This window comes from Variovorax sp. M-6 (assembly GCF_052114385.1).
Lineage (GTDB): Bacteria > Pseudomonadota > Gammaproteobacteria > Burkholderiales > Burkholderiaceae_C > Variovorax.
On record NZ_JBFREQ010000014.1, the window covers coordinates 55,251 to 111,332 of the forward strand.

A 56,082-nucleotide genomic window follows, 5' to 3' on the forward strand; every position below is an offset into this window, starting at 1 on the left:
CAAGTTCGCGGTCTTCATGGGCGGCTTCTACCTGAGCCTGTTCATGCTGTGGGGCTTGCTGGCGCTGGCCGGCTTCCTGTTCCTGGGGCCGCGCATCGTGACGCTGCTGAAGCTGATCCGCGAGCCCTTCCTGCTGTCCTTCGCGACCGCCAGCTCGGAGGCCGCCTATCCGAAGATCCTGATCGCGCTCGACCGCTTCGGCGTCAAGCGCAAGATCTCCAGCTTCGTGATGCCGATGGGCTACTCGTTCAACCTCGACGGCTCGATGATGTACTGCACTTTCGCCGTGCTCTTCATCGCCCAGGCCTACGACATCCCGCTGTCGATCGGCACCCAGATCACGATGCTGCTGATCCTGATGCTGACCTCCAAGGGCATGGCCGGCGTGCCGCGCGCCTCCCTGGTCGTGATCGCCGCGACCCTGAACCAGTTCAATATCCCCGAAGCCGGACTGTTGCTGATCCTCGGGGTCGACACCTTCCTGGACATGGGGCGCTCCGCCACCAATGCGGTGGGCAATTCGATCGCCACGGCGGTGGTGGCCAAGTGGGAGGGCGAGCTGCTCTCCGAAGGCGACGCTGCGGCCAATGCCCGGGCCATGGACGCCGAAAGCGCCGCCACCCTCGCCCATCCGGCACATGCCTGAGGAGCGGTCATGACGCCCGTCCGGATCCGCCTCGGCGCTGCCGCCGTGCTGCTGGGCGCACTGCTGGGCCCGGCACCTGCCGCGCTCGCGCAATCCGAGCCGGCGCCGGCGGGCCCGGCGGTCCTGGGCGGGACCCTGGCCAAGGCGCGGGACGCGGGCGTGGTGGTCATCGGTTACCGGGAGTCGTCGGTGCCGTTTTCCTTCCTGTCGCCGCGCAAGGAACCGATCGGCTATTCGATCGAGCTGTGCAAGGCGGTGGTCGAGGCCATGGGCGATGCGGTGCACAAGACGCTGTCCATCCGCTGGCAGCCCGTGACCGCCGAATCGCGCATCGATGCCGTGGTCAACGGCCAGGTCGACCTCGAATGCGGCTCCACCACCAGCAACCTGGAACGCCAGAAGCGCGTGGCCTTCTCGCCGACGATGTTCGTCTCGGGCACCCGGCTGCTGGTGAAGAAAGGCTCGCCGATCCAGTCGTTCCGCGACCTGGCCGGCAAGCCGGTGGCCGTGACCGCCGGCACCACCAACGAGAAGACCCTGCGCGACCTGTCGGCACGCTTCAAGCTGGAGCTGAACCTGCTGGTGTCGCGCGACCATGCCGAATCGTTCGCGCTGGTGAAGTCCGGCAAGGCCGAAGCCTTCGCGACCGACGAGGTGCTGCTGTACGGCCTGATCGCGCAGGACCGGGGCGAGGCCGGGGGCGCCAGCGACTACCAGGTGGTCGGCGACTTCCTCTCGTACGACCCCTACGGCGTCATGTACCGCAAGGGCGATCCGCAGCTGGCCAAGGTGGTCAACGACACCTTCCAGGCGCTGGCCGAGGACGGCGAGATCGAGCGCCAGTACAAGCGCTGGTTCCTGCGCAAGCTGCCGTCCGGCACCAGTCTGAACCTGCCCATGAGCCCCCAGCTCGAAACCATCATCCAGACCATGGCCGTCAAAACGGAATAGCCCCCGCACCGGCCGGCGCAGCCAGGCCCGTTCGTGAAACACCGCGGATCTGGCTTTGCCAGTCCGCCGGTGTTGCCCCCGGTAGGGGGTGGGCGGCTACACGAAGTGAGCCAACCTGGGGGCGAGCTTTTTACGCTGCGAGTTCGTCGGCGCGAGCCTGGGCGGCGGCGAAATCGAGGTCGCCCGAGTAGATGGCACGTCCGCAGATCACGCCTTCGATACCGTCGGACTCGACCGCGCACAGCTTGTCGATGTCGGCCATGTTCGACAGGCCGCCCGAGGCGATCACGGGAATCGTGAGCGCCTGCGCCAGCCGCACGGTGGCCTCGATGTTGATGCCCGACAGCATGCCGTCGCGGCCGATGTCGGTGTAGATGATCGACTCGACGCCGTAGTCCTCGAACTTCTTGCCCAGGTCGGCGACCTCGTGGCCGGTCAGCTTGCTCCAGCCATCGGTCGCCACCTTGCCGTCCTTGGCGTCGAGGCCGACGATGATGTGGCCGCCGAAGGCGCTGCAGGCATCCTTCAGGAAGCCGGGATTCTTGACCGCCGCGGTGCCGATGATCACGTAGCGCAAGCCGTCGTCGATGTAGCGTTCGATGGTGTCCAGGTCGCGGATGCCGCCGCCGAGCTGCACCGGGATGTCGTCGCCGACCTCCTTCAGGATCGCCTTGATCGCAGCGTGGTTCTGCGGCTTGCCGGCGAAGGCGCCGTTCAGGTCGACCAGGTGCAACCGGCGCGCACCGGCCTCGAGCCATTTGCGCGCCATCGCGGCCGGGTCTTCGCTGAAAGTGGTGGACTGGTCCATATCGCCTTGCTTGAGGCGAACACAGTGGCCATCCTTGAGGTCGATCGCGGGAATGAGAAGCATGGTGATGCGGGATTGCGTAGCGGACGGAGGGGGCGGTGGTCGGAATGCGCGATGGTACTCAGAACCCGGCAGGCACAGGCGCAGGCCGGATCCGAACGGGGGAGGCGTTCACTGCGTCAGGGATTCCAGTGGAGGAAATTTCGATAGAGCTGCAACCCGTGCTCCGCACTCTTCTCGGGGTGGAACTGGGTCGCAAAAATATTATCGCGTGCCAGCGCGGCGGTAAAGCGCTCGCCGTAGTCGGCCTCCCCCACGCTGTGGGCGACGTCGGCGGGCTTGGCATAGAAGCTGTGGACGAAATAGAAGTAGCTCCCGTCGGGCACCCCGGCCCAGACCGGGTGCGCCCGCGTCTGCAAGACCTGGTTCCAGCCCATCTGCGGCACCTTGTAGCGGCTGCCGTCCGGCTGCGTGCGGCCCTCGAGCTCGAACCTGCGCACTTCGCCGGGAATCAGGCCCAGGCCGTCGGTCGGCCCTTCGTCGCTGTGCGACAGCAGCATCTGCATGCCGACGCAGACACCGAACAGCGGCTTGCTGGCCGCGGCCTCGAGCACCGACTCGAGCAGGCCGGAGTCGGCCAGCTCGCGCATGCAGTCGGGCATGGCACCCTGCCCCGGCAGCACCACGCGGGTGGCCCGGCGGACCACCTCCGGGTCGGAGGTGACGAACACCTCCACCCCGACCTGGTCGGCCGCATGCTGCACCGCCTGCGACACCGAGCGCAGGTTGCCCATGCCGTAGTCGACGACGGCGACGGTATTGGCGGTCATTGGAAGTCGTGGCGGCTCAGAGCGAACCCTTGGTGGAGGGAATGACACCTGCTGAGCGCGGGTCGAGTTCCAGGGCGGAGCGCAGCGCCCGCGCGAAGGCCTTGAACACGGTCTCGCACTGGTGGTGCGCGTTGACGCCCTTGAGATTGTCGATATGCAGCGTCACGAAGGCATGGTTGGCAAAACCGTGGAAGAACTCGTAGGTCAGCTGGCTGTCGAAGGTGCCGATCATGCCACTGGTGAAGGGAACGTCCATCACCAGGCCCGGGCGACCGGAGAAATCGATCACGACGCGGCTCAGCGCCTCGTCCAGCGGCACGTAGGCGTGGCCATAGCGGCGGATGCCCTTCTTGTCGCCGACGGCCTTGGCCACCGCCTGGCCCAGCGTGATGCCCACGTCCTCCACCGTGTGGTGGCCGTCGATGTGCAGGTCGCCCTGACAGTCGATGTCGAGGTCGATCAGTCCGTGGCGGGCGATCTGGTCGAGCATGTGGTCGAAAAAGCCGATGCCGGTCGACAGTTTCGCGCGGCCAGTGCCGTCGAGGTCGACCTGGACCGTGATCTTGGTTTCCGCCGTGTTGCGGGTGACGCAGGCCGTGCGCGCGCCGGTGGCGACGACGGCTTCGGGTGCCATTGGGGTGTTCATAGTGAGGCTTCGAGGGCCGCGAGCATCTGCGCATTCTCGTCGGCGGTTCCGACCGTGAGGCGCAGGCAGTTCGCGAGCAATGGGTGCATTTTAGAAACGTTCTTGACCAGCACGCCGCGAGCCTTCATCCCATCGAAGGTCTTTGCGGCATCGGGCACCCGGATCAGGATCATGTTGGCCTCGCTGGGCCAGCTTCGGACCGCCGGCAGCCGCGCCAGGCGCTCGACCACCCCCGCGCGCTGGTCGCGGATCTCGGCCGCCTGCGCGGCGAACACCTCGGCGTGCTCGAGCGCGAAGAGCGCGCATTCGCAGTTGAGCACGCTGATGTTGTAGGGCGGGCGCACCTTGTCGACCTCGGAAATCAGCGCCGCCGGACCCATCAGGTAGCCCAGCCGGGCCCCGGCCAGGCCGAACTTGCTGAGCGTGCGCATCAGAAGCACGTGGCCGTGGCGCGCGACGCGGTCGATGTAGCTGCGGCCGGCGAACGGCTGGTAGGCCTCGTCGATGACCACCAGCCCGCCCTGCGCGCCCTGGGCCTGGACGATCTTCTCGATCACCGCGTCGTCCCACAGGTTGGCGGTCGGGTTGTTCGGATAGGCCAGGAAGACGATCGCCGGCTTTTCCCTGGCGATGGCTTCGAGCATGGCGGTCTCGTCGAGCTCGAAATCGGCGGTCAGCGGCACGCCGACGAAGCGCAGGCCCTGCAGCTGGGCGCTCACGGCGTACATCACGAAGCCGGGCACCGGCGCCAGGATGGCGGCGCCGGGCAGGTCGCAGGCCATCGCGAGCAAGGAGATCAGCTCGTCCGAGCCGTTGCCGAGCATCAGCGCGAAGCCCTCCGGCATCGCCGCGTGCGCGGCCAGCGCGCGCTGCAGGTCGGCGCCGCGCTCGCCCGGGTAGCGGTTCAGCGCCAGGGCGCCGAGGCGCTGCCCGAGCGCAGCCTGCAGCGCGGGCGGCAGGCCGTGGGGGTTTTCCATGGCGTCGAGCTTGAGCAGGCCACGGGCGTCCTGCACGGCATAGGCATGCATGGATTGGATGTCGGCGCGGATGCGCCCCAGTGCGCGGCGGGTGTCGTCAGTGGCAGTCATTCGGAGTTCAGGGGTTGCAGCGGTAGCTGTTGCGCAGCGCGGCCGAGAGCACCAGCTGGACCGGCATGTCGGCCTCGTAGCTGTCGGCGTTGCGCGTCAGTTCGGATTGGTAGAGCGAGCGTGCCATCCTGGGCTCGAGCCGGCGGCCGTTGATGCAGAAAATCGGCTTGCGGCCCGCGCGCTGCTCCTCGTCGCTGGCTTCGCGCAGGCCTTCCATGACACCCACGAGGTAGTAGTTGGCGTAGAGCTTGCCGTCCTTCTCGCTGGTCTCGAGCGTGCGCAGCTCGCGGATCGACATCGCCTGCGCGAGCGTCGCCAGCATCAGCAGCGCCAGGCAGGCGCCCGCGGCGCGGATCAGTCGCGCGGGCGTGGCTTGATCAGCACGCATGGGTTCCCCGCATAGACGCAGTGGCCGTCGAGATCACGCGTCACGACCGAGCGGGCGCCGACCACGGCGGCATCGCCGATCGTGACGCCCGGCGCCACGAAGGTCTCGGCTGCCAGCCAGACGCCGTCGCCGACGCGGATGTCGTCCCAGACCAGCGGAAAGCTGGGCCGCTTGTAGTCGTGGGTGCCGGTGCACAGCCACACCCGCTGCGAGACGCAGCAGTTCTTGCCGATCCGGACTTCGCCATAGTTGTAGATCTCGACGCCCTCGCCGATCGCGGTGTACTCGCCGATCACGAGGTTCCACGGCATCAGCACCTTCACGCCGGCGCTGATCAGCACCTTCTCGCCGAGCCGGGCGCCGTAGAGGCGCAGCAGGAAGAGCCGGAACGGCGACAGCGCGCGCGGTCCGGCGCGACCCAGCAGGCCCCAGACCAGCATCCAGGAAGCGCGACGCAGCTTCTGGCCCAGGGTCCAGGGATGGCCCCGACTGGTCTTCAGATCCATGCTGTCCGGTTTCACGGCGTTGCGCCGCGCAGGCGCATCTCGGCCGCCCGCGCGTGCGCCTGCAATCCCTCGCCGTGCGCCAGCACCGAGGCGACCTTGCCGAGCACCTGGGCGCCCTCCTCGCTGACCTCGATCAGGCTCGAGCGCTTCTGGAAATCGTAGACCCCCAGCGGCGAGCTGAAACGCGCCGTGCCGCTGGTGGGCAGCACGTGGTTGGGGCCGGCGCAGTAGTCGCCCAGGCTTTCGCTGGTGTAGGCGCCCAGGAAGATCGCGCCCGCATGCCGCAGCAGCGGCTCCCAGCGGTGCGGCTCCGTGCTGCTGACTTCCAGGTGCTCGGGTGCGATGCGGTTGCTGATCTCGCACGCCTCTTCCATGCTCCGGGTCTGGATCAGGGCGCCACGGCCGCTGAGCGAGGCGGCGATGATCGCGGCGCGCGGCATCGAGGGCAGCAGCCGGTCGATCTCCTGCTGCACGCGCTCGATGTAGCCGGCGTCCGGGCACAGCAGGATGCTTTGCGCCAACTCGTCGTGCTCGGCCTGGCTGAACAGGTCCATGGCCACCCACTCGGGCGAGGTGCTGCCGTCGGCCAGCACCAGGATCTCGCTCGGGCCCGCGATCATGTCGATGCCCACGGTGCCGAAGACCCGGCGCTTGGCGGCCGCCACGTAGGCGTTGCCCGGCCCGGTGACCTTGTCGACCGCCGGAATCGTCGCCGTACCGTAGGCCAGCGCCGCCACCGCCTGGGCGCCGCCGATGGTGAAGGCCCGCGTCACGCCCGCCACGTGCGCGGCGGCCAGCACCAGCGGGTTCTTCTCGCCGCCCGGCGTGGGCACGACCATGATGATCTCGCCGACGCCGGCGACGTGCGCGGGAATCGCGTTCATCAGCACGCTCGACGGATAGGCAGCCTTGCCGCCCGGCACGTAGATGCCCACGCGGTCCAGCGGCGTGACCTTCTGGCCGAGCAGCGTGCCGTCGGCGTCGCGGTAGCTCCAGCTCTCGCCGCTGGCCTTCTTCTGGGCCTCGTGATAGGTCCGCACGCGGCGCGCGGCGGCTTCGAGCGCCTCCCGCTGTTCGGCCGGCAGCGATTCGAAGGCGGCGCGAAGCTCTGCCGCCGTCAGTTCCAGCGCATCGACGCTGTCGAGATCGAGTCGATCGAAACGGCGCGTGTACTCGAGCACCGCCTCGTCGCCGCGGCGCCGCACGTCGGCGAGGATGTCCGCCACCACCTGCTCGATCGCGGCATCGGCCTCGGCGGACCAATGCAGGCGCGCCTTGAATTCGGCCTCGAAGGTGGCCGAGGCGGTCGAGAGGCGGGCGGGGGCGGCTTTCAGGTTCATTTCGGAATGGCCGATGCGAAGGCGTCGACGATGTGGCGGATGGCCTCTTGCTTGAGCTTGAGCGCGGCCTGGTTGACCACCAGGCGAGCGCTGATGTCCATGATGCGCTCGACCTCCACCAGGTGGTTGGCCTTGAGCGTGTTGCCGGTCGAGACCAGGTCGACGATCGCGTCGGCGAGGCCCGTGAGCGGCGCCAGTTCCATGCTGCCGTAAAGCTTGATCAGGTCGACGTGCACGCCCTTGCTGGCGAAGAACTCGCGCGCCAGCCCGACGTATTTGGTCGCCACCTTGAGGCGCGAGCCCTGCTTCACGGCCGAAGCGTAGTCGTAGTCGGCGCGCACCGCGACGCTCAGCCGGCAGGCCGCGATGCGCAGGTCCAGCGGCTGGTAGAGGCCCTGGTTGCCGTGCTCGAGCAGCACGTCGAGGCCGGTCACGCCGAGGTCGGCGCCGCCGTACTGGACGTAGGTCGGCACGTCCGACGCACGCACCAGCACCACGCGCACATCGGGCCGGGTGGTGGCGAGGATCAGCTTGCGAGAGGTCTCCGGGTCCTCGGTCACCTCGATGCCGGCAGCGGCCAGCAGCGGCAGCGTTTCCTCGAAGATGCGGCCCTTCGACAGCGCGAGCGTGATCACCGCAGCACCTCTGCCGGCCCGCTGACCCGCTCGATGTCGGCGCCCAGGCCGCGCAGCTTGCCTTCCATCCGGTCGTAGCCGCGGTCGAGGTGATAGATGCGATCCACCATCGTCTCGCCGTCGGCCACGAGGCCGGCGATCACCAGGCTGGCCGACGCCCGCAGGTCGGTCGCCATCACGGTGGCGCCGGACAACTGCGAGACGCCCTCGATCACCGCCACCTTGCCGTCGGTCTGGATCTTGGCGCCCAGGCGCAGCATCTCGTCGACGTGCATGAAGCGATTCTCGAAGATCGTCTCGGTCACGGTCGAGGTGCCTTCGGCGATCGCATTGAGCGCCATGAACTGGGCCTGCATGTCGGTCGGGAAGCCCGGATACTCGGTGGTGCGGAAGCTCTGCGCCTTGAGCCGGCCCTGGCTTTGAACGCGGATGCCGCCATCGGCCGCCGACACCTGCGCGCCGGCTTCGCGCAGCTTCTCGATCACGGCGTCGAGATGATCCGCGCGCCCATGCTTCAGGAAGACATCGCCGCCGGCCGCGGCCACGGCGCACAGGAAGGTGCCGGCCTCGATCCGGTCGGCCACCACCTGGTGCGTGCAGCCTTCGAGGCGATCGACGCCCTGGATGCGGATGCGGCTGGTGCCGTGGCCCTCGATCTTCGCGCCCATGGCGATCAGCATCTCGGCCAGGTCGGCGATCTCGGGCTCCTGGGCCGCGTTTTCCAGCACCGTCTCGCCCTCTGCCAGCGCCGCGGCCATCAGAAAGTTCTCGGTGCCGGTGACGGTCACCATGTCGGTCGTGATCCGGGCGCCGTGCAGGCGCTTTCGGCCACCGCCGATGCGCGCCACCATGTAGCCGTGCTCGACCACGATCTCGGCGCCCATCGCCTGCATGCCCTTGATGTGCTGGTCGACCGGCCGCGAACCGATCGCGCAGCCGCCCGGCAGCGAGACCCTGGCCCGGCCGAAGCGCGCCAGCAGCGGACCCAGTGCAAGCACCGAGGCACGCATGGTCTTGACCAGCTCATAGGGCGCCTCGGGCAGCTCGAGCGAACGCGCATCGATGCGAACCGTGCCGTTGTCGTCGCGTTCGGCCACGACGCCCATGTTGTGCACCAGCTTGAGCATGGTCGCGACATCCTTCAGGCGCGGCACGTTGTGCAGCGTGACCGGCTGGTCGGTCAGGAGCGCCGCGCAAAGCTCCGGCAAGGCGGCATTCTTGGCGCCGGAAATGAGTACCTCGCCGCGAAGCTTGCGCCCGCCGCGAATCAAGAGTTTGTCCATGAGGAATCCAGCGGAGGTCTAGCGAGACTGGCCTGCCCATTCGGCAGGCGTGAAGGTTTTCATCGAGAGCGCATGCACCTCGTCGGTATGCATTTTCGCACCCAGGGTGGCATAGACGCGCTGGTGCCGCTGGATCGCGCGCTTGCCCTCGAATTCGGGCGACACGATGGTGGCGTACCAGTGGCGGCCATCGCCCTCGAGCGTGATGTGGTCGCAGGCCAGGCCGGCCTGGATGATTGATTGAAGTTCTTCGGCCGTCATGTTTGTTGCTCCCCCCGGCGAGCCATATCTTTCATCCGCGGATTTTGTAGCCGATGCGCAGCAAGTGCACGGCGATGGCGCTCACGACGAGCCAGGCGCTGCCGACGATCGCCAGGCTCAGCCACGGCGAGACGTCGCTGACACCGAAGAAGCCGTAGCGGAAGCCGTCGATCATGTAGAAGAAGGGGTTCAGGTGGCTCACCGTCTGCCAGAAGGGCGGCAGCGAGCCGATCGAATAGAACACGCCGGACAGGAAGGTCATCGGCATGATCAGGAAGTTCTGGAACACCGCCATCTGGTCGAACTTCTCGGCCCAGAGGCCGGCGATCAGCCCCAGCGTGCCCAGGATGGCGGCGCCGAGGAAGGCGAACACCAGGATCCACAGCGGCGCCACGAAGCCCGGCACGGCGAAGAACACCGTGACCAGGAAAACGCCCAGGCCCACCGCCAGCCCGCGCACGATCGACGAGCCGACGTAGGCGAAGAACCAGCCCCAGTGCGACAGCGGCGTCAGCAGCACGAACACCAGGCTGCCCATGATCTTGCTCTGGATGATCGACGACGAACTGTTGGCGAAGGCGTTCTGCAGCACGCTCATCATCACCAGGCCTGGAATCAGGAAGGCCGTGTAGCTCACCGTGCCGTAGACCTTGACGTGGTTCTCGAGCACGTGTCCGAAGACCATCAGGTACAGCACCGCGGTCAGCACCGGGGCGCCGACGGTCTGGAAGCCGACCTTCCAGAAGCGCAGCGTTTCCTTGTACAGAAGCGCGCGCCATCCCAACGCGTTGATCATCATGCGAGCCCCCACGCTCGGCCCGGCGCGGCGCTCATCGCGCGACCTCCAGTGGCGTCTGCTCACCGGCCATCAGGTCGATGAAGACGTCCTCGAGGTCGGCCTTGCGCATCTCGACGTCCTCGACGTCGAGGCCGGCCTCGCGGATCGCGGCCAGCAGTTGCTCGACCTCATGGGCGTTCTGCGCCGGCAACTGCACGATGCGGCCCGTGATGCGCGCGTGCTGCGCGATCGACCAGGGCAGCATGCCGTCGGTCTTGAAGCGCAGCACGTTGCTGGCGGCCGAGCGCAGCAGCTCGCTGGTGCGATCGAGCGCGATCACGCGGCCCTGTTTGAGCATGGCGATCCGATGGCACAGCGCCTCGGCCTCTTCGAGGTAGTGGGTGGTCAGCAGCACCGTGCTGCCCTGCTTGTTGAGCTTGGCCACGAACTGCCACAGTGTCTGCCGCAGCTCGACGTCGACGCCGGCGGTGGGTTCGTCCAGCACGATCACCGGCGGCTTGTGGACCAATGCCTGCGCCACCAGCACGCGCCGCTTCATGCCGCCCGAGAGCTGCCGCATGTTGGCGTTCGCCTTGTCGGCCAGGCCGAGGCTGTGCAGCAGTTCGTCGATCCAGGCGTCGTTGTTCCTGATGCCGAAATAGCCCGACTGGATGCGCAGCGCCTCGCGGACGTTGAAGAAGGGGTCGAAGACCAGCTCCTGCGGCACCACGCCGAGCTGGCGGCGCGCCTGGGCGTAGTCCTTCTGCACGTCGAAGCCGTGGACGCCGATGGCGCCGCTGGTCGGGCGCGACAGTCCGGCGAGCATGCTGATGAGCGTGGTCTTGCCGGCGCCGTTGGGCCCGAGGAGACCGAAGAACTCGCCCTCCTCGATCTGGAACGTCACCTCGTCGACAGCACGCAGGCCCGGCTTTCCCTGGGCCCGTTGCTGGCGTGAGGCAGGATAGGTCTTGGAGACCGACTGGAAGGAGATCGCGGGCATGGGAACGGAGCATTTTAAGCTCGCCCCCAGATTGGCTCACTTCGTGTAGCCGCCCACCCCCTACCGGGGGCGAGCAAGACCTACGGTGCGGCCGGCAAAAGGCCTGCGATTCCGTACAGGGCGGCCAGTTCGCGCAGGCGTGCCGGCAGGCCTTTCACCGCGAAGCCGCGGCCGAGCGCGCTCGACTCGCGACGGCACTCGAGCAGCACCGCGAGCGCCGAGGAATCGAAGTGCACCAGCGCACTGGCGTCGACCACCGTGGCCGTGTCGGTCTGCCCGGCCAGCCCCTGCTGGAGCATGTAGGCGCAGGCGGGCGCTTCGTCGTGCGTCAACTTGGGCGGCAGCACCAGCATGGCGGACTCAGCCCTTGCCGTTGCTCTTGTTGCGCGCCGCCAGGGCGGCGATCAGCCCGTCGATACCCTTGCTGTTGATCTGCTGCGCAAACTGGGTGCGGTAGGTATCCACCAGCCACACGCCCAGCACGTTGATGTTGTAGATCTTCCAGCCGCCGGCCTCGCCCGGCGTCTTCTCGAGCCGGTAGTCGAGCTGCACCGGGTCGCCGCCGCCGCCCCTGACTTCGGTGCGCACCAGCACCTCCTTGTCGTCGGGCGAGCCGCGGAACGGACGCACGCTCACGGTCTGGTCGCTGACCTGGTCGAGTGCGCCCGCGTAGGTGCGCACCAGCAGCGTCTTGAATTCCTCTTCCAGCCGCTTCTGCTGCTCCGGCGTGGCCTGGCGCCAGGCCGGGCCGACGGCGGAAGAGGTCATGCGCAGGAAGTTCACGTTCGGCATGATCTTGGTGTCGACCAGCACCATGATCTTGCCGATGTCGCCGGCCTTGATCGACTTGTCGGCCTTGATCGTGTCGAGCACATCCGAGGACAGGCGCTTCACCAGCGCATCGGGCGCCTCGTCGGCAGCCTGGGCCGGCCGCACGAATCCGGCGGCGGCACTCATCAGCAGCAGGCCGGCCAGCGCAAGGCGTCCCACGGTGCGGCGTTGAAGAATCTGGTTCATCGAATCAATTCCTTGTAGTCAAATGGTCGAGCAGACGCCCTGCGAGTTTGGAGCCCTGCCCGGCCGACAGGGTTCCACGGCGGGCGCCGGGCGCTGCAACTGAATGCAATCAGCGCCGACCCTAGTTGCCGTCCTCGGGCACGTCGCCGTCGTGGACTTCGTAGCGGCGGCGCTGCAGGAAGGCGTCACGCGTGAAGGTGTACTTGTCGAGCGCGGCATCGTCGAGCAACTGGCCCACCCGCAGCAGGTTGGCACGGATGTCGGTGTAACGAAGCGCGTACATCGAGTTGCGCACCGGGATATCCGCCACGTGATTCACAAGGTCGCCCTGGATGTCCACCGGCAGCGCCACGGTGTCGCGCAGCGTCGAGGGCCCGAGCAGCGGCAGCACAATATATGGGCCCGCCGGAACTCCCCAGCGACCCAGCGTCTGCCCGAAATCCTCGCTGCGGCGATCGATTCCGAGTTCGGTGGCGACATCGAGAATCCCGCCCAGGCCGAAGACGGTATTGACGTTCACGCGCATGAAGGTCTGTGCGCTGTCCCGCAGCTTGAGCTGCGCCACGCTGTTGGCGAAGCTCCAGACGTCCGAAAGATTGCCGAAGAAATTGCTGACGCCCGTGCGCACCGGCGACGGCAGGACCGCCTGATAGACCGTCGCGACCGGCTTCAGCACGGCATCGTCGACGGCGTTGTTGAAGCGATAGACCTGACGGTTGAGCGGCTCCAAAGGGTCCGCCGGATTGGCACCGGGGCCCGTGGCGCAGCCGGTGGCAAGGACGAGAAAGCCGGCGGCCAGTGCGCCGCGCGCACCGAAGGCGACACGGGCGGGCGCGGGCCGGCCGGCGAGTGGAAATCGTGGTTTCATTTCTTGTTGGCGTTGCCGGGCGGCGTGCTCCCCTCGGCCGCTTTGCTGTACAGGAACTGGCTGATCAGGTTCTCCAGCACGACGGCGGATTGCGTGTCGGTCACGACGTCGCCGGCCTGCAGGTTCTTTTCGTCGGCGCCGGCTTCGATCCCGATGTACTGCTCGCCGAGCAGGCCGCTGGTCAGGATCTTGAAGGAGCTGTCCTTGGGGAAACTGTAACGATTTTGAAGCGCCAGCGTCACCGCGGCCTGAAAGTTCTTGTCGTCGAACGTGATGGATTCGACACGCCCGACCACCACGCCGGCACTCTTGACCGCCGTCTGGGGCTTGAGCCCGCCGATGTTGTCGAAGCGCGCGGTCACGGCGTAGGTCTTCTGGAAGTTCAGGCCCAGCAGGTTGGCCGACTGCAGCGCCAGGAACAGCAGCGCCGCGCCGCCGATCAGCACGAACAGGCCGACCCAGATGTCATTGTTGGAACGTTGCATGTGTTGCACTCTCTCGAAACGATTGGCCTAGATGCTGAACATCATGGCGGTCAGCATGAAGTCGAGCCCGAGCACGCTGAGCGAGGCGACCACGACCGTTCGGGTGGTGGCGCGCGACACGCCCTCGGGCGTGGGCTGCGACTGGTAGCCCTGCAGCAGCGCGATGAAGGTCACGGCAAAGCCGAAGACGACGCTCTTGACGACGCCGTTGCCGACGTCGCGCCAGACATCGACACCGCCCTGCATCTGGCCCCAGAAGGCGCCCGGATCGACCCCCAGCATCAGCACGCCGACCACGTAGCCGCCGATCACGCCGACCGCGCTGAACACCGCCGCCAGCAAGGGCATCGTGATCACGCCGGCCCAGAAGCGTGGCGCCAGGATGCGCTGCACCGGATCGACGGCCATCATCTCCATGGCGCTCAATTGCTCGCCGGCCTTCATGAGACCGATCTCGGCCGTGAGCGAGGTGCCCGCACGGCCCGCGAACAGCAGCGCCGCGACCACCGGGCCGAGCTCGCGCACCAGGCTCAGGGCCACCAGCAGTCCCAGCGCCTCGGACGAGCCGTAGCGCTGCAGCGTGTAGTAGCCCTGCAGCCCCAGCACGAAGCCGACGAACAGTCCCGAGACGGCGATGATCGCCAGCGAATAGTTGCCCAGGAAGTGGATCTGGTCCCGCACCAGCCCGAATCGGCGCAGGCTGTGCGCACCGCGCAGCAGGAGCTGCAGGAACAGGCGCGCACCGAGCCCGAGATCGGCCAGCTTGCTTCGCACGGCGAAGCCCACGTCGGCCGGCTTGTACCAGCTCATTCGCGTCCCCCCTGCGCATTGCCGAAATCGGCCTCGACGCCGACCGCGGGATAGTGGAAATGCACCGGCCCCTCGGGCAACGCGTTGACGAACTGGTGGACCAGCGGATCGGTGCTGACGCGCACCTCCTGTGGCGTGCCCTGGGCGGCGATGCCGCCGTTGGCCAGGATGATCACGTGATCGGCGATGCGGAAGGTCTCTTCGAGGTCATGCGACACGACCACGCTGGTCAGGCCCAGCGTGTCGTTCAGTTGCCGGATCAGTCGCGCCGCCGTGCCGAGCGAGATCGGATCGAGGCCGGCAAAGGGTTCGTCGTACATCACGAGATCGGGGTCGAGCGCGATCGCCCGCGCCAGCGCCACGCGCCGGGCCATGCCGCCGGAGACCTCGCTGGGCATCAGCTCGCGGGCGCCGCGCAGGCCGACCGCGTCGAGCTTCATGAGCACGATGTCGCGCACCAGCCCCTCGGGCAGGCGCGTGTGCTCGCGCAGCGGGAAGGCGACGTTGTCGAACACGCTCATGTCGGTGAACAGCGCGCCGAACTGGAACAGCATGCCCATGCGGCGCCGGGCCGCATAAAGCGCGCCAGGGCCCATCTTGCCGACATCGTCGCCGTTGACCCGCACTTCGCCACGGCGCGCCCGCACCTGCCCGCCGATCAGGCGCAGCACGGTGGTCTTGCCGCCGCCCGAGGCGCCCATCAGCGCCGTCACCTTGCCGCGCGGCACGGAGAACGAGACGCCGTCGAGGATCGTGCGATCACCGTAGCCGAAGGCGACGTCGCGGAACTCAACGAGGGAAGTGGAAGGTGATGGGTCCATGGCAACAAAAAAGCCGGGGCGCCCATCAGGACATCCCGGCTCGCGGTAACAGGTGATGATAAGGGAAAGCACGGAGCCGGCCCGCTGCCCCCTCGGGGGCAGCGCCCCCAATTGGGAGGCGTGGGGGCTCAGGCCGGCGCCGGGCCGCCCCAAGGCGGCCTGCGGCCCCCTCGGGGGGCAGCGACCCACACGAAGTGGGGGAGCGTGGGGGCTACTTCAGCGCGGCAGGTCGCTGAAACCCATCAGGAACTCATCGACCGAGCGCGCCGCCTGGCGCCCCTCGCGGATCGCCCAGACCACCAGCGACTGGCCGCGACGGATGTCGCCGGCGGCGAACACCTTCGGCACATTGGTCGCATAGCCGCCGATGAAGTCGACGCTGGCCTTGGCGTTGCCGCGGGCATCCTTCTCGACGCCGAAGGCATCCAGCACGTTGGCCACCGGGCTCACGAAGCCCATCGCCAGCAGCACGAGGTCGGCCTTGAGCACCTGCTCGCTGCCGGGAACCTCGACCATCTTGCCGTCTTTCCATTCGACGCGCACGGTCTTGAGCCCCGTGACCTTGCCCTTCTCGCCGATGAATTCCTTGGTGGAAATGGCAAATTCGCGCTCGCAGCCCTCCTCGTGGCTGGAACTGGTGCGCAGCTTGTACGGCCAGTAGGGCCAGGTCATCGGCCGGTTTTCTTCCTCCGGCGGCTGCGGCATGAGCTCGAACTGGGTCACGCTGGCGGCGCCGTGGCGGTTGCTCGTGCCGACGCAGTCGGAGCCGGTGTCGCCGCCGCCGATCACGATCACATGCTTGCCGTCGGCGCGCAACTGGCCCTTCACCTTGTCGCCGGCGTTGATCTTGTTCTGCTGCGGCAGGAACTCCATCGCGAAGTGAATGCCGTCGAGGTCGCGGCCGGGCACCGGCAGGTCGCGCGACTGCTCGGCGCCGCCGGTCAGCAGCACCGCATCGAACTCGCGGTCGAGCTGTTCGGGCGTCACGGTCTCCTTGGCCCAGTTGGTGACCTTGGAGCCCTTGCCCAGCGGATCCTTGGCCGCGCCGACCATCACGCCGGTGCGGAAGCTCACGCCCTCGGCCTTCATCTGCTCGACGCGGCGGTCGATGTGCACCTTCTCCATCTTGAAGTCGGGGATGCCGTAGCGCAGCAGGCCGCCGATGCGGTCGTTCTTCTCGAACAGCGTGACGTCGTGGCCGACCCGCGCGAGTTGCTGTGCCGCCGCCATGCCGGCCGGGCCGGAGCCGACCACCGCGACCTTCTTGCCGGTCTTGTGCCTGGCCGGGCGGGCCGCGACCCAGCCTTCGTCCCAGGCGCGGTCGATGATCGCGTGCTCGATCGACTTGATGCCGACCGGATCGTCGTTCACGTTGAGCACGCAGGCGGCCTCGCAGGGCGCCGGGCAGATGCGGCCGGTGAACTCCGGGAAGTTGTTGGTCGAGTCGAGCACCACGAAGGCGCTCTGCCAGTCGCTGCGATAGACCAGGTCGTTGAAGTCCGGAATGATGTTGTTGACCGGACAGCCGCTGTTGCAGAACGGCGTGCCGCAGTCCATGCAGCGCGCGCCCTGTACCTTGGCTTGTGTCTCGTCGAGTCCGACGACGAATTCCTTGTGGTGCTTGACCCGTTCCTCGACGGGCTTGTAGCCCTCCTCGATACGCTCATGCTCCATGAAGCCGGTGATTTTTCCCATCGTGCTTTCCTCTTTGTTCGTTGTCGCTCGTCAGACCGCCGCCACCGGCTTGGCGGCCGCATGCGGTTCCATGCCCGCATGCGCGTTGTTGCCGCTGCTGGTGAGCTCGACCTCGCGGTCGTGCAGCTCGGCCAGCGCGCGCTTGTATTCGTTCGGGAAGACCTTGACGAACTTGGTCCGCGAGACCGCCCAGCTGTCGAGCAGTTCGCGCGCGCGCTTGCTGCCGGTCCAGCGGTGGTGGTCCTCGAGCAGCTTGCGCAGCTGCGCCTCGTCGGTCTCGCCGTCGTGCCAGACCTTGCGATGCACGCTGGCGGTCTGCTCGGCCGAGGTCAGCACCTTCTCGAGCGAGACCATCGTGAGGTTGCAGCGCGAGGCGAACTGGCCGTCCTCGTCGTAGACGAAGGCCACGCCGCCGCTCATGCCGGCGGCGAAGTTGCGTCCGGTCTTGCCGAGCACCGCCACGGTGCCGCCGGTCATGTATTCGCAGCCATGGTCACCGGTGCCTTCCACCACCGCGGTGGCGCCCGACAGCCGCACCGCAAAGCGCTCGCCGGCCACGCCGCAGAGGTAGGCCTCGCCGGTGGTCGCGCCATACAGCGCGGTGTTGCCGACGATGGTGTTGCGCACCGCCTCGCCGCGGAAGTCGAGACTGGGACGCACCACCACGCGGCCGCCCGAGAGTCCCTTGCCGGTGTAGTCGTTGGCATCGCCGATCAGGTAGAGCGTGATGCCGCGCGCCAGGAAGGCGCCGAAAGACTGGCCGCCCGTGCCTTCGAGCTGGATGCGGATCGAGTCGTCGGGCAGGCCCTGCGGATGCACCTTGGTCAGCGCGCCCGAGAGCATGGCGCCGACCGAACGGTTGACGTTGCGCGCGATCTCGATGAACTGCACCTTTTCGCCCTTTTCGATCGCCGGGCGCGACTTCTCGATCAGCTTCACGTCCAGGCTCTTCTCGAGCCCATGGTCCTGGCTGTCGACATGGAAGCGCGGCACGTCGGCCGGCACGTTCGGCTGCGCGAACAGGCGGCCGAAGTCGAGCCCGCGGGCCTTCCAGTGCTCGATGCCCTGCTTGGTGTCGAGCAGGTCGGCACGACCGATCAGGTCGTCGAACTTGCGCACGCCGAGCTGGGCCATGATCTGGCGCACTTCCTCGGCGACGAAGAAGAAGTAGTTGACCACGTGCTCGGGCTTGCCCGAGAACTTGCGGCGCAGCACCGGGTCCTGCGTGGCCACGCCCACCGGGCAGGTGTTCAGGTGGCACTTGCGCATCATGATGCAGCCTTCGACCACCAGCGGCGCGGTCGCGAAACCGAACTCGTCGGCACCGAGCAAGGCGCCGATGGCGACGTCGCGGCCGGTCTTCATCTGGCCGTCGGCCTGCACGCGGATGCGTCCGCGCAGGCGGTTCAGCACCAGGGTCTGCTGGGTCTCGGCCAGGCCGATCTCCCACGGGCTGCCGGCGTGCTTGATCGACGACCAGGGCGAGGCGCCCGTGCCGCCGTCATGGCCGGCGATCACCACGTGGTCGCTCTTGCACTTGGCGACGCCGGCGGCGATGGTACCGACGCCGACCTCGCTCACGAGCTTGACACTGACGCTGGCATGCGGCGCGACGTTCTTCAGGTCGTGGATCAGCTGCGCCAGATCCTCGATCGAATAGATGTCGTGGTGCGGCGGCGGCGAAATCAGGCCCACGCCCGGCACCGAGTAGCGCATCTGGCCGATGTACTTCGTGACCTTGCCGCCGGGCAGCTGGCCGCCCTCGCCGGGCTTGGCGCCCTGCGCCATCTTGATCTGTACCTGGTCGGCCGAGGACAGGTACTCGGCCGTGACGCCGAAGCGGCCCGACGCCACCTGCTTGATCTTCGAGCGCAGCGAGTCGCCGGCCTGCAGCGGCAGGTCGACCTCGACATTGGCCTCGCCGATCACGCTCTTGAGCGTGTCGCCCATCTTGATCGGGATGCCCTTGAGCTCGTTGCGGTAGCGCGCCGGGTCTTCCCCGCCCTCGCCGGTGTTGCTCTTGCCGCCGATGCGGTTCATTGCCACGGCCAGGGTCGCGTGCGCCTCGGTGCTGATCGAGCCGAGCGACATCGCGCCGGTGGCGAAGCGCTTGACGATCTCGGTCGCCGGCTCGACCTCGTCGACGGAAATGGCCTTCGCCGGATCGATCCTGAACTCGAACAGGCCGCGCAGCGTGAGATGGCGGCGGTTCTGGTCGTTGACGATCTGGGCGTATTCCTTGTACGTGTTGAAGTTGTTGGCGCGCGTGCTGTGCTGCAGCTTGGCGATCGCGTCGGGCGTCCACATGTGCTCTTCGCCGCGGGTGCGCCAGGCGTACTCGCCGCCGGCGTCGAGCATGTGCGCGAGCACCGGGTCGTCGCTGAAGGCGGCCTTGTGCATGCGGATCGCTTCCTGCGCGATCTCGAACACGCCGATGCCCTCGACCCGGCTGGCGGTGCCGGTGAAGTACTTGCCGATCGTCTCGCTGTTCAGGCCGATGGCCTCGAACAGCTGGGCGCCGCAGTAGCTCATGTAGGTGCTGACACCCATCTTCGACATGATCTTCGACAGACCCTTGCCGACCGCCTTGACGTAGTTGTAGATCGCCTTGTCGGCGCTCAGGTCGCCGGACAGGTCTTCATGCATCGCGGCCAGCGTTTCCATCGCCAGGTAGGGATGGACGGCTTCCGCGCCGTAGCCCGCGAGCACGCCGAAGTGATGGACCTCGCGCGCCGAACCGGTCTCGACCACCAGGCCGGCCGTGGTGCGCAGGCCTTCCCGCACCAGGTACTGGTGGATCGCCGACAGCGCCAGCAGCGCCGGGATCGCGATCTGCGTCGGGCCGACGTTGCGGTCGCTCACGATCAGGATGTTGTGGCCGCCCTTGATCGCGTCGACGGCTTCGGCGCACAGCGAAGCCAGCTTGGCTTCCACGCCTTCATCGCCCCAGGCCAATGGGTAGGTGATGTCGAGCGTGTAGCTCTTGAACTTGCCCTGCGTGTAGGTGCCGATGTCGCGCAGCTTCGCCATGTCGGCGAAGTCGAGGATCGGCTGGCTCACCTCGAGCCGCATCGGCGGGTTGACCTGGTTGATGTCCAGCAGGTTCGGCTTCGGGCCGATGAAGGACACCAGCGACATCACGATCGCCTCGCGGATCGGGTCGATCGGCGGGTTCGTCACCTGGGCGAACAGCTGCTTGAAGTAGTTGTAGAGCGGCTTGTTCTTGTTGGAAAGCACGGCCAGCGGGCTGTCGTTGCCCATCGAGCCGATGCCCTCTTCGCCGGCGGCCGCCATCGGGCTCATCAGGAACTTGATGTCTTCCTGCGTGTAGCCGAAGGCCTGCTGCCGGTCGAGCAGGCTGACCGGGCTCGTCGGCGGCTGCACCGTCTCGGCCTCGACGCTGTCGAGCTTGATGCGCAGGTTCTCGATCCACTGCTTGTAGGGCTTGCTGTTGGCCAGCGTCGCCTTGACTTCCTCGTCGTCGATCATGCGGCCCTGCTCGAGGTCGATCAGGAACATCTTGCCGGGCTGCAGGCGCCACTTGCGCACGATCTTCTGCTCGGGCACCGGCAGCACGCCGGATTCCGAACCCATGATGACCAGGTCGTCGTCGGTCACGCAGTAGCGCGACGGGCGCAGGCCGTTGCGGTCGAGCGTGGCGCCGATCTGGCGGCCGTCGGTGAAGACGATCGAGGCCGGACCGTCCCAGGGCTCGAGCATCGCGGCGTGGTATTCATAGAACGCGCGGCGGCGCGGATCCATCGTGGCGTGCTGCTCCCAGGGCTCGGGAATCATCATCATCACGGCCTGGCTGATCGGGTAGCCGGCCATCGTCAGCAGCTCGAGGCAGTTGTCGAAGGTGGCGGTGTCGGACTGGCCCGGGAAGCTGATCGGATAGAGCTTCTGCAGGTCGGCGCCCAGCACCGGCGACGACATCACGCCTTCGCGCGCCTTCATCCAGTTGTAGTTGCCCTTGACCGTGTTGATCTCGCCGTTGTGGGCGACGTAGCGGTACGGGTGGGCCAGCGGCCACTCGGGGAAGGTGTTGGTCGAGAAACGCTGGTGCACCAGGCCCAGCGCCGAGACGCACCGCTTGTCCTGCAGATCGAGGTAGTAGGTGCCGACCTGGTCGGCGAGCAGCAGGCCCTTGTAGACCACCGTGCGGCTCGACATGCTCGGCACGTAGTACTCCTTGCTGTGCTTGAGCTTCAGGCGCTGGATGTTGGCGCTCGCGGTCTTGCGGATCACGTAGAGCTTGCGCTCCAGCGCGTCCTGCACGATCACGTCGTTGCCGCGGCCGATGAAGACCTGGCGCAACAGCGGCTCCTTGGCGCGCACGTTGGGCGACATCGGCATCTCACGGTTGACCGGCACGTCGCGCCACCCCAGCAGCACCTGGCCCTCGGCCTTGATCGCACGCTCCATCTCCTGCTCGCAGGCTTCGCGGGAGGCATGCTCCTTCGGCAGGAAGATCATGCCGACGCCGTATTCGCCGGGCGGCGGCAGGGTCACGCCCTGCTTGGCCATCTCTTCCCTGTACAGCAGGTCGGGCAGCTGGATCAGGATGCCGGCGCCGTCGCCCATGAGCTTGTCAGCGCCCACTGCGCCGCGGTGGTCCAGATTCTCGAGAATCTTCAAACCCTGCAGCACGATGGCGTGGCTCTTCTCGCCCTTGATGTGGGCCACGAAGCCGACGCCGCAGGCGTCGTGCTCGTCAGCAGCGGAATAAAGACCGTGTTCTTGGAGATGCTGGATCTCGGCAGCCGTCGTCATGGGCGTGCTCCTTCAGTTTTCGCAGGGAAAGGGAGCATATTGCTTTGCACAAATAATGCCAAACCATTTAATCGGGGTCAGATTCTAATTAAATCCCGATGAAATTCATCGGTTGAAAATTGGGGACATATTAAAAACAATAGCGCAGCCACAAGGCTTTGCGGGCGACTGCCCGGAGTCGACTAACGCGGACGAGGCAGCGGCGGCCGCCCGGCGCGCGCTTTCAGCGTGCGACGGCCTGTGGTTTTTTGTAACGATTCGACAAAGTCACGATCGCCGACGGCCCAGCCGTGCAGTGTGGCCTCGGTCAGCAGCGCCTGGGCGGCGGCGGGGATGCCCGCACGCACCATTTCGGCATACGCGGCCTCGCGCGCGAATGGGGTGTTGCCGAGCGCCCAGTAGAGCGGGTGCGGCGTGAGCAGCTTGTCGTGCACGAGTCCCGCGTAGTGCGCGTGGCTCGACCACGGGTAGTCGCGCGCCTCGGCCGCGATGCCGGCGCGCACCGGGTTCAGATCGATGTAGGCCATGCAGGCCAGCAGATAGCGGTCGGTCTGGATCAGCGTCGACTTGTAGCGCCCTTCCCACAAGGTGCCGCTGCGGCCGTGCCGATCATTGAAGTAGCGCACGTAGCGCCGACCGACCGCCTGCATCCATTGCGGCAGGCCGTCCGCGGTCGAGGGCGTGGCCAGCAGATGGAAGTGGTTGTCCATCAGCACGTAGGCGTGGAGCGCAATGCCGAAGCGGGCCGCGTTCTCGCCCAGGAGCTCCAGGAACATCTCGCGGTCGGCACGGTCGAGGAACACCGGCTGCCGGTTGTTCCCGCGCTGGATCACGTGGTGTGGCTGGCCGGCCAGCGTGAGACGGGGCAGTCGTGCCATGGCGGAGGCGGCGCGAGGGTACGCGGCTCACGAGAGCCGGAAGCGCGTCTCCAGCAGCGACGCGAGCCCGAATTGCTCGAGCAGTTCGCGCAGCCGCTCGGCCGCGCTGGCTTTGCGCTGGCCGGTGTGGCGCGCGATGATGAGCTCGTTCTTCAGGCTGTGCTCCCAGCCCACGAGTTCCGTCACCGTGACCTGGTAGCCGTTCGCCTCGAGATACAGGCAGCGCAGCACATTGGTGAGCTGGCTGCCGATCTCGCGCGTGTGCAACGGGTGGCGCCACAGCTCCGCCAGCGGCGTGCGCGAAAGCGCCAGCGCCTTGGTTTCGCGCAGGCAGGCGGCGATCTCGGCCTGGCAGCAAGGCACCAGCACCATGAAGCGCGCCTTCTTCGCCAGCCCGAAGGCGATCGCATCGTCGGTGGCGGTGTCGCAGGCATGGAGCGCGGTCACGACGTCGATTCGCGGCGGCAGCTCGGGCGCGCTGGCGGATTCGGCCACCGTGAGATTGAGGAAGGCCATGCGATCGAAGCCCAGCCGCTGGGCCAGGGCGCGCGACTTCTCGACCAGTTCGGCCCGGGTCTCGATGCCATAGACATGGCCCGCGCCGCGCTGCTTGAAGAACAGGTCGTAGATGATGAAGCCCAGGTACGACTTGCCGGCGCCGTGGTCGGCCAGCGAGGCCTGGGCGCCGTCGTCCGGCAGCTCGCGCAACAGCTTCTCGATGAACTGGAACAGGTGGTAGACCTGCTTGAGCTTGCGGCGCGAATCCTGGTTGAGGCGGCCTTCGCGCGTGAGGATATGGAGTTCCTTGAGCAACTCGACCGACTGGCCCGGCCGCAGTTCGCTCAGGACCTCCGCTTCGGCTTTCGAAGCCTTGGCGGTCTTGCTCATCGGGGCAACCTCCGTGCTGCGCGCTGCGGCGCGAGCTTGCTTGGAGCGGTCCGGGGCGGCGCTCATCGCGCGCTCCCCGGCCCGACGTCCAGCGCCGCCCATCCGGCCGCGCCCAGCGCTTCGAGCGTCTCGATGTTGCGCCCGAAGATCGCCTCGGCGTCCGGAAAGGCTTCGACCGCCCGGCTGACACTGTCCTCGCGCAGCAGATGCAGCGTGGGATAGGGCGCCCGGTTGGTGGCGTTCGTGATGTCGTCGGCCTCGGTGCCGCCGAACTGGAACCGCGGATGGAAGCTGGCCAGTTGCAGGAGCCCGTCGAAGCCCGCCCGCGCCAGGCGCCGCTCGGCCCGCGCCGTGAAATCGTTGAAGTCCAGGAAGTCGGCCAAGGTGTTCGGTGCCATCAGAAGTGTGGTGTCGCGCACGGAGGGCGCCAGGGCCGCGAGCGCTTCGGCCTCGAGGATCATCGCCTCGATCAGGCCGGACTCATCATCCTGCAGAAAGGCCGCGTAGTGGACCTGGCCCCGCGTGTGCACGGCTTTGGCGAAGGGACAAAGATTGAGTCCGATCACCGCGCGTTCGAGCCAGCGCCGGGTGTCGGCTTCGGCCTGCGCGGCGGATACCGTTGCGTGGTTCGTCATGCGGCGCCCCTCCTTGTCACGGGCGGCGACAGACGGGCCGCGAGGGCCATGCCCGCGAGCGAACAGGCCAGGGTCACGATCCAGGTCCATTGCCAGCCGCCCACCCGGTGCGCGAGCCAGGCCACCACCGGCGGCGCAACGAACTGGCCGAGCGAGGAGGCCTGCTGCATCAGGCCCACGGTGGTCGACACCGTGGAAGCGCCGGGCGCGCATCGCACGCTGAGCATGAACAGGGTCGCCGGAACGACGCCGCCGCCGAGGGAGAACATGCAGATCGCCAGGTAGCGCAACGCCGGCGGCAGGCTCCACGCCGCCTCCGGGCCGCCGATCCGGGCAAAGGCTGCGACGCTGCCGAGCGCCATCACCAGGAACCCCCAGCGCAGCAACCGGACCGGCGCCACGCCGCGCTGCAGCAGCCGGCCGCCCGCGACGTTGCCGACGATGTTCATGGCCGCGGCGAGCGCAGTGAGCGCCGCACTCCAGCCGCCCGGCACACCCGCCTCGGCGTAGATGGCAGGCAGGAAGCCGATCACGGCCATCCATTGCGAGGAATAGACCGCGAACGCCAGCGCGAGCGTCCAGGGGCCGCTCGCGCCCAGGGTGTCGCGCAGCCGCACCGACCACCCCTCGGCCGAGTCGGCCAACGCGCCCCGGCGGGCGGGATCCGCCGGCACCGCCAGCGCCACACCCACCGCCGCGGCGGCGGAGATCGCTGCCAATGCCCACCACCAGCCAGGCCAGCCGGCACCGGCGATCGACGCAGGGCCGAGCAGCAAGGCCAGTGCGACGCCGAACGGCATGTAGGCGCCCCACAGGCCGATCGCGCTCTTTTCCGTGCCGGCGGGAGCAACCCGACGGATCAGACCGGGCCCCGGCATCACGGCCAGCAGGAAGCCGACACCCTCGAGCCCACGCAGGGCCAGCAGCCAACCGATTGCAAGGACCGGGTCATCGGTCCAGACACCCACCCCGCCCCCCAGCGCACTCGCGAGGCTGACCAGCACCAGTCCGGCCAGCATGCTGCGCCGCAGCCCGATGGTGTCGGCCGCCAGGCCCACCAGCAGGCCGAGGGTCATGCCGGCCACCTGGACCAGCGACAGCAGGAACCCCGCCTGCACCAGGCCGATGCCCAGCGTGGCTTGCAGGGCCGGCACGGCCGGGGGCAGCTTGCCGATGTGCAGCGCAGCGGCGACGCCGCCCGCGACGACCGCGAGCGCCGCGGCGGGCATCCGGGTCCGATGCTTCGACGGGCCGCTCATTCGACCCACCGCTGCCCCGTGAGGCGCTCGTATTCCCGGATCGCGAACCGGTCGGTCATGCCGGCGATGTAGTCGGCGACGCCTCGCTGGCGGTCGGCAGGCCGGGCGAAGGCCTCCGGCATTTGGGCGGCGTCCTCGAGGTAGGCGGCGAACAACGCACGCACGACGGCCTGCGCCTGGTTGGCCGTCTGCACCACTTGCGGGTGGCGATAAAGATTGCGAAACAGAAAGCGCTTGAGGTCGGAGGATTCCACGCGCATGCGAGCGCTGAAAAGCACCAGCGGAGCGCTTCGGCGCACCGCGTCCGCATCCGCCGGTGCGGTCGATTCGAGCGCACTGCGGGTGGCGTCGATGACGTCGTAGACCTGCGCGCTGAGCATCCGGCGAATGGTCTCGTAGAGCACCCGTCGCCCCTGCAGGCCGGGATGCTCGGCCAGCGCCTCGCGCCGATGACGTTCGAACAGGTCGACCTCGCCGAGACGATCGATGCTGATCAGCCCCGACCGGACGCCGTCGTCGATGTCGTGCGCGTTGTAGGCGATCTCGTCCGCCAGGTTGCACAACTGCGCCTCGAGCCCGGGCTGGGTGCGGTCGCAGAAGCGCCGCCCTACCCCGCCCGGCTCCTCGGCCTCGATGCGCTCGGCATTGGCACGCGAGCAGTGCTTGAGAATGCCTTCGCGGGTTTCGAAACTCAGGTTGAGGCCGTCGTATTGCGGGTAGCGATGCTCGAGTTCGTCGACCACGCGCAGGCTCTGCAGGTTGTGCTCGAAGCCGCCGTGGCCCTGCATGCAGGCATCGAGCGCGTCCTGGCCCGCATGGCCGAAGGGGGTGTGGCCCAGGTCGTGGGCCAGCGCGATCGCCTCGACCAGGTCCTCGTTGAGTCGCAGCGCCCGCGCGATCGAACGGCCCAGTTGGGCGACCTCGAGCGAGTGCGTGAGCCGGGTCCGGAACAGGTCGCCCTCGTGGTTCAGGAAGACCTGGGTCTTGTAGACCAGGCGCCGAAAGGCGGTCGAATGCACGATGCGGTCGCGGTCGCGCTGGAAGGCGTCGCGCGTCGGCGCCGGCAGCTCGGGATGACGCCGGCCGCGCGAGCGCGCAGGGTCGCAGGCATAGGGCGCGAGGCTCATGTCAGGCCGTGCAGCACTGTGCCAGCACCTCGCGCACCATCGCATCGGGCGCGCTGCGCACCACCGCCGAGCCCGGCTTGTCGATGACCACGAAGCGGATCTCGCCGGCTTCCGATTTCTTGTCGACGCGCATCAGTTCGAGGTAGCGCTCGGCCCCGAGCGCCGGCGCGGTGACGGGCAGGCCGGCGCGGCGGACCAGTGCCGTCAGCCGCGCGACGAAGGCGGCGTCGATGCCGCCGAGCCGCTGCGACAGGTGCGCCGCCATGACCATGCCGCAGCCGACCGCCTCGCCGTGCAGCCACTCGCCGTAACCAAGCCCCGATTCGATCGCATGGCCGAAGGTGTGGCCGAAATTGAGGATCGCGCGAAGGCCGGCTTCACGCTCGTCCTGGCCCACGACCTCGGCCTTGATCTCGCAGCTGCGCTTGACCGCGTGCGCCAGCGCGGCTGGCTCGCGGGCGATCAGTGCATCGATGTGGTCTTCGATCCAGGCCAGGAAGTCCATGTCGTAGATCGGGCCGTACTTGATGACCTCGGCCAGCCCGGCGCTGAGTTCGCGCGGCGGCAGAGTGCCCAGCGTCGCCAGGTCGCACAGCACCAGTTGCGGCTGGTAGAAGGCGCCGATCATGTTCTTGCCCAGCGGGTGATTGATCGCGGTCTTGCCGCCGACCGACGAATCGACCTGCGCCAGCAAGGTCGTCGGCACCTGCACGAAAGGCACGCCGCGCATGTAGCTGGCAGCCGCAAAGCCGGTCATGTCGCCCACGACGCCACCGCCGAGCGCGAACAGCACCGTCTTGCGGTCGCTGCCTCGGGCCAGCAGCGCGTCGAAGATCAGGTTCAGGGTCTGCCAGTCCTTGTGGGCCTCGCCGTCGGGCAGTTCGAGCACGTGCACCTCGCGGTAGCGGCCGGCCAGCGCCTGTCGCAAGGCCGCCGCATAGAGGGGCGCCACAGTGGTGTTGGTGACGATCAGGGCGCTGGCGGCCGCCGGCACGGCCGCGAAACTGCGTGCATCGCCGAGCAGCCCGCTGCCGATCAGGATCTGGTAGCTGCGCTCGCCGAGCTGGATGTCGACGTGTTGAGGGGGAACGGGCAGAACGGGCAATGGCATGCCCCCGAGTTTAGGTGCACGCCGATTCGTGCCGAATCAGTCGACCGGATGCCCCTTGGCATCGGGCACCACGACCCCCGCGAGCTCGAGCTGCATCACGATGATGTTGACCAGCATCGCGATCGACGGCCGGCCGGTCTCGACGATCTCGTGGGCTGTCTCGCGGTAGAGCGGATCGCGCGCGTCATAGAGCTCGCGCAAGCGTCCCAGCGGGTCGGCCACCTGCAGCAGCGGCCGCTTGACGTCGTGGCGCAGCCGGCGGAATACATCCTCGGGCGCCGAGCGCAGGTAGAGCACATGGAAGCTGGCGCGCAGGGTTTGCCGATTGGCCTCCCGCAACACGCAGCCGCCGCCTGTGGCCACCACGCCGAGGGGCGCTGCCGCCAGTTCGGCGATGACCGACTGCTCGAGATCCCGGAACCTGGCCTCCCCCTCGCGTTCGAAGTAGTCGCGGATCGAGCAGCCGAGCCGATCCTCGATCACATGATCGGTGTCGATGAAGGGGAGATGCAGGCGCTGCGCCAGACGCCGGCCAATCGCGGACTTTCCGGCGCCGGGCAAGCCGACGAGTGCGACCGCCATGCGGAACTACGAACGCTGCGCGTCAGCGCGCAGCGTTGCGGTCGGTGATCATTTTCGGGGTGATGAAGACGAGCATTTCAGTTTTGTTGGCAGTGCGAGTGCGCGTCCGGAACAGTGCACCGAGATAGGGCACTTCACCGAGCACCGGGATGCGCGATTCGTCATTGGATTCGGTGAGTTCGAAGATACCACCAATGACGACCGTCCCGCCGTTCTCGACCAGCACCTCGGTTTGCACGTGCTTGGTGTTGATCGCGAAGCCGGCCGTGGTCGGCTGTCCCACCGTGTCCTTGTTGACGTCGAGCGTCAGGATGATGTTGCCCTCGGGCGTGATCTGCGGCGTCACCTCGAGCTTCAGGTTGGCCTTGCGGAACGCGATCGAGGTGGCGCCGCTGGAGGTCGCGACCTGGTAGGGGAGCTCCGTGCCCTGCTCGATCAGGGCTTTGGTCTGGTCGGCCGTGACGACGCGCGGGCTCGACACCACCTTGCCCTTGCCGTCGGCTTCCAGGGCGGAGATCTCGAGGTTCAGGATGCGGGACAAGCTGGAATTGAACAGCGAGATCGCGAAGGTGCCCGGCGCGTTGCCGTTGCCCGAGACGCCGGTCGACGGCAGATTGACGAAGTTGCTGCCCGTCGGGGTCGAAATGATGTTCGCAGCCGTCGTCGCAGTTCCGGGAACGAAGACCGTCGGCCCGACCGCATTGTTGTTGTTCAGAGCGCCGCCGCCCAGCCTCACGCCCAGCGACTTGCCGAACGTATCCGCCGCTTCGACGATGCGCGCCTCGATCAGGACCTGGCGCACCGGGATGTCCAGCTTCTGGATCAGTTCGGCCACCTGCACCAGGCGCGACGGGATGTCCGACACGAACAGCTGGTTGGTGCGCGCCTCCGCGATCACGCTGCCGCGCGGGCTCAGGATCCGGGTGGCCGTGCCGGAGCCGCCGCCGCTGGAGGCGCCGGTGCCGGTCAGGCCAGCGGCGATCTGCAGGGCCTTCGTGTAATTGAGCTGGAAGGACTGGGTACGCAGTGGCTCCAGGTTCTGGATCGCGGCCTGGGCCTCGAACTCCATCTTTTCCTTGGCGTTGATCTCGTCCTTGGGCGCGATCCACAGCACGCTGCCGTTCTTGCGCATGCCGAGGTTCTTGGCCTGCAGGATGATGTCCAGCGCCTGGTCCCAGGGCACATCCTTCAAGCGCAGCGTCAGCGAGCCGGTGACCGAGTCGGAAGTCACGATGTTGAAGTTGGTGAAGTCGGCGATCACCTGCAGCAGCGAGCGCACCTCGATGTTCTGGAAGTTCAGCGACAGCTTCTCGCCGCTGTAGCCCACGCCCTGCGTGAGCTTGGTCGGATCGATCTTGCGCGGCCGCACTTCGACCACGAACTGGTTCTCGCTCTGGTAGGCGCTGTGCTCCCACTCGCCGCGGGGCTCGATCACCATCCGGACGCGGTCGCCGACCTGCTGGGTGGTCACGAGCTGCACGGGCGTGCCGAAATCGGACACGTCGAGGCGGCGCCGCAGGCCCTCGGGCAAGGTCGACTTGGTGAATTCAACCACCAGGTTCTTGCCTTGCTGGCGAATGTCGACACCCACCTGGTTGTTGGCCAGGTCGACGATCACGCGGCCGGTGTTGTCGCTGCCGAGGCGGAAGTCGACATCGCGCAGCGGCAGCGTGTCGCGGTTGCGGTTCTCGGCGAAGGCCGACGGCGTCGAGGCCACCAGCGCCGCGCCGGCCACCGGCTCCAGCGAGACCAGCAGCGACTTGCCCTGGATCTCGGTCTTGTAGGCGGTCGCCTGCTTCAGGTTCAACACCAGGCGGGTGCGTTCGCCGGCCTGGACCACGTTGACCGAGCGCAGATTGCCCTGGTTGATCTCGATCGCGTTGCGTCCGATGGCATTGGTGACGCCCGGGAAATCGAGTGCGACGCGGGCCGGCGACTGGATTGCGAAGCCGGTCGGCGCCGCAGCGAGCGGCTGGCTGAAGTCGACCCGGACCACCTCGGCGCCGGACTGCATCGAGCTCGTGACGGATTCGATCGCGTTCTGCGCATGCACGACGGCCGCCGCGCCGAACGCCACGAGCGCCGCACCGGCGACGCGCAGCCACTGCGCCAGCATTGATTTTTGTAGTTTCATTTCGACCTCTCTTGCAACTGCAGCGTCGCCACGCGTTCGATCCATTCACCGGCGGCGTCCTGCACGATTTCACGCAAGCCGAGTTCGGTTTCGCTGATGCGGGTGATGAGCCCGTAGTTGAGTCCCAGATAGTTGCCGACCTTCACCTGGTAGAGCAGCTTGTCGACGCTGATGAGCGCCACGGGCTGGCCGTTGCGGCTCAGGCTGCCCACCATCGCCATCGAATCGAGCGGGAACGCCTCGAGCGCCTCCTTGCGCCGCGCCAGTTCGGGCGCAATCAGCCCCGAACTGCTGGGCTGGGCCGAGTCGCGCCGCAGCGCCTGCGTCAGCTTCTGCATGTTGAAGGGGTCGAAGGCGGCGCCCTCGCTGTAGGCCTGCGGCGTGAACTTCTTCGGCTCCGTGATCGGAGGCACGCTGGGTTTCACCTGCGCGCGCTGTTCGGCCATCCAGCGCTGGAGATTTTCCTGCTCCGAGCCGATGCAGCCGGTCAGGCCCGCCACCACGGCGGCGAGCACGAGAAAGCGGAGCGCCCTCATTTCTTCTTCGCCCCCGYGGCCGCAGCGCGCTTCTGCATGTCTTGCTCTTCCTCGTCCAGGTAGCGATAGGTCCGCGCCGTGGCGTCCATGACCAGCACCCCGTCTTTTTGCGGCGCCACCGAGAGATTGTTCAGGGTCACGATTCGAGACAGATTCGCGATGTCGGCGGCGAAGGCGCCCATGTCGTGGTAGCGGCCAGTCACGCGCACCGCGATCGGAAGCTCCGCGTAGTAGTCCTTGACCACGACCTGACCCGGACGGAACAGCTCGAACTGCAGGCTGCGGCCGAGGCCGGCCTGGTTGATGTCGGACAGCAGCGCATCCATCTCGGCCTTGCTCGGCAGCTGCTTTTCGAGCACCGTGACGAACTGCTGCACCTGTTCGCGCTGCTTCTTCAGCAGATCGAGATTGGCGGCCTGCGCCACCTTCTTCTTGTAGTCCGCCCTGAGCGTGACTTCCTTGGCGCGCTCGGCCTCGAGCTCGTCATTCGAATTGGTGAGCCAGACGAACCACAGGGCCACGAGAACCGCCGCGGCGACCGCGACGCACAAGGCGTAACGCGGCACCGGCGGCCAGACCGAAGGGTCGTTGGGATTCAGTCCCTGGAACTGCTGGCCAAAGCGCCGCAGGGACAGCGCCAGGTCGAAGGAGGGGCGTTTCTTTGCCATGAGCGCTTACCCCTTCGCCTTGACTGGCGCCGGCACGGCACCGGGTTTCTGGGCGTCGGTCGGCCGCTTGAGACCGATGCGCATCTTGAAGTTGGCGACCCGCCGCTGGTCGCGTGGGGTCAGGTTCACGGTCGCCGAGGTGATCTCGATCAGCTCCGGCTTGACCAGCCAGGGACTGCTGTTGCCAAGGTTGCGCAGCAGCTCGGAGACTCGCTCGTTGGACTGCGCCATGCCTTGCAGCGTGACCGTCTGGTTCTCCTGCTTCATGTTCGTGATGTAGACGCCGTCAGGCAGTTGCCGCACCAGCTCGTTGAGCAGGTGCACCGGCAGGTTGCGATCGCCCTGCAGGTCCTCGACCGCCTGCTGGCGTGCTCGCAGGGCCGCGATCTCGGCCTGCAGGGTGGAGATCTCCTTGATCTCGATCTCGAGCTTGGCGATCTCGGTCTTGAGCAGCGTGTTCTTCGACTGCTGGCTTGAAATCTGGGCCTCGAACCACAGGAATGCGGCGCCCGCAATGACGCAGCCCAGCACCGCGGAAAGACCCAGCGCGGCGTAGAAGGTCTCACGCCGACGCTTGCGGGCCGCTTCCCGGTGAGGAAGCAGATTGATCAGGATCACTGCAGGAACCTCCGCATCGCCAGGCCGCAGGAGGTCAGGTAGGACGGCGCTTCGCGGCGCACCTTCTTCTCGCGGATGCCGCTGCCGATCTCCATGCCGTCGAACGGGTTCACGAGCGAGCAGGCGAACGAAGTCTGGCGCGTCACCGCGCTGGTGAGGCCGGGCAGCGCCGCCGAGCCGCCCGCCAGCAGCACGTAGTCGACGCGATTGTGCGGCGTGCTGGTGAAGAAGAACTGCAGCGCCCGGGCGATCTCCTGCGCGATGCTGGCGACGAAGGGCTTGAGCACGCCCGCGCCGTAGTCGTCGGGCAGTTCCCCGCTGCGCTTCTTGACCTCGGCCTCCTCGACCGAAAAGCCGTACTGCCGAACGATCAGCTGGGTCAGCTGAGCGCCGCCGAAGGCCTGGTCGCGGTCGTAGAGCACTTCCTGGTTGCGCAGCACCTGCATGCTGGTGGTGAAGGCGCCGACCTCGAACAGGGCGACGACCGCATCCTGGCCCTGGCCGGGCAGCAGCTCGATCAGGCGCGACGTGGCGAGCCGGGAGGCATAGGACTCGACGTCCAGGATCACGGCCTTGAGGCCCGAGGCTTCGGCCAGGCCCTGGCGATCCTGCACCTTCTCCTTGCGCGAGGCGGCGATCAGTACCTCGACGTCGCCGGCCGAACTGGCGCTCTGGCCGATGACGCAGAAGTCGAGACTGACTTCGTCCAGCGAGAACGGAATGTATTGATTGGCCTCGGACTCGACCTGGATCTCGAGCTCCTGCTCGCTCATGCCGCCGGGCAGGACGATCTTCTTGGTGATCACGGCCGACGGCGGCAGGGCCAGGGCGACGTTCTTGGTTCGCGTGCCGCTCTTGCGGACCACGCGCCGCACGGCCTCCGCCACCTCGTCGAACTTCTCGACATTGCCGTCGGTGATCCAGCCGCGCTCGAGGGGCTCGATGGCACAGCGCTCGAGCACCAGCTTGCCGCTCGCGTCACGACCCAGCTCGACCAGCTTGACGCTGGACGAACTGACGTCCAGCCCGAGCAGGGGCGCGGGCTGGCGGCGAAACAACGATCCGAGAGCAGTCAAGTTCGATCCCATCCGTTTGTAACGATTGGAAATATTTGCGTGTGGTTGCATGCTAGCAGCAAGGTGCAAGCCCATCCAAGCGCCGAATCCCCAGGGCGCGAGCAATCGTTGTCAAAAGTCGACGTCATCGTTCCGAACTGCAACTTACGTCACAAATAGGAGTACTTGGGTCCTAACTGCCACCAAGGCGCCGTCCCGCAGCGGGGCGTTTTTATAATGCGCTCAGACTCCGACAGCCTCAATGCCCGAAACCTCTCGACCCAAAGGGCCTGCCAAGGCTCCCGCTCACAAACGCCCGGCCTGGCTGACATGGTTGCTCCGGTTCATCTTGTGGAGCCTCGGGATCGTGGCGGCCGGTGGGCTCGCCCTGGTCTGCGTGATCGCCGTGGCACTCGCGGTCGCCTACCCGAACCTGCCGGACATTTCCGAGCTCGCGGACTACCGGCCCAAGCTGCCGCTGCGGGTGTTTTCGGCCGAAGGGATCCTGATCGGCGAGTTCGGCGAGGAACGCCGCAACCTGACGCCCATCGCGACCATCCCGAAGGTCGTGAAGGACGCCGTGCTGGCGGCCGAGGACGCCCGCTTCTACGACCACGGCGGCGTCGACTACAAGGGCATGCTGCGCGCGGGCATCGCGAACATGAACCGCGCCAAGAGCCAGGGTGCCTCGACCATCACGATGCAGGTGGCGCGCAACGTCTACCTGAGCTCGGAAAAGACCCTGACCCGCAAGATCTACGAGGTGCTGCTGACCTTCAAGCTGGAGCATCTGCTGAGCAAGGATCAGATCTTCGAGATCTACCTGAACCAGATCTACCTGGGCAACCGGGCCTACGGTTTCGCGGCGGCCTCCGAGGCCTACTTCGGCAAGCCCCTGCAGGACATCACGATCGCCCAGGCTGCGATGCTGGCCGGCCTGCCGAAGGCGCCGGGCGCCAACAACCCGGTCAACAACCCGGCTCGCGCCCGCGGGCGCCAGCAGTACGTGATCGACCGCATGCAGGAGGCCGGCTTCATCACCGCCGAGCAGGCCGCCGAAGCCCGCAAGGAAGAGCTGCAGCTGCGCGACGCCGCCGATCCGACGCGCCTGCACGCCGAGTACGTGGCCGAGACCGTGCGCCAGCTGATGTACGCGCAGTATGGCGACAGCACCTACACGCGCGGCCTCAAGGTCTACACCACGCTGGTGGCAGCCGATCAGGCGGCGGCCTACCGTGCACTGCGCAAGGGCATCATGGACTACGAGCGCCGCCAGATCTACCGCGGCCCCGAGAAGTTCGTCGACCTGCCGGCCTCCCCCAAGGAGCTGGACGAAGCGGTCGACGACGCGCTGGCCGAGCACCCCGACAACGGCGACGTGATGTCAGCGGTGGTACTGAAGGCCGGCCCCAAGGAGATCCAGGCGGTGCGCGGCAACGGCGACAGCGTGCTGATCACCGGCGAAGGACTCAAGCCGGCGCAGTCGGGCCTCTCGGACAAGGCGCCACCGAACATCAGGATCCGCCGCGGCGCGGTGATCCGGGTCGTCAAGACGCCCAAGGGGGCCTGGGAGATCACCCAGCTGCCCGAAGTGGAAGGCGCCTTCGTGGCGATGGACCCGCGCGACGGCGCGATCAAGGCCATGGTCGGCGGCTTCGATTTCGACAAGAACAAGTTCAACCACGTCACGCAGGCCTGGCGCCAGCCGGGCTCGAGCTTCAAGCCCTTCATCTACTCGGCCGCACTCGAGAAGGGCTTCACGCCCAGCACCGTGATCAACGACGGGCCGCTGTTCTTCGACGCCGGCACCACCGGCGGCCAGCCCTGGGAGCCGAAGAACTACGACGGCAATTTCGAAGGGCCGATGCCGATGCGCCGCGCGCTGATGAAGTCCAAGAACATGGTGTCGATCCGCATCCTGCAATCGATCGGCACGCGCTACGCGCAGGACTGGGTCACCAATTTCGGCTTCGAGCGAGAGAAGCACCCGGCCTACCTGCCGATGGCGCTGGGCGCCGGCTCGGTCACGCCGATGCAGATGGCGACCGCCTATTCGGTGTTCGCCAACGGCGGCTATCGCGTCAACCCCTATCTCGTGACACGGGTGACCGACCACAAGGACAAGGTGCTGGTCGACAAGCAGCCGCCCCTGCTCAACGAGACCTTGCGCGCGGTGCCGCAGCGCAATGCCTTCCTGATGGCCAGCCTGCTGCAATCGGTGGCCAGCGGCGGCACCGCGGCCAAGGCGCAGGCGACGCTCAAGCGCACCGACATCTACGGCAAGACCGGCACCACCAACGATTCGCTCGACGCCTGGTTCGCCGGCTTCCAGCCGACCATGGCAGCGGTCGCCTGGATGGGTTACGACACGCCGCGCAAGCTCGGCGACCGCGAGACCGGCGGCGGCCTGAGCCTGCCGATCTGGATCAATTTCATGGAGACCGCGATCAAGGGTGTTCCGGTGGCCGAAGTGCCTGCGCCTCCGGGCGTAGTGAACGTCGGCGGCGAGTGGTACTACGACGACTATGCGCCGGGACGCGGTGTCGCGAGCCTGGGCGTGGAGAGCGGGCCGACGCAGCCGGCGGAGGCCATTGCCGCGCCACCGATCAGCGCGCCGGCGCCGGTCGAGGAACGCAGCCGGATCCTCGACCTCTTCAGGAACTAGCTCAGCCGGCCGCGAACGCCAGCGGCTGGCCGGCCTGCCGCGTGGCTTCGCGCGACAGGTTGGCGAAGAATTCCTCGCGGGTCTTGGTGTCGACCCAGGCCTGGCCGTCGTGCCGGTAGTGATAGCCGCCGGAGCGGGCCGCGAGCCAGATTTCCTGTAGCGGCTTTTGCAGGTTGATGATCAACTGGCTGCCGTTGCGGAACGTGATCGTGATCATTCCCCCGACGCGCTGGTTGTCGATATCGGCGTCGGTCGCGTCGTTGATGCGGTCGCAGCCACGCTCGATCGCTGCCAGCACAGCTTCTGCGCGGTCCATGTACTCGGGGTCGGTCATTACAATTTCGCCATGTTGAATGTTCGCCAAATTCTAGTGAGCGCCGTTGGCCTCGCGCTCGTTGGGGTCGGCTTGACGGCCTGCGGTCAGAAGGGCGGGCTGTATCTGCCCACCGATCCGGTCGCCAAGGACCGCGCCACGCTGCCCGGATTGCTGCTGCCCTCCCCGCCCGCCTCTGCGTCCACGGACTCCCCCGCCGCCCAGCCGCCAGCGGCTGCCAGCAGCGCGCCTGCCGGAGCCACGAAGTGAACCACCCGGTCGCAAGGCTTCCCGGCCACCCCCACATCGCGCGCAAGGACGGCGTGCTGCAGATCGAGGGCCAGTCGCTCTCCGAACTCGCACAGGCCCACGGCACCCCCCTCTTCGTCTACTCGAAGCAGTGGATGCTGGACGCGCTGGCCGCCTACCAGCGCGGCTTCGAAGGCCGCGACGCCCTGGTCTGCTATGCCATCAAGGCCAACTCCTCGCTCGGCGTGCTGCGCGTCTTCGCCGAGGCCGGCTGCGGCTTCGACATCGTCTCGGGCGGCGAACTGGCGCGCGTGCTGGCGGCCGGTGCCGATCCGGTCAAGGTGATCTTCTCGGGCGTGGGCAAGACCCGCGCCGAAATGCGCCAGGCGCTGGCGGCCGGCATCGGCTGCTTCAACGTCGAGAGCGAGGCCGAACTCGAGGTGCTCAACGCCGTCGCGCTCGAGGAAGGCGGCCGCGCGGCGGTCAGCATCCGCATCAATCCCAACGTCGACCCGAAGACGCATCCGTACATCTCGACCGGCCTCAAGGGCAACAAGTTCGGCGTGGCCCACGACCGTGCGGTCGCGATCTACCGGCACGCAGCGTCCTTGCAGGGCCTGCAGGTGGTCGGCATCGACTGTCACATCGGCTCCCAGATCACCGATGCCTCGCCCTACCTCGAGGCGCTCGAGCGCGTGCTCGACCTGGTCGAGGCGATCGAGGCGGCCGGTGTCCCGCTGCACCACCTCGACTTCGGCGGCGGCCTGGGCATCGACTACAACGGCGACACCCCGCCAGCGGCCGATGCGCTGTGGCAGCAACTGCTCGCGCGCCTCGATGCGCGTGGCTTCGGCCGGCGCCGGCTGATCGTCGAGCCGGGACGCTCGCTGGTCGGCAATGCGGGCGTCTGCGTGACCGAGGTGCTCTACCTCAAGCCCGGCGAGGAAAAGAATTTCTGCATCGTCGACGCGGCCATGAACGACCTGCCGCGGCCGGCCATGTACCAGGCCTTCCACCAGATCGTTCCGCTGGCCGAGCGCCAGGGGCAGGCCACCACCTACGACGTGGTCGGCCCGGTCTGCGAGAGCGGCGACTGGATCGGCCGCGATCGCGTGCTGCAGGTGGCCCCCGGCGACCGGCTCGCCGTGCTCTCCGCCGGCGCCTACTGCATGGCAATGGCAAGCAACTACAACACGCGCGGGCGAGCCGCGGAAGTGCTGGTCAGCGGCACCCAGGCGACGCTGATCCGCCGCCGCGAGACGATCGAGGACCAGCTGCGCAGCGAGCAACCCTGCGCCTGAGCGGCAGGCGGCCGGATCACTTGCTCAGCTGGGTGCGCGCCGAAGCCATCGGCCGCGCCTGCTTCTTCCGGTTGCGTGCGAAGTTCCACACGCGCCAGCCCAGCAGCAGCCCGATGATCGCGGCATACACGAACACTTCGGCGAAGTTGTTCTTGCCCGCGCGCATCCAGAAGAAGTGCAGCAGGCCCAGTCCGGCGATCACATAGACCAGCTTGTGCAGCGTCTGCCAGCGCTTCGCGCCCAGCGCCTTGATGGCGCGGTTGAACGACGTGGCGGCCAGCGGCGTGAGCAGCACGAAGGCCGAGAAGCCGACCAGGATGAACGGCCGCTTGGCGATGTCCTTGGCGATGTCGGCGAGGTCGAAGCTCATGTCGAACCCGCTGTAGCTCAGCAGATGCACGACCACATAGAAGTAGACGAACAGGCCCAGCATGCGGCGCAAGCGCGCCAGCGCCTGGGTCTTGGTGATGACCCGCAGCGGCGTGACCGCCAGCACGATGCAGAGGAAGCGCAGCGTCCAGTCGCCGGTCGAGCGGATCAGGTACTCGGCCGGATTGGCGCCGAGCCCGTCGGTGAGCGCGCCGTAGAACAGCCAGGCGAACGGCAACAGGCACAGCACGAACACCAGCGGCTTGGCGCCCGGGTGCAGCAGCAGCTTGTTCATGGTTGTTGATCAGTCGAGGACAGAGCAAAAACTGCTGCGCAGTTTCTTGGTCTGTCCCACAAGGTCTCAATAATTCTTCTTGAGGTCCATGCCGGCGTACAGCTGGCCGACCTGCGCCTCGTAGCCGTTGAACATCTGGGTCTTGCTGCGCTTGGCGAACAGGCCGCTGCCGTCGCCGATGCGGCGCTCGGTCGCCTGGCTCCAGCGCGGGTGGTCGACGTTCGGATTGACGTTGGAATAGAAGCCGTACTCCTGCGCCGCGGCCTTGTTCCAGGCGGTGCCGGGCTCCTTCTCGACGAAGCGGATCTTGACGATCGACTTGGCGCTCTTGAAGCCGTACTTCCAGGGCACGACGATGCGCACCGGCGCGCCGTTCTGGTTCGGCAGCACCTCGCCGTACATGCCGAAGGTCAGGAGCGTGAGCGGGTGCATCGCCTCATCCATGCGCAGTCCTTCGGCATAGGGCCAGTCGAGCACGCGCGAGCCGACGAAGGGCATGGTCTTGGGGTCCGCCAGCGTCAGGAACTCGACGTACTTGGCATTGCCCTGCGGCTCGACCTTCTTGATGAGTTCGGACAGCGAATAGCCGACCCAGGGAATCACCATCGACCAGCCCTCGACGCAGCGCAAGCGGTAGATGCGCTCTTCCTGGGCGCTGAGCTTGATCAGGTCCTCGATGCCGTACTTGCCAGGCTTCTTGACCAGGCCCTCGACCTCGACCGTCCATGGCCGGGTCTTGAGGCTGCCGGCGTTCTTCACCGGGTCGCCCTTGTCGGTGCCGAACTCGTAGTAGTTGTTGTAGCTGGTGGCGTCCTTGTAGTCGGTCAGCTTTTCCATGGTCTGGGCGCCCGGCACCGAGGATTTCGCGCCCGGCAACGGTGCCAGCTTGCCCGGTGCCGCCGCCTGCGCCATCGCGTCGCGCGCCGCCCAGGAAGCCATGGCGGCACCTGCGGCACCGCCGGCCAGCCACTTGAGCATGTCGCGCCGGCCTTCGTAGACGCTCCGGGGCGTGATCTCGCTGGAACGCGGGTGGGTGAAGCCGTCGCCGCGGGAATGAATCAACATGATGGGATGCCTTTCGCCTGAAAACGCTCAGTCAGGGTGAGTTCGTTGCCTACGCCGATCCGGTTACGCGAAAAGGGCGCCCGCGGATCATTCCACGCTCGAAAGGCCGCCCGGCGGCTACAAGGTGCCGTAGCTGTGCAACCCGCTCAGGAACATGTTGACGCCCAGGAACGCGAAGGTGGTGACGGCCAGTCCGGCCAGCGCCCACCAGGCCGCCACGGTGCCGCGCAGGCCTTTCACGAGCCGCATGTGCAGCCAGGCCGCATAGTTGAGCCAGACGATCAGCGCCCAGGTTTCCTTCGGGTCCCAGCTCCAGTAGCCGCCCCAGGCATCGGCCGCCCACAGCGCGCCCAGCACGGTGGCGATGGTGAAGAAGGCGAAGCCGACCGTGATCGACTTGTACATCACGTCGTCCAGCACCTCGTTGGCCGGCAGCCGCGCGGCGATGCGCTTGCGGCCCATCAGGATGCCGGCGGCGATCAGCGCCGAGATCGCGGCATAGCCGACCCAGTAGCTGCCGCCGGCCTCCTGCACGCGCTGGCGGAAGGCCACCGGCACGAAGCACAGCGCCACGCCCAGCAGCCAGATCGGCGTCAGCTTGTACCAGCGGGTCTCGCCGGCCTGCTCCTTGATCAGGTAGGCGAAGGCGACCATGGCCGCCAGCGAGAAAGTGCCGTAGCCGATGAAGTTGGCCGGCACGTGCAGCTTCATCCACCAGCTCTGCAGCGCCGGCACCAGCGGCTGGATCTCGTGGGCGTCGCGCACCAGCGTGTACCAGAGCAGGAAGCCGACCGCGGCGCTGACCACCAGCATCACGAAGGCGCCCAGCGCGCGCGTGCGGTAGCGCCATTCGAAATACAGGTAGAAGGCGGCGGTGAGCCAGCAGAAGAGGACGAACACCTCGTACAGGTTGCTGACCGGGATGTGGCCGATGTCCGGGCCGAGCTGGTGGCTCTCGTACCAGCGCACCATGGTGCCGATCAGCGCCATCGTGACCGCGGCCCAGGCCAGGCGCGAGCCGATCAGGTCCATGGCGTCGCCCTGCTTGCCGCCGAAGAAGCCGATCCAGTAGAACAGCGTGCTCATGAAGAACAGCACGCTCATCCAGAGGATGGCCGACTGGCTCGACAGGAAGTACTTGAGCCAGAAGACGCTGTCGGCGCGAGCCAGGTCGCCCTGGTAGGAGAAGATCGCCAGCAGCGCGGCCGCGGCGACCACGATCGCCAGCACCCGCAGCGGCCGCCAGAACCAGCCGAGCCAGATCGCGGCCGGCACGGTCGCCACCAGGATCGTCTTCTCGTAGTAGTCCATCGCGCCGTGGTAGAGCGAGAACGCGAAGAAGGCGCCGGCCAGCGTCAGCAGCGCGAACACCCAGTCGAGAGGAGTGCGGCGCGAGAGAAAGCTGTCGTTGAGCGTGAGCGTGGTGGTGGTCATGACGCAGTGTCTTTCCTGATGGCGAGCAGCTTGTGCTTCAGGTGCTCGAATTCGCGATCGCTGTCGATGGTCTTGCGGTTGACCGAGAAGGCCAGGGTCGCCGCCGTACCGTGGGAGTCGCCGCCGTCTTTCGCGAGCCACACCCACAGCCTGCGCTCGCGCACGTACAGCATCGCAAAAATGCCCACGATCAGCAACAGGCAGCCCAGATAGACGATGTTCTTGCCCGGTGCACGGGCGACCTGGAACACGCTGGCCTGCACCTGCTTGAAGTCGCTCATCATCATCGCGACCGGGGCCGGATAGAAATGCGCGTCGCTGATCGCCAGCACCGCCTGCGTGAGGTAGGCCTGCGATTTCTCGTCGGCCGGCATCGCGGCCAGGCCGGCCTTCTCGCGGCTCACGTTGAGCACCTCGAACAGCACGTCGTTGAGGATCCGCACCAGCACCGCGGCGGCGCGCTCGCGCTCGGCCTCCGGCACGTTGGCTTCCATGAACTCGGCCACCGCCTGCCAGCCGCCGGCACTCACCGCATCGGTCTTGGCCCGCTCGGTGCCCGCGAACAGGGCCAGGGCACGCGCGGCGGAGCCGCGCAGCTGGGCCGCAAGCTCGGGCCGCTTCGGGTCGGCGGCGCGTGCGATGTAGCGGTCGATGGCGCGCGTGCGCACGTCGGCGTCGGCCAGGGCGGCGCGCATGCGCACGAAACCGTCCATCGAGCCCTGCTCGTCGGCCGGCACGCGCAGGTAGCGGAACGGATCTTCCGGGCGCTCGCGCACGCCGAGCAGGAACACCGGCTGGCCGTCGCCGGTGTCGACCGGCACCATGTAGTTCTGGAACTCGCGCGCCTGCCCCGAGGCGTCGCGCAGCTTGTAGCCGACGCTGGGCCCGATGTTGCGCAGCACCTTGGGCTTGTTGGTCTTGTTGGCGGCGCCCAGGCGCGACTCGAGGTCGCTCCGCAGGTCGACCTTGCGGACATCGGCGCCGCTGGTCATGGCGCCGCCGTTGCCGTCGGCGAAGTTCTCGACGTTGATGACCCGCAGCGCCACCAGCTCGAGCGTGAGCCGGTCGCTGCCGTTGGTGATCTCGCTGCTGCCGCCGATGGTGCCGTCGATCTCGAAGGGCTTGGCCGCCGCGGCCATCGGCACCGCCTTCAGCTTCACGCTGGAGCCGCCGTCGTCGAAGCTCGACTGATAGATCTCGACGCCCTTGTAGCTGGCGGGGTGATTGACCTCGATGCGCTTGGGGAACTGCTCGCCGGTGACTCGGTCGTGCAGCACGACCTCGCTCGCGAACAGCTTGGGCATGCCGGTCGAGTAGTACTCGACGATGAACTTCTTGAGCTCGATCGAGAACGGCAGGTCCTGCAGCAGCACGCCGTCGGACTGGTTCAGGATCGCGACGCTCGACTGCGCGCCCTCGGGCACCAGGATGTTGCCGCGGAAGGTCGGGTTGCGCGGCGACAGGCGGTGCTCGGGCGCCACATCGGCGATCAGGCCACCGCCGGTGTAGACGCTCTTGCCGTTGAACCAGGTCTGGGCCCGCACCACCAGGTCGCCGTCGAGCAGCCCGCCGATGCAGACCAGCACGATCGCGCTGTGGGCGGCGATGTAGCCGAGCTTGTGGGCCCCACCCGCACGGGCCGCGACCATCCAGCCATCGCCCTCGCGGTGCTGCAGCTTGACCTTCCAGCCGCCGCTCGCGAGCAGTTGGCCGATGCGGTTGGCCGCCATGTCGGGCGTCTCGGCGAGCACGGCCTGGGCCCGCTGCCCGAAGGCCTTCAGGCTCTGCGCCCGGATGTYTTCCTTGTAGGTCTTCAGGTCCTTGAAGATGTGCGGTGTGTTGCGCGCGATGCACAGCGAGGTGCTGATCACCAGGAACAGCAGGATCAGCAGGAACCACCAGGCACTGTAGATCGCGTCGAGCTTGGCGGCGTGGAACACCTCGGCCCAGAAGGGCCCGAACTGGTTGACGTAGTTGCCGAAGGGTTCGTGCTGCTTGAGCACGGTGCCGATGATCGAAGCGATGCAGATGATCGTCAGCAGCGCGATCGCGAAGCGCATCGACGAGAACAGCTCCACGGCCGCGCGGACCACTTGGGGTCCGCGACGGACTCGAAGGCCGTGGGTGGAGACAGACATGGGTGCGAGGCGTGAAAAGCAAACAAGGCGGGCCGTCCTGCTGGATCGGCCCGCCTTGTTAGGAGTTTGTTGTCGGCGGTTGGTTCAGAAGTCGGGAGCGGGATTCAACGCAGGCCGGCGATGTAGTCTGCCACCGCCGCGATTTCCTTGTTGCTGAGCTTGGCGGCAACCCCTGTCATCACGGGCGAATTCAGGCGACCGCCTTCGCGGAACATGTTCAGCTGCTGCACCGTGTAGTCGGCATGCTGGCCGCCCAGGCGCGGGTACTGCGCCGGAATGCCGGCGCCGTTCGGGCTGTGGCAGCCGGCGCAGGCGGGAATCTGGCGGTCGGCGGCGCCGCCACGGAAGATGCGCTCGCCCAGGGCGATCGTGTCCTTGTCCTTGGAGAAGCCGGGCTTGACCTTCTTCGAGCCCACGAACCAGGCGATGTTGCGCATGTCCTCGTCGGAAAGCGCCGCCGCCATCGGCTTCATGATGGCGCTCTTGCGCTTGCCGGACTTGAAGTCCTGCAGCTGCTTGAGGATGTATTCGGGGTGCTGCTGCGCCAGCTTGGGATTCGCCGCGATTGCCGAATTGCCGTCCGCGTTGTGGCACGAGGCACAGCTCTGGCTGTTGGCCGGCGTGGCATTGAAGACCGTATCGCCCTTGGCGGGGTCGGGCTTCGGAGCCTTCGCAGGCGCCTCGGCAGCCGGCTTTTGGGCGTGCTCGTCAGCGGCGAAGCTGGCACTGGCGGCGACGCCCAACAGGGCTGCAAGCAGAAAATGGGCAAACAACTTCATATCGGGGGCTTGGATTTATGGCGCAAAACCCGGCGATTCTACAATGGCGCCCCGTTACGAAAGCTCATCGATGACCACCCCGCCGCGGAAGCCCGCCGTCAGCTACTCCCGCACGGCGACCGCCGCCGACCCCGAGGCCGCCGAACGCGCCCGCGTGGCGCGCGGTTGGCTGCACACCGCCCACTTCCTCACGAGCGCTCCGCAGCTCGAACATCTGCCGCCCTTCGATCTGCCGGAAATCGCCTTCGTGGGCCGTTCGAATGCCGGCAAGTCGACGGCCATCAACACGCTCACGCAGCAGCATCGGCTGGCCTTCGCGTCGAAGACGCCCGGCCGCACCCAGCACATCAACCTGTTCGGCGTCGGCAAGCAGAAGGTCGACGACGCCGTGCTGGCCGACCTCCCGGGCTACGGCTACGCGGCCGTGCCGAAGGAAGCCAAGCTGCGCTGGCAGCGCGTGATGGGCAACTACCTGATGACGCGCGAGAACCTGCGCGGCGTCGTGCTGATGTGCGACCCGCGCCACGGCCTCACCGAGCTCGACGACATCCTGCTCGAAGTGATCCGGCCGCGCGTCGAGGAAGGGCTCAAGTTCCTGGTGCTCCTGACCAAGTCGGACAAGCTCACGCGCTCGGATGGTGCCAAGGCACTGTCGATTGCGCGACTGCAGGCCGGCGGCGGCGAGGTCAAACTGTTCTCTGCGCTGAAATCGCAAGGCGTGGACGAGGCGGCCGAGCTGTTGTGGCGCTGGGCGCATCCCGAGGGCGGGCAGCCCGCAGCCCCCGAGCAAAAACCCATCGACGAGCAGCCCTGAGCGCGGCGCTGGCGCCTCCTCGCCGTTGAAGACACGAAGGAGACAGCCTGTGATCGAGACTTTCGCCCGTACGCTGCCGAACGGCACCACCCTGAGCTGCCGCGCGGCCGGCGCCGCGGGACGCCCGTTGATGGTGTTCCTGCACGGCTTTCCCGAAGCCGCGTTCATCTGGGACGCACTGCTCGAGCACTTCGCGGCGCCCGAGCACGGCGGCTTCCGCTGCGTGGCGCCGAACCTGCGCGGCTTCGAGAAATCCAGCGCGCCCGCCGAGGTCTCGGCCTACCGCGCACACCTGCTGGTGCAGGACGTCGCCGAACTGGCGGCCAGCGAGAACCCGGCCGGCCGCATCGACACGCTGGTGGCGCACGATTGGGGCGGCGCCTTCGGCTGGGGTTTCGGCAACCGGCACGGCGACAGGCTGGGCCGGCTGGTGATCATCAATTCGCCGCATCCGGGGACCTTCGCGCGCGAGCTGCAGAACAGCCCGGCGCAGCAGGCGGCCAGTGCCTACATGAACTTTCTCGCCCGGCCGGATGCCGAGGCGCTGCTGGCAGCCGACGACTACCGCCGCATGTGGCCCTTCTTCCTCGGGATGAAGGCCGGCCCTGAAGGCTTCGGCTGGCTCACCGACAAGGTCAAGGACCAGTACCGCGAGGTCTGGGACGCCGGCCTCACGGGCGCCTGCAACCTCTATCGCGTCACGCCGCTGAAGCCGGCCATGCCGGGGCAGCCGGTGCCCGCGATGCAGGAGCTGCCTCATGACAAGCTGACCGTCGCGGTGCCCACGCTGGTGCTGTGGGCGCTCGACGACAAGGCGCTGCTGCCCGGGCTGCTGGAAGGCCTGGAGGACTATGTGCCGAAGCTCGACATCACCCGGGTGCCGGGCGCCACGCACTGGGTGGTGCATGAGCAGCCGGCGTTCGTCGCATCGGAGATCGATGCATTCATCGAGCGCACCCGCTGACGTTCGCACGGCCGGCGCAAGCCAGGCCCGTTGGTGAAACGCCGCGGAACTGGCTTTGCCAGGCCGCTGGTGTTGCCCCCGGCAGGGGGTGGGCGCCCGGACACGAAGTGCCGGGCAACCTGGGGGCGAGCCTAGTACACCGGGTCTTCGCCCTCGGGCCGCGTCTTGAACCGGCGATGCACCCAGTAGTACTGCGAAGGCATGGTGTCGATGTAGCCCTGCAGGCGCTGGTTCATCAGGGCGGTGTCGGCCACCGCGTCGTCGCTCGGAAAATCCTGCCAGGCCGGCAGCACCTCGATCTCGTAGCCGTCGCGGGTGAGCTTGGAGATCACGGGGACCACCTTGGCCCGGCCCAGCCGCGCGAAGCGCGACAGCGAGGGCACGGTGGCCGCCTGCACGCCGTAGAAGGGCACGAACACGGTCTGGTCGCGGCCGAAATCCATGTCCGGCAGCAGGTAGAGCAGGCCGCCCTTGCGCAGCCCCGCGACGATCGGCTTGATGCCGTCGACCCGGTTCAGCGTGATCACGTTGCCGAAGCGCTTGCGCCCCTCGCTGATCCACTCGTCCACCATCGGATCGCGCTGGGTGGTGTAGATGGTGGTCGAGGGGCGGTCCGTGTGCATGGTCAGCGCCGTGGCCGCCGCATCCAGGCCGTAGAAATGCGGCGCGAACAGGATCATTGGCTCGTGGCCATGGGCGATCTCCTCGATCGTCTCGGCCGCTCCGTGCACCTTGAGGCGCCGGGTCACCACCGCTTCCGGTGCATGCCACAGCCAGCTGCGATCGAGCCAGGACTGCGCCACGTAGACGAAGGTCTGGCGCGCCATGCGGTGCCGCTCGGCCGGCGATTTGTCGGGAAAGCACAGCGCGAGGTTGGTGTCGACCACGCGCCGCCGCGGCACCGCGAGCACGTACAGCACGCGCCCGAGGACGGCGCCGAAGCCGCGCACCAGCGGGAACGGCACGTGGGCCAAAGCGCGCATGAAGCGGATGCCGAGCCGGGATGTCAGGCTCATGGCGCCGCCTCCGCCGCCGCGGCCTCGGCGCGCGGCTGCTTGTAGCGCGCGTAGTCCCAGACGTACTGGCCGGGCAGGCTGCGGATCAGCTTCTCGATGCCCTCGTTCATCGCGGTGGCCGCGGCCTCGGGCGTCGCCTTGGGGTCGCTCATCGCGGTGCCGTCGAAGGGCACGAAGCGGATCGCGTAGCCGGCGCCGCGCGGCAGCCGCTCGCAGACGCCGAGGAAGACGCGGGCCCCGGTCTGCTGTGCGAGGCGCGGCAGCAGGGTCATCGTGTAGGCCGGCCGGCCCAGGAAGGGCGCCCAGACGCCCTGCCCCAGCGGCGGCACCTGGTCCGGCAGCAGTCCGGTATAGCCGCCGCCGCGCAGCGTGCGGATGAGGCCGCGCACTCCGGCCACCGTGGTGGGCAGCGTCCGCAGGCCGGGGCGGTCCCGCGAGCCGGCGATCAGGTCGGCCATGAACTTCTTGCGCGCCGGCCGGAACAGCGCCGTGATCGGGCCGTAGGCCTCGAAGAAGCGCTCGCCCACGGCCTGGCCGAAGGTTTCCCAGCTACCTAAGTGCGGCGAGACCAGAATCACGCCCTTGCGTTCGGCCAGCGCGGCCTCGAAGGCCTCGATGCCGTCCCAGCGCACGATATGCGGCAGCAGGCTTTCGCCGCGAGGGCGGGCCCAGACCCACGGCAGCTCGCCGACCATCGCGCCGGCGGCGGCGATCGCCGGGCGGTACTGCGCCGGCGTGAAGCCCGCCGCCTCGGCGTTCTCCCTGAAGCGGCGGCGGTAGTCCGGCGCTAACCACCAGACCAGCCAGCCGAGCCAGCCGCCGATCGCGTGCATGACGGGCAGCGGAACACGGGCGAGCAAACGGAACAAGGCAATCATCGAATCATGGGGATGGAAAGGACGCGCGCGCAGGGTAGCGCGGCTCGAATAGAATGCAAATTGTCGCTGAGTTATGGAACTACTTGCAGAGCGACGTTAAACAACACTGCTAAAGCGTTCGCCAAGACTCCCAAACGGGTTGGCAACGCGCCAATTGACCTGCAACGGAGTATTTACGACATGGCGAACGATTTTCTTTTCACTTCCGAATCCGTTTCCGAAGGCCATCCCGACAAGGTGGCCGACCAGATCTCGGACGCGATCCTCGACGCGATCTTCGAGCAGGACCCGCGCTCCCGCGTGGCCGCCGAGACCCTGACCAACACCGGCCTGGTGGTGCTCGCCGGCGAAATCACGACCAACGCGCACGTCGACTACATCCAGGTGGCGCGCGACACCATCAAGCGCATCGGCTACGACAACACCGACTACGGCATCGACTACAAGGGCTGCGCCGTGATGGTCTGCTATGACAAGCAGTCCAACGACATCGCCCAGGGCGTGGATCATGCGAGCGACGACCACCTCAACACGGGCGCCGGTGACCAGGGCCTGATGTTCGGCTACGCCTGCGACGAGACGCCCGAGCTGATGCCCGCGCCGATCTACTACGCGCACCGCCTGGTCGAGCGCCAGGCCCAGCTGCGCAAGGACGGCCGCCTGCCCTTCCTGCGCCCGGACGCCAAGAGCCAGGTCACGATGCGCTATGTCGACGGCAAGCCGCACAGCATCGACACAGTGGTGCTCTCGACCCAGCACCACCCCGACCAGAGCGAGACGCCGACCAAGATGAAGGCCTCGTTCAACGAAGCCATCATCGAGGAGATCATCAAGCCGGTGCTGCCCAAGGAGTGGCTCAAGGACACCCGCTACCTGATCAACCCGACCGGCCGCTTCGTCATCGGCGGCCCGCAGGGCGACTGCGGGCTCACGGGCCGCAAGATCATCGTCGACACCTACGGCGGCGCCTGCCCGCACGGCGGCGGTGCCTTCTCGGGCAAGGATCCGAGCAAGGTCGACCGCTCGGCCGCCTACGCCGCGCGCTTCGTGGCGAAGAACATCGTCGCCGCCGGTCTGGCGCGCCAGTGCCAGATCCAGGTCGCCTACGCGATCGGCGTCGCGCGGCCGATGAACGTGACGGTCTACACCGAAGGCACGGGCGTGATCCCCGACGAGCAGATCGCCGAACTGGTGCAATCGCATTTCGACCTGCGCCCGAAGGGCATCATCCAGATGCTCGACCTGCTGCGCCCGATCTACACCAAGACGGCAGCCTATGGGCACTTCGGCCGCGAGGAGCCGGAGTTCACGTGGGAAAGCACGGCCAACGCCTCGAAGCTGCGCGCGGCCGCCGGGCTGTAAGCCTCAGCCCCCCGCCAGCAGCCGGCAGACCTCCTCGTCGGAGGTCTGACCGAAGTCCTGGTACCACAGCCCGACCGCGCGGAAGTGCTCGGGCGTGAAAGCGCTCACCACCTCGTCGGCCACCGTGCCGACACTCTGGACCGCCTCGCGCGAAGCCACCGGCACCGCGACCACGATGCGCTGCGGCCGGCCCGCGCGCGCCGCCATCACGGCGGCGCGCATCGTGGCGCCGGTCGCCAGGCCGTCATCGACCAGCAGCAGCACCCGCCCGCCCAGCGCCAGCGGCGCACGCTCGCCCCGATAGAGCCGCTCCCGGCGCACCAGCTCGGCCTGCTCGCGCGCGACCACCGCCTCGACCTCCGCCGCCGACACCGGCCAGGCGAGCGCTGAATCGTCCATGAAGCGCACGCCGCCGGAAGCGATCGCGCCCATGGCGAACTCCTCCTGGCCCGGGTAGCCGAGCTTGCGCACGACCAGCACGTCCAGCGGCGCGCCCAGGGCCTGCGCGATTTCCCACGCCACCGGCACGCCGCCGCGCGGCAGCCCCAGCACCAGCAGGCCTGGATGGCCACGCCAGCCAGCCAGTGCTGCGGCGAGCTTGCGCCCTGCATCGCGTCGATCCTTGAATTCCATCTGCCACTCCTGCGGCCGGGATTCAGAAACGATACGCCGCACTCATGCCGATCGTCCAGTTGCGCCCCGGTGCCGGCTCGAAATATCGGGCATTGCCTTCGTTGACGATCACCGAGCCGATGTATTTCCGGTCGAACAGGTTGTCGATGCGCGCGAAGGCATTCAGGTCCCAGCGCTGCCACTGCATGAGATAGCCGGCGAACAGGGCGACCACCGCGTAGCCCGGCGCGCTCACCGTGTTGCGGTCGTTGGCTTCGATGCTTGCGAGTGCGCGCAGCTCGGTGCCGGCACGCCAGCCCTGGGGCGGCACCCAGCCGAAGGAGGCGAACAGCGCCTGCGGGGCGATGCCGGGAATCCGGTTGCCTCCCGGGACGATGCCGGCCGCCGTGCAGGGCAAGGTCGAGCAGAAGGTGTCGCTGTAGCGCGCATCGAGCCAGGTGTAGGCCAGCTGCGTGCGCCAGTGGTCCTCGCTCTCGTGCTGCCAGGCCAGCTCGAAGCCGTCGCGCGTGGTCCGGCCGGCGTTCTGGAAGGTGGCCCTGCCGCCGACGTTGGTGGCGGTCACGATCTCGTCGCTCGTGCGGGTCTTGAACAGTGCCGCGGTGAGCAGGCCGCCGGCCAGCCGCGCCTTGGCACCGACTTCGACACTGTCGTTGACGGCCGGCTGGAGCGCGAAGTTGAGCCCCCCCAGCCCGTCGGGACGGTACGAGAGTTCGTTCAGGGTCGGCGTCTCGAAGCCGCGGCCCACCGAGGTGTAGAGCGCGAGGTCGCGCGTGGCCTGGTAGCGCAGCGACGCCACCGGCAGCGTCTCGACATAGCGCGCGCTGCCGCTGTCGTCGCGGTTCGCGCCCACGATGTAGTGGTCCTGCGAGTCGAAATCGACCGTGTTGCGGCGCACGCCGGCCTCGAGCGTCCATTGATCCGCGAAGCGCCAGGTGCCCTGCACATAGGGATCGAGGTTGTAGACCTCGTTGGTCTCGTTGCGCCGCAGTCGCCCCTGCACACCCAGCAACAGCGGCCTCGCGGCCGGACCCAGGAAGTTCTCGTAGCCCGTGCGGTGCTCGCGCAGCTTGTTGTACTCGAGCCCGGCCACCAGTTCGAAAGGCCGGTCGGCCAGCTGCATTCGAGAGATCCAGCGCAGGTCGGCGCCGCCGAAGTCGCGCGCCAGTCCGATCACGCCGCCGGCGCTGGTCGGGCTCAGCTGCGCCGAGGGCGGGATGGCCTGGTACTGCGAGGTCTTGCGCTCGCCGCCGTAGACCAGCATGCGCAGCGTGTTGTCGGCATCGAGGCGGCGCTCGTAGGTGAGCCCGGCCTGCGTCTGGTCGACGCTCTTGCGGGTGTCGAACTGCGTCGCGACGGCCGCGCTGCGCCGGTTCAGCGCGTACTGCTCGGCCGTCAGCCCGAGCGGGTCCTGCGCGTTCAGGTGCACGCTGTTGGCGATCAGCGTCAGCCGGCTGCCGTCGTCGAGCGTGAAGCCCATCTTGCCGTTGACGATGCTGCGGTCGGCCGCGCTGTGGTCGCGGTAGCCGTCGGTCTCGAAGCGGCCGGCGCTCAGCAGGTAGTCGACCGCGCCGGAGGAGCCACTGGCCTTGAGGCCGGTGCGTGTGGTGCCGAAGCTGGCCGCAGCCAGCGAGAAGCCCAGCTTCGGCGCCCCCTCGCCGGTCTCGGTGAAGGTCTGCACCACGCCGCCCGAGGAGTTCCCGTAGAGCGCCGAGAAAGGCCCGCGCAGCACCTCGACGTGGTCGACCGAGCCGATGTCGATGTTGGAGGTCTGCCCCTGGCCGTCGGGCAGGGTGGCCGGGATGCCGTCGACGTACAGGCGCACGCCGCGCACGCCGAAGGTGGAGCGGGCGCCGAAGCCGCGGATCGAGATCTGCAGGTCCTGCGCGTAGTTCTGCCGGTTCTGGATCTGCAGTCCGGGCACGCCGCTCAAGCTTTCCGACAGGTTCACCCCGAGCCGGCTGTCGCGCATGTCCACCCCCTCCACCCGGTCGACCGAACCGGCGACGTCGAAGAGCGGCGTCGGACCGGCCGGCGTGGACACCGTGATTTCGCCCAGCGCCGGCACGCTGCCGGCGTCCTGGGCCTGGACTGCGGACGAGGAGGCGAGCAGCAGGCAGGCGGAAGCGACGGCGGCGAATTTCATCGCCGCGATTCTGCGGTGCGCCGCAGCGCCGTTGGCGAAGGGCAACACCCTATGGCGCACCGATGCGGGACGGACACTTGTTTCGGTCGACCCGGCTACGATCCGCTGGCCGTTCATCCGGGCGGCGCACCCTTCCTTCCGGTCGCTCCGCGCGTCCCTGTCCAATGCTCCGTTGCCTGGCCCTCGTCCTCGCCTGCCTGCTCTCGGCCTGCGCCGGACTGCCGGCCGTTCCGCCGACGCCGTACGTCCCGGCCATCCCGGCCTCGCCTGCCACCGAGCTCGGCCGGCTCGCCGCGCCCTTCAATGCCGGGCCAGACGGCCTGTCGGGCGCGCACGTCCTGGCGCAGGCCGCGTTCGCGCTGGACGCGCGGCTGGAACTCATGCGGCGCGCACAGGCTTCGCTCGACCTGCAGTACTACCTGCTGGGCAACGACAAGACCGGCAAGCTGATCCTGCGCGAGTTGCGCGACGCCGCCGTGCGCGGCGTGCGGGTCCGCCTGTTGCTCGACGACTTCTATACGACCAAGCTGGACCCGCTGCTGCTCGGCCTGGCGGCCTACCCGAACGTGGAGATCCGGCTGTTCAACCCCTTCGTGGCCGGCCGGGACCACTCGGCCACCCGCTGGATGAGCTTCGCGGCCGACTTCCGCCGGCTCAATCACCGGATGCACAACAAGCTGTTCGTCGCCGACGGCGCGTTCGCGATCGCCGGCGGGCGCAACCTGGCGGACGAGTACTTCCTGCGCAGCGACGGCGCCAACTTCATCGACCTCGACATGCTGATGGCCGGCCCGGTCGTGACCGAGCTCGAGACCATCTTCGACAACTACTGGAACAGCGAGGTGGTCTGGCCGCTGGAGACCATCGTGCCGGCCCTCGAACCGCCGGCGGCGCTGCAGGCGAACTTCGAGCGGCTGACCTCGCGCAAGGCGGCACCGCTACCCCCGGCTCCGCCGGCGACCGACATGTTCGGCGACCCGCCACTCGGCATCCTGATCGACCGCGGCCGGCTCGAGCTGATCCCGGCACGCGCCAACGCGGTGGCGGACTCGCCGAACAAGGCGCTGCGCCCGGAGGACGACGACGCCGCCAGGGAACGCCGGCCGCCCACCGTGGCCGAGCGCATGCGCGTGCAACTGGACCTGGCCCGCTCCGACGTCGACATCGTGTCGCCCTACTTCCTGCCCGGCGAGGAGGGCATGGCGCAGATCGCCCGGCTGCGCGCCCGCGACGTTCGCATGAGCGTCGCCACCAACTCGCTGGCCGACACCGACGAGCCGCTGGTCAACATCAACTACAACGACTACCGGGTCGAGATGCTCCGGCTGGGCGTGCGGCTCTACGAAGTCAGCTCGGAGCAGATCAAGCGCAGCCTGAACCTGCGCAAGGCGTTCCGCCAGTCGCGCGGGCGGCTGCACGCCAAGCTGGCGCTGATCGACCGCGAATGGTCCCTGATCGGCTCGCTGAATTTCGATCCCCGCTCGGCCCACATCAACACCGAGCTGGGCGTGCGTCTCGAGAGCTTCGAAGTGGCGCACCGCCTGCTCGATGCCTTCCAGGTCGACAATGTCGAAAGCGCCTACGAGCTGCGACTGAAGCCCGGCAGCGACCAGATCCAGTGGGTCAGCACCGATGGCGAGAACGTGGTCTACGACGAGGAGCCCGACGCCAACGTGCTGGTGCGGCTCAAGCTGCTTCTTTTCTCGTGGTTCGTTCCGAGCGACTTGCTTTAGGAGGCCCTGATGCAGGACATCGTCTTCTTGCTCGACGTCGACAACACACTGTTCGACAACGATGCCCTGGTCGACGACCTGCGACGCCGACTGGCCGGGAACTTCGGCGACGCAAGGGCCGACCGCTACTGGACCTTCTTCGAGGAGCTGTTCGGCGAACTGGGCTACGCCGACTACCTGGGCGCGCTGCAGCGCTTTCGCCTGCGCGAGCTCGGCCGCGACGACATGAGCGACCCGCGGCTGCTGCAGATGTCGGCCTTCCTGATCGACTACCCGTTCGCCGACCGCCTCTATGCGGGTGCGCTGGGCGTCGTCGAACACCTGCAGCACTTCGGCACTCCGGTGATCCTCTCGGACGGGGACGCGGTGTTCCAGCCACACAAGGTGCAGCGCTCGGGGCTCTGGCAGGCGGTCGACGGCCGGGTGCTGATCTACATCCACAAGGAGCGGATGCTCGACGACGTGCAGAGGCGCTACCCGGCGCGCCACTACGTGATCGTGGACGACAAGCTGCGCATCCTTTCGGCGATGAAGGCCGCGCTGGGCGAGCGCCTCACCACCGTCTTTCCACGCCAGGGCCACTACGCGCTCGATCCGCTGGTCGTCGGCGCCTACCCCCCGCCGGACATCACGCTGGCGCGCATCGCCGACCTGCGCGACGTGCCTCTGGCCGCCTTGCAGGGCGCGGCCCGGTCCACCCCCTGACTCGCCACCCAGGAGCTTCCATGGCCTCACGCATCAGCCCCCTCGCCGGTCAGCCGGCGCCCCACGACTCCCTCGTCGACATCGACGCGCTGCTCACAGCCTACCGGACCGAGCGCCCCGATCCCACCGTGGCGGCCGAGCGCGTGGCCTTCGGCACCTCGGGCCATCGCGGCTGCGCCTTCGACCGCTCCTTCAACGAATGGCACGTGCTCACGGTCAGCCAGGCGATCTGCGACCACCGCCGGGCGCAGGGCATCGACGGGCCGCTCTACCTCGGCATCGACACGCATGCGCTGTCCGCGCCCGCGGCGGCCAGCGCGCTCGAGGTGCTGGCCGCCAACGGGGTCGAGGTGATGCTGGCCGGCGGCGACGAATACACGCCGACGCCGGCCGTGTCGCACGCGATCCTCACCTACAACCGCGGGCGCACGCGCGGGCTGGCCGACGGCATCGTCGTCACGCCCTCGCACAACCCGCCGCGCGACGGCGGCTTCAAGTACAACCCGCCCAACGGCGGCCCGGCCGGCACGGACATTACGGGCCCGGTGCAGGACGCGGCCAATCGCTTCATCGAGAAAGGGCTCGAGGGCGTCCGGCGGATGCCGCACGAGCAGGCCTTGCGGGCAACGACCACCCACCGCCACGATTTCCTTGCCGCCTATGTGGGCGACCTCGGCAGCGTGATCGACATGGACCTGATCCGGGCCTCGGGCGTGCGCATGGGCGTCGATCCGCTCGGCGGCGCCGGCGTCCACTACTGGGGCGCGATCGCCGACCGCTACCGGATCGAGCTCGACGTGGTCAGCGAAACGGTCGATCCGCGCTTCGGCTTCATGACGCTCGACTGGGACGGCCAGATCCGCATGGACCCGTCGTCGACCTATGCCATGCAGCGGCTGCTCGACATCAGGGATCGCTACGACGTCGGCTTCGCCTGCGACACCGACCACGACCGCCACGGCATCGTCACCCGCAGCGCCGGCCTGCTGCAGCCCAACCACTATCTGTCGGTCGCGATCGACTATCTGTTCCGGCATCGTCCGCAATGGGGCGCCGGTGCAGCCGTGGGCAAGACGGTGGTGTCCACGCGGCTGATCGATGCGCTCGCGCAGCGGCTCGGCCGCCGGCTCTTCGAAGTGCCGGTCGGCTTCAAGTGGTTCGCCGACGGCCTGCTGGACGCCTCGCTCGGCTTCGTCGGAGAGGAAAGCGCGGGCGCCACCTTCCTGCGCCGCGACGGCTCGGTCTGGACCACCGACAAGGACGGCATCACCGCGGCGCTGCTCTCGGCCGAGATCACCGCCCGGACCGGCCGCGACCCCGGTGCGCTCTATGTCCAGCTGGCGAACGAATTCGGCAATCCGGTCGCAAGCCGGATCGACGCGCCCGCCAGCGCGCAGCAGAAGAAGCAGCTGGCGGCGCTGGCGCCGCAGCAGTTGCGCGCCAGCGAGCTGGCCGGCGAGCCGATCGACAGCATCCTGAGCCGCGCGCCCGGCAACGGCGGCGCGATCGGCGGCATCAAGGTGATCGCGAAGAACGGCTGGTTCGCGGCTCGCCCCTCGGGCACCGAGGAGATCTACAAGATCTACGGCGAGAGCTTCCGCGGTGCCGAGCACCTGGAGCGGATCCTCGCCGAGGCGCAGACCATCGTCGACGCGGCGATCTCCCCCACGTCCTGATGGCGCACCCGGGCCGGCCTCACTCCGCCGGCATCCGCACGCTCTTGTCGAGGTAGTCGTTGGTGTAGAGCTGCGCCGGATCGAAGGGCTTGTCCAGGCCGATCAGCGACTGCACCAGTTCGTAGTCGGCCTTGACGCGGCCGCCGTCGAAGGCGCCCAGGGCCACCTTGGTCGTGGTGTCGTCGCGCATCAGCTGCTTGATGCGGCCCCACTGGTCGCGCTGGTTGTCGGGACTCAGGCCGCTGGCGCTGGCGGTCAGGGCGTCGAGGCAGGGCGCGAAGTCCTTCACGCAGGCACTGTAGGCGCGCTGCGTGACCGCGGCGAATTTCTTGACGCGCTCCGGGTTGGCCGCCAGGTAGGCGCCGTTGACCATCAGCGAATTGCCGTAGACGTTGACGCCGACGTTGCGCCAGGCGACGAAGCCCAGGTC

General features: G+C 67.7%; 54 protein-coding genes (2 of these 54 running past the window's edge). 11 read left to right on the forward strand and 43 right to left on the reverse strand.

Annotated features, from left to right (window positions below; genetic code table 11):
* Positions 1–646 carry the 3' end of a dicarboxylate/amino acid:cation symporter gene (locus AB4Z46_RS17200; protein WP_442284726.1) on the forward strand. It extends 662 nt beyond the left edge of the window, so the window shows 646 of its 1,308 coding nt (coding positions 663–1,308); its start codon lies off the left edge, out of view; its stop codon occupies positions 644–646.
* Between the two features lie 9 nt (positions 647–655).
* Complete coding sequence (locus tag AB4Z46_RS17205; protein ID WP_442284727.1) at positions 656–1,597, forward strand: amino acid ABC transporter substrate-binding protein; 942 nt, start codon at positions 656–658, stop codon at positions 1,595–1,597.
* Between the two features lie 130 nt (positions 1,598–1,727).
* Here the strand turns inward: AB4Z46_RS17205 and hisA are convergent, their stop codons facing one another.
* The 32 genes from hisA to AB4Z46_RS17365 form a co-directional block, all read right to left on the reverse strand.
* Positions 1,728–2,468: a 1-(5-phosphoribosyl)-5-[(5-phosphoribosylamino)methylideneamino]imidazole-4-carboxamide isomerase gene (hisA, locus tag AB4Z46_RS17210; RefSeq protein WP_442284728.1), complete on the reverse strand. Its 741-nt coding sequence runs from the start codon at positions 2,466–2,468 to the stop codon at positions 1,728–1,730.
* A gap of 116 nt (positions 2,469–2,584) precedes the next feature.
* Entirely contained in the window at positions 2,585–3,235 is a 651-nt protein-coding gene (gene hisH, locus AB4Z46_RS17215) for an imidazole glycerol phosphate synthase subunit HisH (RefSeq protein WP_442284729.1), read from the reverse strand.
* Between the two features lie 16 nt (positions 3,236–3,251).
* Positions 3,252–3,869, reverse strand: coding sequence for an imidazoleglycerol-phosphate dehydratase HisB (hisB, locus tag AB4Z46_RS17220; protein WP_442284730.1), 618 nt, complete (start codon positions 3,867–3,869; stop codon positions 3,252–3,254).
* Between the two features lie 8 nt (positions 3,870–3,877).
* Positions 3,878–4,969: a histidinol-phosphate transaminase gene (hisC, locus tag AB4Z46_RS17225; protein WP_442284731.1), complete on the reverse strand. Its 1,092-nt coding sequence runs from the start codon at positions 4,967–4,969 to the stop codon at positions 3,878–3,880.
* A 7-nt stretch (positions 4,970–4,976) separates the two neighbouring features.
* A complete protein-coding gene (locus AB4Z46_RS17230; RefSeq protein ID WP_442284732.1) occupies positions 4,977–5,357 on the reverse strand; it encodes a hypothetical protein in 381 nt (126 codons plus the stop codon).
* Positions 5,324–5,863, reverse strand: coding sequence for a putative colanic acid biosynthesis acetyltransferase (locus tag AB4Z46_RS17235; protein ID WP_442284733.1), 540 nt, complete (start codon positions 5,861–5,863; stop codon positions 5,324–5,326). The genes AB4Z46_RS17230 and AB4Z46_RS17235 overlap by 34 nt, the downstream gene beginning before the upstream one ends.
* Before the next feature lie 11 nt (positions 5,864–5,874).
* On the reverse strand, positions 5,875–7,203 hold the full coding sequence (gene hisD / locus AB4Z46_RS17240; RefSeq protein WP_442284734.1) for a histidinol dehydrogenase: 1,329 nt from the start codon (positions 7,201–7,203) through the stop codon (positions 5,875–5,877).
* Complete coding sequence (gene hisG, locus AB4Z46_RS17245; RefSeq protein WP_442284735.1) at positions 7,200–7,838, reverse strand: ATP phosphoribosyltransferase; 639 nt, start codon at positions 7,836–7,838, stop codon at positions 7,200–7,202. Before hisG ends, hisD begins: the two co-directional genes overlap by 4 nt.
* A complete protein-coding gene (gene murA / locus AB4Z46_RS17250; RefSeq protein WP_442284736.1) occupies positions 7,835–9,121 on the reverse strand; it encodes a UDP-N-acetylglucosamine 1-carboxyvinyltransferase in 1,287 nt (428 codons plus the stop codon). The genes hisG and murA overlap by 4 nt, the downstream gene beginning before the upstream one ends.
* Positions 9,122–9,139: 18 nt before the next feature.
* The gene (locus tag AB4Z46_RS17255; protein WP_286523483.1) at positions 9,140–9,382 is read right to left on the reverse strand and encodes a BolA family protein; all 243 of its coding nucleotides are present in this window, start codon (positions 9,380–9,382) and stop codon (positions 9,140–9,142) included.
* A 31-nt stretch (positions 9,383–9,413) separates the two neighbouring features.
* Positions 9,414–10,178, reverse strand: a complete 765-nt coding sequence (locus tag AB4Z46_RS17260) for an ABC transporter permease (protein ID WP_442284819.1) — start codon at positions 10,176–10,178, stop codon at positions 9,414–9,416.
* Positions 10,179–10,212: 34 nt separating this feature from the next.
* Positions 10,213–11,160, reverse strand: a complete 948-nt coding sequence (locus AB4Z46_RS17265) for an ABC transporter ATP-binding protein (protein WP_442284737.1) — start codon at positions 11,158–11,160, stop codon at positions 10,213–10,215.
* A gap of 80 nt (positions 11,161–11,240) precedes the next feature.
* Complete coding sequence (locus AB4Z46_RS17270; protein ID WP_442284738.1) at positions 11,241–11,513, reverse strand: STAS domain-containing protein; 273 nt, start codon at positions 11,511–11,513, stop codon at positions 11,241–11,243.
* A gap of 7 nt (positions 11,514–11,520) precedes the next feature.
* A complete protein-coding gene (locus AB4Z46_RS17275) occupies positions 11,521–12,177 on the reverse strand; it encodes an MlaC/ttg2D family ABC transporter substrate-binding protein (RefSeq protein WP_442284739.1) in 657 nt (218 codons plus the stop codon).
* 121 nt (positions 12,178–12,298) lie between these two features.
* Positions 12,299–13,045, reverse strand: a complete 747-nt coding sequence (locus tag AB4Z46_RS17280) for an MlaA family lipoprotein (RefSeq protein ID WP_442284740.1) — start codon at positions 13,043–13,045, stop codon at positions 12,299–12,301.
* Positions 13,042–13,530 (reverse strand): outer membrane lipid asymmetry maintenance protein MlaD, encoded by a 489-nt coding sequence (mlaD, locus tag AB4Z46_RS17285; protein WP_442284741.1) that lies wholly within the window; start codon positions 13,528–13,530, stop codon positions 13,042–13,044. The genes AB4Z46_RS17280 and mlaD overlap by 4 nt, the downstream gene beginning before the upstream one ends.
* 27 nt (positions 13,531–13,557) lie before the next feature.
* Complete coding sequence (gene mlaE / locus AB4Z46_RS17290; RefSeq protein ID WP_442284742.1) at positions 13,558–14,340, reverse strand: lipid asymmetry maintenance ABC transporter permease subunit MlaE; 783 nt, start codon at positions 14,338–14,340, stop codon at positions 13,558–13,560.
* Positions 14,337–15,161, reverse strand: a complete 825-nt coding sequence (locus AB4Z46_RS17295) for an ABC transporter ATP-binding protein (protein WP_442284743.1) — start codon at positions 15,159–15,161, stop codon at positions 14,337–14,339. The genes mlaE and AB4Z46_RS17295 overlap by 4 nt, the downstream gene beginning before the upstream one ends.
* Before the next feature lie 216 nt (positions 15,162–15,377).
* A complete protein-coding gene (locus AB4Z46_RS17300; protein ID WP_442284744.1) occupies positions 15,378–16,856 on the reverse strand; it encodes a glutamate synthase subunit beta in 1,479 nt (492 codons plus the stop codon).
* 30 nt (positions 16,857–16,886) lie between these two features.
* On the reverse strand, positions 16,887–21,629 hold the full coding sequence (locus AB4Z46_RS17305; RefSeq protein ID WP_442284745.1) for a glutamate synthase-related protein: 4,743 nt from the start codon (positions 21,627–21,629) through the stop codon (positions 16,887–16,889).
* A 182-nt stretch (positions 21,630–21,811) separates the two neighbouring features.
* Positions 21,812–22,507, reverse strand: a complete 696-nt coding sequence (locus AB4Z46_RS17310) for a transposase (RefSeq protein ID WP_442284746.1) — start codon at positions 22,505–22,507, stop codon at positions 21,812–21,814.
* 27 nt (positions 22,508–22,534) lie between these two features.
* On the reverse strand, positions 22,535–23,395 hold the full coding sequence (locus AB4Z46_RS17315) for a class I SAM-dependent methyltransferase (protein ID WP_442284747.1): 861 nt from the start codon (positions 23,393–23,395) through the stop codon (positions 22,535–22,537).
* 62 nt (positions 23,396–23,457) lie between these two features.
* The gene (locus AB4Z46_RS17320) at positions 23,458–24,030 is read right to left on the reverse strand and encodes a DUF1415 domain-containing protein (RefSeq protein WP_442284748.1); all 573 of its coding nucleotides are present in this window, start codon (positions 24,028–24,030) and stop codon (positions 23,458–23,460) included.
* Positions 24,027–25,289, reverse strand: a complete 1,263-nt coding sequence (locus AB4Z46_RS17325) for an MFS transporter (RefSeq protein ID WP_442284749.1) — start codon at positions 25,287–25,289, stop codon at positions 24,027–24,029. Before AB4Z46_RS17325 ends, AB4Z46_RS17320 begins: the two co-directional genes overlap by 4 nt.
* Positions 25,286–26,416, reverse strand: coding sequence for a deoxyguanosinetriphosphate triphosphohydrolase (locus tag AB4Z46_RS17330; protein WP_442284750.1), 1,131 nt, complete (start codon positions 26,414–26,416; stop codon positions 25,286–25,288). Before AB4Z46_RS17330 ends, AB4Z46_RS17325 begins: the two co-directional genes overlap by 4 nt.
* A 1-nt stretch (position 26,417) precedes the next feature.
* Entirely contained in the window at positions 26,418–27,527 is a 1,110-nt protein-coding gene (gene aroB / locus AB4Z46_RS17335) for a 3-dehydroquinate synthase (RefSeq protein ID WP_442284751.1), read from the reverse strand.
* Between the two features lie 36 nt (positions 27,528–27,563).
* Positions 27,564–28,109 (reverse strand): shikimate kinase, encoded by a 546-nt coding sequence (locus tag AB4Z46_RS17340; protein ID WP_442284752.1) that lies wholly within the window; start codon positions 28,107–28,109, stop codon positions 27,564–27,566.
* Between the two features lie 22 nt (positions 28,110–28,131).
* Positions 28,132–30,243: a type IV pilus secretin PilQ gene (pilQ, locus tag AB4Z46_RS17345; RefSeq protein WP_442284753.1), complete on the reverse strand. Its 2,112-nt coding sequence runs from the start codon at positions 30,241–30,243 to the stop codon at positions 28,132–28,134.
* Positions 30,240–30,779 (reverse strand): pilus assembly protein PilP, encoded by a 540-nt coding sequence (locus AB4Z46_RS17350; protein WP_442284754.1) that lies wholly within the window; start codon positions 30,777–30,779, stop codon positions 30,240–30,242. Before AB4Z46_RS17350 ends, pilQ begins: the two co-directional genes overlap by 4 nt.
* Positions 30,776–31,447, reverse strand: a complete 672-nt coding sequence (locus AB4Z46_RS17355; RefSeq protein ID WP_442284755.1) for a type 4a pilus biogenesis protein PilO — start codon at positions 31,445–31,447, stop codon at positions 30,776–30,778. The genes AB4Z46_RS17350 and AB4Z46_RS17355 overlap by 4 nt, the downstream gene beginning before the upstream one ends.
* Positions 31,448–31,453: 6 nt before the next feature.
* The gene (locus AB4Z46_RS17360) at positions 31,454–32,065 is read right to left on the reverse strand and encodes a PilN domain-containing protein (protein WP_442284756.1); all 612 of its coding nucleotides are present in this window, start codon (positions 32,063–32,065) and stop codon (positions 31,454–31,456) included.
* Positions 32,062–33,141 carry a pilus assembly protein PilM gene (locus AB4Z46_RS17365; RefSeq protein WP_442284757.1) on the reverse strand — a complete coding sequence of 360 codons (1,080 nt, stop codon included), beginning with the start codon at positions 33,139–33,141 and terminating at the stop codon, positions 32,062–32,064. The genes AB4Z46_RS17360 and AB4Z46_RS17365 overlap by 4 nt, the downstream gene beginning before the upstream one ends.
* Positions 33,142–33,382: 241 nt before the next feature.
* Here AB4Z46_RS17365 and AB4Z46_RS17370 point away from each other — a divergent pair, with 241 nt between their 5' ends.
* Positions 33,383–35,785, forward strand: coding sequence for a penicillin-binding protein 1A (locus tag AB4Z46_RS17370; RefSeq protein ID WP_442284758.1), 2,403 nt, complete (start codon positions 33,383–33,385; stop codon positions 35,783–35,785).
* A 1-nt stretch (position 35,786) separates the two neighbouring features.
* On the opposite strand, the gene cyaY is transcribed toward AB4Z46_RS17370, so the two are convergent.
* Positions 35,787–36,119: an iron donor protein CyaY gene (cyaY, locus tag AB4Z46_RS17375; RefSeq protein ID WP_442284759.1), complete on the reverse strand. Its 333-nt coding sequence runs from the start codon at positions 36,117–36,119 to the stop codon at positions 35,787–35,789.
* A 12-nt stretch (positions 36,120–36,131) separates the two neighbouring features.
* On the opposite strand from cyaY, the gene lptM reads away from it, so the two are divergent.
* Positions 36,132–36,368 carry an LPS translocon maturation chaperone LptM gene (lptM, locus tag AB4Z46_RS17380; protein WP_442284760.1) on the forward strand — a complete coding sequence of 79 codons (237 nt, stop codon included), beginning with the start codon at positions 36,132–36,134 and terminating at the stop codon, positions 36,366–36,368.
* Positions 36,365–37,648 (forward strand): diaminopimelate decarboxylase, encoded by a 1,284-nt coding sequence (lysA, locus tag AB4Z46_RS17385; protein WP_442284761.1) that lies wholly within the window; start codon positions 36,365–36,367, stop codon positions 37,646–37,648. The genes lptM and lysA overlap by 4 nt, the downstream gene beginning before the upstream one ends.
* Positions 37,649–37,664: 16 nt before the next feature.
* Here the strand turns inward: lysA and AB4Z46_RS17390 are convergent, their stop codons facing one another.
* The 5 genes from AB4Z46_RS17390 to AB4Z46_RS17410 all read right to left on the reverse strand — a co-directional run bounded on the left by AB4Z46_RS17390 (position 37,665) and on the right by AB4Z46_RS17410 (position 43,728).
* Positions 37,665–38,312, reverse strand: a complete 648-nt coding sequence (locus AB4Z46_RS17390) for a sulfite oxidase heme-binding subunit YedZ (RefSeq protein WP_442284762.1) — start codon at positions 38,310–38,312, stop codon at positions 37,665–37,667.
* 66 nt (positions 38,313–38,378) lie between these two features.
* Positions 38,379–39,377, reverse strand: a complete 999-nt coding sequence (gene msrP, locus AB4Z46_RS17395) for a protein-methionine-sulfoxide reductase catalytic subunit MsrP (protein WP_442284763.1) — start codon at positions 39,375–39,377, stop codon at positions 38,379–38,381.
* A 117-nt stretch (positions 39,378–39,494) separates the two neighbouring features.
* Positions 39,495–40,811, reverse strand: coding sequence for a c-type cytochrome biogenesis protein CcsB (gene ccsB, locus AB4Z46_RS17400; RefSeq protein WP_442284764.1), 1,317 nt, complete (start codon positions 40,809–40,811; stop codon positions 39,495–39,497).
* Positions 40,808–42,949 (reverse strand): cytochrome c biogenesis protein ResB, encoded by a 2,142-nt coding sequence (locus AB4Z46_RS17405; protein WP_442284765.1) that lies wholly within the window; start codon positions 42,947–42,949, stop codon positions 40,808–40,810. The genes ccsB and AB4Z46_RS17405 overlap by 4 nt, the downstream gene beginning before the upstream one ends.
* A gap of 104 nt (positions 42,950–43,053) precedes the next feature.
* Positions 43,054–43,728: a c-type cytochrome gene (locus tag AB4Z46_RS17410; RefSeq protein WP_442284766.1), complete on the reverse strand. Its 675-nt coding sequence runs from the start codon at positions 43,726–43,728 to the stop codon at positions 43,054–43,056.
* Positions 43,729–43,798: 70 nt separating this feature from the next.
* On the opposite strand from AB4Z46_RS17410, the gene yihA reads away from it, so the two are divergent.
* Positions 43,799–44,542: a ribosome biogenesis GTP-binding protein YihA/YsxC gene (gene yihA, locus AB4Z46_RS17415; protein ID WP_442284767.1), complete on the forward strand. Its 744-nt coding sequence runs from the start codon at positions 43,799–43,801 to the stop codon at positions 44,540–44,542.
* A 49-nt stretch (positions 44,543–44,591) separates the two neighbouring features.
* The gene (locus AB4Z46_RS17420; RefSeq protein WP_442284768.1) at positions 44,592–45,506 is read left to right on the forward strand and encodes an alpha/beta fold hydrolase; all 915 of its coding nucleotides are present in this window, start codon (positions 44,592–44,594) and stop codon (positions 45,504–45,506) included.
* Between the two features lie 131 nt (positions 45,507–45,637).
* On the opposite strand, the gene AB4Z46_RS17425 is transcribed toward AB4Z46_RS17420, so the two are convergent.
* Both AB4Z46_RS17425 and AB4Z46_RS17430 read right to left on the reverse strand, forming a co-directional pair.
* Positions 45,638–46,522: a lysophospholipid acyltransferase family protein gene (locus tag AB4Z46_RS17425; RefSeq protein WP_442284769.1), complete on the reverse strand. Its 885-nt coding sequence runs from the start codon at positions 46,520–46,522 to the stop codon at positions 45,638–45,640.
* A complete protein-coding gene (locus AB4Z46_RS17430; protein ID WP_442284770.1) occupies positions 46,519–47,400 on the reverse strand; it encodes a lysophospholipid acyltransferase family protein in 882 nt (293 codons plus the stop codon). The genes AB4Z46_RS17425 and AB4Z46_RS17430 overlap by 4 nt, the downstream gene beginning before the upstream one ends.
* Positions 47,401–47,580: 180 nt before the next feature.
* Here AB4Z46_RS17430 and metK point away from each other — a divergent pair, with 180 nt between their 5' ends.
* The gene (gene metK, locus AB4Z46_RS17435) at positions 47,581–48,762 is read left to right on the forward strand and encodes a methionine adenosyltransferase (protein WP_442284771.1); all 1,182 of its coding nucleotides are present in this window, start codon (positions 47,581–47,583) and stop codon (positions 48,760–48,762) included.
* 3 nt (positions 48,763–48,765) lie between these two features.
* On the opposite strand, the gene AB4Z46_RS17440 is transcribed toward metK, so the two are convergent.
* Together AB4Z46_RS17440 and AB4Z46_RS17445 are read right to left on the reverse strand one after the other, a co-directional pair.
* The gene (locus tag AB4Z46_RS17440; RefSeq protein WP_442284772.1) at positions 48,766–49,395 is read right to left on the reverse strand and encodes a phosphoribosyltransferase; all 630 of its coding nucleotides are present in this window, start codon (positions 49,393–49,395) and stop codon (positions 48,766–48,768) included.
* Between the two features lie 22 nt (positions 49,396–49,417).
* Positions 49,418–51,538 carry a TonB-dependent receptor domain-containing protein gene (locus AB4Z46_RS17445; RefSeq protein ID WP_442284773.1) on the reverse strand — a complete coding sequence of 707 codons (2,121 nt, stop codon included), beginning with the start codon at positions 51,536–51,538 and terminating at the stop codon, positions 49,418–49,420.
* Positions 51,539–51,702: 164 nt separating this feature from the next.
* Here AB4Z46_RS17445 and AB4Z46_RS17450 point away from each other — a divergent pair, with 164 nt between their 5' ends.
* From AB4Z46_RS17450 to pgm, 3 genes are read left to right on the forward strand one after another with little or no spacing between them, the layout of a single operon-like run.
* Positions 51,703–53,271, forward strand: a complete 1,569-nt coding sequence (locus AB4Z46_RS17450; protein WP_442284774.1) for a phospholipase D family protein — start codon at positions 51,703–51,705, stop codon at positions 53,269–53,271.
* A gap of 9 nt (positions 53,272–53,280) precedes the next feature.
* Positions 53,281–53,976, forward strand: coding sequence for an HAD family hydrolase (locus AB4Z46_RS17455; RefSeq protein WP_442284775.1), 696 nt, complete (start codon positions 53,281–53,283; stop codon positions 53,974–53,976).
* A gap of 20 nt (positions 53,977–53,996) precedes the next feature.
* Positions 53,997–55,652, forward strand: a complete 1,656-nt coding sequence (pgm, locus tag AB4Z46_RS17460; protein ID WP_442284776.1) for a phosphoglucomutase (alpha-D-glucose-1,6-bisphosphate-dependent) — start codon at positions 53,997–53,999, stop codon at positions 55,650–55,652.
* Positions 55,653–55,671: 19 nt separating this feature from the next.
* Here pgm and AB4Z46_RS17465 read toward each other — a convergent pair whose 3' ends face one another.
* Positions 55,672–56,082, reverse strand: the final stretch of a protein-coding gene (locus AB4Z46_RS17465) for an ABC transporter substrate-binding protein (protein ID WP_442284777.1). Its footprint extends 597 nt past the window's final position; only the last 411 of its 1,008 coding nucleotides appear in the window; the start codon falls outside the window, past its right edge; the stop codon is at positions 55,672–55,674.

Coding starts and splice junctions, on each gene's coding strand:
- AB4Z46_RS17205 (WP_442284727.1), top strand. CDS start 656: ATGACGCCCGTCCGGATCCGCCTCGGCGCTGCCGCCGTGCTGCTGGGC.
- hisA (WP_442284728.1), bottom strand. CDS start 2,468: ATGCTTCTCATTCCCGCGATCGACCTCAAGGATGGCCACTGTGTTCGC.
- hisH (WP_442284729.1), bottom strand. CDS start 3,235: ATGACCGCCAATACCGTCGCCGTCGTCGACTACGGCATGGGCAACCTG.
- hisB (WP_442284730.1), bottom strand. CDS start 3,869: ATGGCACCCGAAGCCGTCGTCGCCACCGGCGCGCGCACGGCCTGCGTC.
- hisC (WP_442284731.1), bottom strand. CDS start 4,969: ATGACTGCCACTGACGACACCCGCCGCGCACTGGGGCGCATCCGCGCC.
- AB4Z46_RS17230 (WP_442284732.1), bottom strand. CDS start 5,357: ATGCGTGCTGATCAAGCCACGCCCGCGCGACTGATCCGCGCCGCGGGC.
- AB4Z46_RS17235 (WP_442284733.1), bottom strand. CDS start 5,863: ATGGATCTGAAGACCAGTCGGGGCCATCCCTGGACCCTGGGCCAGAAG.
- hisD (WP_442284734.1), bottom strand. CDS start 7,203: ATGAACCTGAAAGCCGCCCCCGCCCGCCTCTCGACCGCCTCGGCCACC.
- murA (WP_442284736.1), bottom strand. CDS start 9,121: ATGGACAAACTCTTGATTCGCGGCGGGCGCAAGCTTCGCGGCGAGGTA.
- AB4Z46_RS17255 (WP_286523483.1), bottom strand. CDS start 9,382: ATGACGGCCGAAGAACTTCAATCAATCATCCAGGCCGGCCTGGCCTGC.
- AB4Z46_RS17260 (WP_442284819.1), bottom strand. CDS start 10,178: ATGATCAACGCGTTGGGATGGCGCGCGCTTCTGTACAAGGAAACGCTG.
- AB4Z46_RS17265 (WP_442284737.1), bottom strand. CDS start 11,160: ATGCCCGCGATCTCCTTCCAGTCGGTCTCCAAGACCTATCCTGCCTCA.
- AB4Z46_RS17270 (WP_442284738.1), bottom strand. CDS start 11,513: ATGCTGGTGCTGCCGCCCAAGTTGACGCACGACGAAGCGCCCGCCTGC.
- AB4Z46_RS17275 (WP_442284739.1), bottom strand. CDS start 12,177: ATGAACCAGATTCTTCAACGCCGCACCGTGGGACGCCTTGCGCTGGCC.
- AB4Z46_RS17280 (WP_442284740.1), bottom strand. CDS start 13,045: ATGAAACCACGATTTCCACTCGCCGGCCGGCCCGCGCCCGCCCGTGTC.
- mlaD (WP_442284741.1), bottom strand. CDS start 13,530: ATGCAACGTTCCAACAATGACATCTGGGTCGGCCTGTTCGTGCTGATC.
- mlaE (WP_442284742.1), bottom strand. CDS start 14,340: ATGAGCTGGTACAAGCCGGCCGACGTGGGCTTCGCCGTGCGAAGCAAG.
- AB4Z46_RS17295 (WP_442284743.1), bottom strand. CDS start 15,161: ATGGACCCATCACCTTCCACTTCCCTCGTTGAGTTCCGCGACGTCGCC.
- AB4Z46_RS17300 (WP_442284744.1), bottom strand. CDS start 16,856: ATGGGAAAAATCACCGGCTTCATGGAGCATGAGCGTATCGAGGAGGGC.
- AB4Z46_RS17305 (WP_442284745.1), bottom strand. CDS start 21,629: ATGACGACGGCTGCCGAGATCCAGCATCTCCAAGAACACGGTCTTTAT.
- AB4Z46_RS17310 (WP_442284746.1), bottom strand. CDS start 22,507: ATGGCACGACTGCCCCGTCTCACGCTGGCCGGCCAGCCACACCACGTG.
- AB4Z46_RS17315 (WP_442284747.1), bottom strand. CDS start 23,395: ATGAGCAAGACCGCCAAGGCTTCGAAAGCCGAAGCGGAGGTCCTGAGC.
- AB4Z46_RS17320 (WP_442284748.1), bottom strand. CDS start 24,030: ATGACGAACCACGCAACGGTATCCGCCGCGCAGGCCGAAGCCGACACC.
- AB4Z46_RS17325 (WP_442284749.1), bottom strand. CDS start 25,289: ATGAGCGGCCCGTCGAAGCATCGGACCCGGATGCCCGCCGCGGCGCTC.
- AB4Z46_RS17330 (WP_442284750.1), bottom strand. CDS start 26,416: ATGAGCCTCGCGCCCTATGCCTGCGACCCTGCGCGCTCGCGCGGCCGG.
- aroB (WP_442284751.1), bottom strand. CDS start 27,527: ATGCCATTGCCCGTTCTGCCCGTTCCCCCTCAACACGTCGACATCCAG.
- AB4Z46_RS17340 (WP_442284752.1), bottom strand. CDS start 28,109: ATGGCGGTCGCACTCGTCGGCTTGCCCGGCGCCGGAAAGTCCGCGATT.
- pilQ (WP_442284753.1), bottom strand. CDS start 30,243: ATGAAACTACAAAAATCAATGCTGGCGCAGTGGCTGCGCGTCGCCGGT.
- AB4Z46_RS17350 (WP_442284754.1), bottom strand. CDS start 30,779: ATGAGGGCGCTCCGCTTTCTCGTGCTCGCCGCCGTGGTGGCGGGCCTG.
- AB4Z46_RS17370 (WP_442284758.1), top strand. CDS start 33,383: ATGCCCGAAACCTCTCGACCCAAAGGGCCTGCCAAGGCTCCCGCTCAC.
- cyaY (WP_442284759.1), bottom strand. CDS start 36,119: ATGACCGACCCCGAGTACATGGACCGCGCAGAAGCTGTGCTGGCAGCG.
- lptM (WP_442284760.1), top strand. CDS start 36,132: ATGTTGAATGTTCGCCAAATTCTAGTGAGCGCCGTTGGCCTCGCGCTC.
- AB4Z46_RS17390 (WP_442284762.1), bottom strand. CDS start 38,312: ATGAACAAGCTGCTGCTGCACCCGGGCGCCAAGCCGCTGGTGTTCGTG.
- msrP (WP_442284763.1), bottom strand. CDS start 39,377: ATGTTGATTCATTCCCGCGGCGACGGCTTCACCCACCCGCGTTCCAGC.
- ccsB (WP_442284764.1), bottom strand. CDS start 40,811: ATGACCACCACCACGCTCACGCTCAACGACAGCTTTCTCTCGCGCCGC.
- AB4Z46_RS17410 (WP_442284766.1), bottom strand. CDS start 43,728: ATGAAGTTGTTTGCCCATTTTCTGCTTGCAGCCCTGTTGGGCGTCGCC.
- yihA (WP_442284767.1), top strand. CDS start 43,799: ATGACCACCCCGCCGCGGAAGCCCGCCGTCAGCTACTCCCGCACGGCG.
- AB4Z46_RS17425 (WP_442284769.1), bottom strand. CDS start 46,522: ATGAGCCTGACATCCCGGCTCGGCATCCGCTTCATGCGCGCTTTGGCC.
- AB4Z46_RS17430 (WP_442284770.1), bottom strand. CDS start 47,400: ATGATTGCCTTGTTCCGTTTGCTCGCCCGTGTTCCGCTGCCCGTCATG.
- metK (WP_442284771.1), top strand. CDS start 47,581: ATGGCGAACGATTTTCTTTTCACTTCCGAATCCGTTTCCGAAGGCCAT.
- AB4Z46_RS17440 (WP_442284772.1), bottom strand. CDS start 49,395: ATGGAATTCAAGGATCGACGCGATGCAGGGCGCAAGCTCGCCGCAGCA.
- AB4Z46_RS17445 (WP_442284773.1), bottom strand. CDS start 51,538: ATGAAATTCGCCGCCGTCGCTTCCGCCTGCCTGCTGCTCGCCTCCTCG.
- AB4Z46_RS17450 (WP_442284774.1), top strand. CDS start 51,703: ATGCTCCGTTGCCTGGCCCTCGTCCTCGCCTGCCTGCTCTCGGCCTGC.
- AB4Z46_RS17455 (WP_442284775.1), top strand. CDS start 53,281: ATGCAGGACATCGTCTTCTTGCTCGACGTCGACAACACACTGTTCGAC.
- pgm (WP_442284776.1), top strand. CDS start 53,997: ATGGCCTCACGCATCAGCCCCCTCGCCGGTCAGCCGGCGCCCCACGAC.